This is a genomic window from Clostridium sp. MCC328 (genome assembly GCF_018785465.1).
Taxonomy (GTDB): Bacteria; Bacillota; Clostridia; order Lachnospirales; family Lachnospiraceae; genus Pilosibacter; species Pilosibacter fragilis.
The window spans coordinates 1-56,395 of the sequence record NZ_WQPW01000021.1; the positions used below are offsets into that span (position 1 = coordinate 1).

Consider the following 56,395-nt stretch of genomic DNA (forward strand, 5'->3'; position numbering starts at 1 on the left):
TCCTTGCAAATAGTTCTTTTTGAGATTTATTCGGGTAGATCCGAAAACGGTACACGATGTTCACTCTTATTTTCTCCCTGTGTTTCTATGTACTGGCGAATAAGCTCAATGGGTGCACCACCAGCACTTAACAGACAAAAACTCTGGCTCCAGAACATTTCTTTCCAAAGCTTCTGCCGAATCTCCGGATACTCTTTTTTAATCAATCGGCTGCTTGCGCTTTTATACGCATTAATAAATTTGCTGAGTTCTGATTTTGGATGGGCCCGAAACATGATTCCATTCCTCTAATGTAACATGATACTTCGGAGCGATATATTCAAAAATCTCTCGCGCCCGATCAGAAACAGGATCCGTCAGTATCTTTTTTCGGTATTTTATAACCAGAATCAAATGATAACAGAGTAGAAATACTGAATGTGCATTACTGTCCAATTTTCTCATAAAATCAGACTTTCCTTTTACTTTCGACTGATTATATTATAACGCAGGAACACTTGTTTGTCTATGTTTTCAGAACATTTGTTCTTCTATATTTGTTTTCATTTATGTGCACAGATATGTGCAGTTTTAATATGCCAGATATTGCATGATTTTCCCAAAAGGCAATTCATCTCACCACCTAAAGAGGATGGGAGAATTCTTGCAAAGTGTTGTTAAAAACAGGTGGGCCTATTTTGTGTAATATGACGATTTTATTTCTCTTCATTTGTACATTTTTCCTATCTCATTGCTTCTTATTCAGGTACTCCATGATCCCCATATGAATCGTATATGCCAGCTTATCCTGGTACTCCCCGCTGTTTAAAAGCGCTGCTTCCTTCCGGTTGCTTAAGAATCCGCACTCCACGATCACGATGGGACATTTCACATGCAGAAGGAGGTAGTAATTGGCATTCGCCTTCGGAAGTCTCCGGTTCTGGTCCCCCAGGACATAGTCAAACCGGTCCTGCAGGATCTCCGCCAGCGCCTTTCCCTTTGACGAATCCCGGTAATAGAATACCTGTCCGCCAGAGACGGATTCCTCGTGATAGCTGTTCTGGTGGATGCTGACCACAAGGTCCGCGCCGCTCTCCTCAATGATCTCACACCGTTTCTTCATGTCCGCCATCTTTTTCCGGCTGTCCGTTTCGGAATAAAGTCCCGTGTCCGTCTCCCGCGTCATAATGACCTTCACATCATCCTGTTCCAGGTACGTTTTCAACCGCTCCGCCACAGCCAGGTTGATATCTTTCTCCAGGCTCCCGTCGACTCCAACCTTGCCGGGATCTGTTCCGCCGTGTCCGGCATCGACCACCACCACCGGTGTCTCTTTTATGTAGGCGTCACCGCTCCCCGTCACATGGATACTTCCATATTTTACCGCCATGACCACCATGGCGAGCAGGCATATGCCGAGAACCGGCTCTATTACTTTCTGCTTCATGCTCTGTTTCCCCGAAAATCCGCTCTTCATAATACTCTATTTCATAGGGAACCTGTTTATGTGCGGATTTTCCTATCTCCGTTCAATCCAAAAAAAGTTCTGGATTCTGGCTTCCGCTCTTATCGCCATCATCAGCTGAATCCCCATATTTCCCTCAGTGTTTTCAGATTTTTTCATACACTTTCCTGCATTGACACATCAATATGTCATCTGTATAATAGAGTCAGACAACACGAAAGGTCAGGTTTCTAACATGGCAAATGAAAAACTGAAATTCGTCTGCGATTACATGGAAGGCGCCCATCCGGCTATCATGAATGAGCTGCTCTCCACAAATATGATGCAGACTTCCGGGTACGGTCTCGACGAGTTCTCTGAATCTGCCCGGGATAAGATCCGCAAAGCCTGCGGTGCTCCAAATGCGGGAGTCTATCTCCTCGTGGGCGGAACCCAGACAAACGCTACCGTCATCGACGCACTTCTCCGCTCCTATCAGGGCGTTCTCTGTGCGGAGACCGGTCACATCGCAGTCCATGAGGCCGGTGCCATCGAATTCGGCGGACATAAAGTGCTCCCGCTGCCCCATACATATGGAAAGATCAACGCAGCACAGATCTCTGCCTACATGGACACCTTTTTATCCGATGAGAGCCATGAGCACATGGTCATGCCGGGCATGGTCTATATCTCTCAGCCAACCGAATACGGAACCCTGTATTCCCGAAAAGAGCTGACTGCTCTGAACGAAGCATGCCGCAGGTATCATCTTCCACTCTATGTGGACGGTGCAAGACTGGCTTACGCTCTCGCTTCCCCGGATAATGACGTGACATTAAAGGATCTTGCGAGACTTTGCGATGTCTTCTATATCGGCGGAACAAAGTGCGGAGCGTTCTTCGGCGAGGCGGTCGTGATTCCGGATCCGGCGCTGATCCCTCACCTTTTTACGATCATAAAACAACACGGCGCGCTTTTCGCGAAAGGCCGCATTCTGGGGATCCAGTTTGATGCCCTTTTCACGGATGATCTGTACCTTCATATCGGAAAATCCGCCCTTGACTGCGCGGCCGCGATAAAATCCGCATTGAAGGAGAACGGCTACCGGTTCTTCCTTGAGACTCCGACAAACCAGATTTTTGTTATTCTTGAAAACGAGGCTCTGCACCGTCTGGAGAAACATGCGGAGTTCAGCTTCTGGGAGAACTATGATGACTCCCACACCGTGATCCGGATTGCCACAAGCTGGGCAACAACAAAAGAGCACACGGATGCGCTGATCGAGCTTTTAAAAGAAAACCGAGCTTGACCTGAAAACATTTTTTAACGGCATATGGCTCTATTCGGAATCAGGTCTCCTGTCTCAATATGAGACTTGCACCGCTGCTATAACATATAGAACTTTTTGTTCCCGTACAGCGCCTGACTCCATCTAATATTACATACTTCAGGAGGTATTTCCATGACTGACAGGCAACAGCTGATCGTAAACAACGTAGATACCGCAAAACAGCTCATCCTCGACGCGGAGCGCTGGATCTGGGCTCATCCGCAGACCGGCTACACCGAGTGGCAGGCCCACGACTATCTCGCAGAGAAATACGAGGCACTTGGATACACACTCGTCAAAGCCGGAAACATTCCGGGCTTTTACACCGATGTTGAGACAGGAAAACCAGGACCAAAGGTAGCGATCTTCGGTGAACTGGATGCCCTCGATATCGCGAACCATCCGGAATCCGTAAATGGAATGACCCACTGCTGCGGACATAACGCCCAGTCCGCTGCACTTTTAGGAATCGCAGCCGCATTGAAACAGCCCCACGCCCTCGACGGTCTCTGCGGATCCATCCGCCTCGTTGTCGTTCCGGCCGAGGAGATGATCCAGCTTGCATTCCGTGAGGAACTCCGCCAGAAAGGCATCATCAAGTACAACGGCGGTAAGACCGAGTTCATGTACCGTGGTCTCTTAGATGGTGTCGACATGGCTATGATGGTTCACGGCATGACAAAAGGCTCTGGTGTCAATGAGGACGGCGATACCGATCTTGACTTTCAGGCACTGCTCGGAATGAACGGATGTATAGCGAAAAATATCCGCTACAAAGGAAAATCTGCCCATGCAGGCGGAGCTCCTCATATGGGAGTCAACGCGGAGTATGCCGCTATGCTGGGTCTCCAGGCATGCAACGACCTCCGTGAGACATTCCAGGAGAAAGATACGATCCGCTTCCATCCGATCCTCATGGGCGCAAACTGCGCCGTAAACATTATCCCGGATGAGATGAAGATCGAGAGTTATGTCCGTGGAAAATCCTTAGAGGCGATCAAACGCGAGAATATCAAGGTAAACCGTGCGCTGACCGGTGCCGCACTGTCTATGGGCGCAGGCGTTGAGCTGAGCGACCGCCCTGGTTACGCTCCGGAGTATCATGATCCGACATTCATGAAGCTGGCTGAGGACTGCTGCGTGGCACTTTGCGGAAGAAAGAAAGTTGTCTTCGACTATAACGGCTGGAGCACCGGTTCCTCCGATTTCGGCGATGTCACCTGCGTAATGCCGGGCGTGCAGATCAACGCGGGCGGCGCTGTCGGCACACTCCACGGCATCGACTTCCAGATCACCGATCCGAACCGCATGTGCGTGAACGCCGCAAAGGTTCAGCTCTTCCTCGTAGATGCCCTGCTCTCCAACAATGCTGTGGCAGCAAAAGAGATCATCGCAAACTACAAGCCGCAGTACCCGTCTATCAAGGCATACCTTGATGCCATCGACGCACTGACACTTGATAAGGATGCTGTTCGATATGATGAAAAGGGAAACGCGATTGTAGATTTCCAGAACTAAGCAACCCAATTTCCTTCCGGGCAGCGCAATGCCACCGAACATTTCCCAAAAGCATTGTCTGTTCATTTCCAATCATATACAGCTTATATAAACGTCCGTCGGAGATGTCCCATGTCTCCGACGGATTTTTTGCTTTTCCTCCTTCCTTTCCCCATCAACAACGTATTCTCCAGTTTTCTCTTGCTCTTTTTGTTTCCTGCGATAAAATACTTTCAAAAACAGAAAGGTATGATAATACTATGAGAAAAACTGCTCTTCCCACAGACCGTCTTTCTGAAACGGCCCGTCAAAAACTCTCCATGTTCGAAGCGTGGCTGCTCCGGAATGGAAAATCTTACCAGACGATCCGTTCCTATCTCTATACTGCCAGGCATTTTCTTTCCCTGTACCCCGAAGTCACACATGACAATCTGATGCTCTATAAATGCTATCTCATCGACAGGTACAAGCCCAACACCGTAAATTTGAGGATCCGCGCAATGAACTGTTTTATGGAATTTCTCGAGCTTCCTGACTCCAGGGTCCTTATGGTCCGCCTTCAACAGAAACCATTTCTGGAAAACGTGATCAGCCAGGCCGACTATGAGTACCTGAAAAAATGCCTTCTGCGTGACGGAAAGCTTACCTACTACTTTGCCGTGCGGATCATGGCCGCCACTGGCGTGCGGATCAGCGAACTTCTCCAGATCCGTGTGGAAGATATGATCCGCGGTCAGATGGACCTGTACTCAAAAGGTGATAAGATCCGGCGGATCTACTTCCCGCAAAATGTCAAGGAGACCTGCCTGCTGTGGCTTCAAAACGAAAAGCACACCAGCGGCAGCTTATTTTTAAACCGTTTCGGAAATCCGATCACCACAAACGGGATCCGGGATCAGCTTAAGGTTTTTGCACTTCGATACAATCTGGATCCATCTGTCGTACATCCCCATGCATTCCGGCATCTGTTTGCCAAAAATTTTATAGAAAAATGTGATGATATTGCGCTCCTGTCCGACATTCTCGGACATGAGAGTATTGAGACTACCCGCATTTATCTGCATAAAAGCAGTACTGAACAGCAGGATCTCTTCAATCAGATCGTAAACTGGTAAAATTCCTGCTGCTCCGTTATTATTCAAAGGATATGTTATGAAAGAACTTCCAAAAGACCAGGAAAACCTGGCAGAATCATTTAGATCATATTTAAGAAAAAAGAATATGTCTGAAAATACCGGAGACGCGTATGGACGGACGATCAGGCAGCTTCTGTCCATCTATCCCGTTCCAACCGAATCTCTTCTCCGGAAATACCGGAGTCTTCTGATTGCCAATTACCGCCCCGCAACGATCAATCAGCGGATCTACGCCGTAAATCATTTTCTTCTTTTCCTGGAGGAAGAACAGCCGGAACTCTATCCCGACCTCGCCAGTTTTCGGCTCCATGCGGTAAAAATTTCCCGCGAAACCTTCCAGGACTCCATTATCACAAACGAAGACTGTGAGACGCTCCAGCGGAACCTGAAAGCAGAGCACCACGATTTCTGGTATTTTATCGTCCGTTTTCTGGTGACCACCGGTGCCAGGGTCAGTGAGCTGGTGCAGATCAAGGCGGAACATTTAGCCTGCGGGTATCTTGATCTCTACTCCAAAGGTGGGAAGATCCGCCGCATCTACATCCCGGATTCCCTCTGTCAGGAGGCAAAAGCCTGGTGTGACCGCCGCGGTATCACCTCCGGCTTTCTTTTTGTGGGAAAAAATGGACGCCCCGTGACGACCAGAGGCATCCATTCCCAATTAAAACACTATGCAGTCCGGTATGGCATCGATCCTGATACCATGTACCCTCATTCTTTCCGCCACCGGTTCGCGAAGAATTTTCTGGCTCGCAGCAGCGATATCTCTCTATTGGCGGATCTTCTCGGGCATGAGAGCATCGAGACCACCCGCATCTACCTCACACGTTCCAGCAAGGAACAGAAACTCCTGCTGGACAAGATGGTGACCTGGTAGGTCCGGCGTAAAAGCGCCATTATGATCTTAGTTCCACTGGATGGAATCCCACGCGGCAGAATCCTCAAACCCAAGTTTCCAGCACGCGACTCCCGCCAGATCGTTCTGACGGACCACGTTCATCTTTTCTTTTAAGGACCGCTCCTCCTCCATCCAGAGGAACCAGGCACCGTCATTTGTCTGTTTCTCGCCATAATATTGGGCGGTATCCGCCTGCCAGGTGAGTTCCACCTGGTTATTGTCTATCCACTTCTTCGCATCCGCGATTCCCATCGCCTTGGAGGTGATGGATCCGTCCCCGGCTTCGATCCAGAGTCTCGTGTAGAACGGAACGGCATTGATCAGCTTCTCCTTCGGGACATCCTCGAGCATTCCGGAGATTCCATTCTTCACGTAGCTGATAGAGGACACAGAGCCCGGCTCGCCGCCCGCAAAGTGCTCATCATATCCCATCATAATCACATAATCCACAACGGTTCCCTGTTCTTTCAGGTTGTAGAAGCTGTTGTATCTCGCCGGAACATAGTTGTCCACGGACAGGACAATGCCTTTCTGGCGGCACGGGATCGATAATTCCCGGATAAATTCGATATAATGGACGCCCGCCTCTGTTTTCAGGCTCTCAAAATCAAGGTTCAGGCCATCCAGGTCATATTTTTCCGCATCCGCGATCAGGCTGTCGATCAGCTTGCGGCGGGTAGAGGTGGATGCTAACAGCGTCTCCGTCTGGACATCGGCACTGAAGTTGTCGATCAGCGCCCACACCTGGAGCCCCTTTGCATGGGCCTTCGCCACATAATCTTTGCTCGCCAGTGACTTATAGCTTCCGTTGTTGTCTGTCAGGGAAAACCATGTCGGGGAGATCACGTTCATCCCTTTTGTCTTTGCCACAATACTGTCAAAGGTATTGTTTCCGTCCTGGCTTGTTACCTGGTGCCAGCCGAGAACGATCTTTCCGCTCATGCTGGTATTCTTGTATACAGGAGCTGTGAAATTTCCGGAAAATTTCTGGCTCTCCGCGGCTGCCAGGCGCTTATTTTCCACATATCCGATATTTCCGTTGGAAGATGCGACCTTGGACCATTTCTCCATCGTATCGAGAACGGTCACCGTATCGTCCTTTGCGAGGTCTGTGAGGATCTTACTCTTTACGCCGCCTTTTACTCTCAGACTTCCAGCCTTTTTCACCCGCGCGATATTTCTTGTTCCCCAGTCATTGATCAGGACACGTCTTCCATCCCCGGAGTCAAAGGTCTGGATCTGCACATCCGTATAGTTTGCGATCAACCCCAGCGTCAGATAGACCTCCTCATCTTTTACAAGAAGCAGCGGAGCGCCGTTGGATCCCTTTGTCTCCGCGTCCGCATAGACGATCTGGTCCGGGAGCGCGTATACGAGAAGATTTTCCATGCTGTCCCAGTAGAACCGCTCATTAATATGGTCATTCACCCAGGAGACCGGCAGATACGTCTGTCCATTTTCATAGATTCCTGTCTGCTCCTGCCGCTCATAGTTATAGAGGATCGCGGTCTCATCCCCGGACACATCATAGACTTCCGCGAGATCCGCCCGCTCTTTCGTCGGCATATACCGGTCCAGTACCTGGAAACCGACAAATCCCACGACGATCAGGATGATCAGACCGACAGCAACCAATACAGGAACTACTTTTCTCATTCGTTATCACTCTTTCCGCACGCCGGTTCCCAGAACTCTGCGTTCATTTCCGTCTCTCACCGGCGGCATGCTGAATCGTTATTTATTACGGATGATCCGGCAAGGTATACACAGATCGTATACTTTGCCGGATCTTCAAGATAGCTTAAGTATACCACAACGCGGAATGTCTGTCTGTTAACTTTTTGTAACGAATTGTTGTCAGCAGTCTTACGAATCATCTGGCAGAACGATCCCCCAGCTGTTGAATCTATATTACTTCGTACATATAACCTGGTTCATTTCCGTGCGATTTACTGCTATCCAGTACCGCCAGATCCATTCTATTCGGTATCCTCCGTCTTTCCTTATTTTCTCGTTCTTCTCCTCCGACCTTTCGTCTCCATGATATCCGCTTCGCTCAGATAGACCTTATCAAACCGTATCTCCTTCAGACCGCCGCCTTCCGCCTGGACATAATCTCCCATATAGAACATTCCATCCTCACGAACTTCAAACAGTTTCTCCCATTCTCTCTGCCCGGAAAGTTTTCCGTCCATGTAGATCGGGATTCCTTTTTCCGTGTACCGCTTAAGTCCATTCAGATAGCGCGTCATCTCCTCGACACTTCGATTTTCCGAGTCATACGTTCCGCTTGCTGTTTCCATACCCATATACACCTTTCTTTTCTTCGTGCCGCATATCTATGGCATGCACGGTCTTATCGATGCTCTTCATTGAACGTTCTCCCTCTGCGCTGTCGATTTTAAGTTATTAAATGCCTCTGTTCCCGGCTTTTCCGCGATGACTGAAGAAGGTTATACTGTGACATGTTTTTCCCCGCTGCTGTATTCTTAGCCGGTCAGATCTCATTTATTGTGACATTTCTGAGTATCAGGCTTTTCCCTTTATAACGGTTAGGGAAATCGTCCTTTTATGTCATTTTTACAGGATACGCTGAAAAAATTCCCCGCACTCCTTCGTGACCGAGAAGGCATCCGCTGAAAACGGAATCCGTTCTGCATTGATCCGAAATCTTCTCGAGAATTCTCTTCTGGTCTCCTCGCTTCCAAATACCGCGAGACTCTGCCAGCTTTTTTTCTGTTTCGCTCTCTGTTCCATCTCGAATTCCCGGAAACTCTCCTGCTGCCACTCCGTAAAGGAACCCACCAGGAACTTTTTATCGCATCTCCAATATAATTCGTTTGCGCCATCTTTGACCGATCCGAAATCGATCAGGATATCGTCATATCCCCTCTGAAGCACCTCCTTCACAGCCTCCGGTCCTGCATACTTATAATAATCCGCATCCAGTACCCTGTATGGATTTTTCTGTCCCATCTGCCCCGTGCAGACGTATTCAAGCTTTTCTAAGTCCCCCGACTCATTAAATTCCAGCAGTATGGCTTTCCTTCTGAGGTATCCCGCGAGATAGTTTGTCAGCATGATCGAAAAATGGGTGCACCCCACCCCGGTATTGCTCCCAGCGATTCCGATCATTCTGCATCGCTTCTCCTGATTCTCTGTGATAATTTTTTTCTTTTCCATCTGGTTTCCCCTGTACCATCGTTCCATAGATCCCGGTAACAGGTGTTGGCAGCTTTATCTTCTCTGAATGGATTTGAAAAGAACGGAAGAAAGAAATAATGAATATCAGATAAAACTTTTGGAAGTTTCAGACGTGCTTTTTTCTCCATATGATTGAAGAGCAGGATCACATTCCCACGGCTTTTTAAGATCTTCGCCGCATTCACAGTCCTGTCGATCTCCCACCATTTTCCCCCGCATACAAGAACATAAAAATCTGCTTCCGGAAGTTTCTCTTCCGGGCGGATCACTCCCACATCCTTTATGATTACTGGAAAATAAAGATATGGCAGCTTCACAGCCTCGCCATAATAAGGCCGGATGCTTCCGCATCCGATTCGATATACGCCGGTCCGGTCCGTTTTGATTCCCATATTTTTCGCAAGTGTGCGAACCGCAGACGTATCATAAGCTTCCTGATATAAAGCCGGACACCCATTCCGGGTCAGAAAATGAGACATTCCGAGAGCCGCATGGGTTGTTCCGATCCCTGCTGCCGCCCCGGCAAAAACAACGATTCGAGATTCTGCTGCCTGTTCCTTCAGTTGATTTTGCAGCTCCTGCAGCGTTTCCTGCAGTTCATCCGCACTCTGGTAACGCGCTTCTTTCTCCTTTTCCATACACCCGCGGATGATCCGGTCAAACATCCTGTATTCCGGTTCATTCCTGTATTCCGGAACACTTCCCGGCGCATCCCCACGGCTCATAAAGTAGAGCAGCGCACCGATCGCGTACACGTCCGTCCGGCAGTCCAGTGGTTCCCCCGTGTACTGTTCCGGTGCCGCAAAACCGATCGTTCCGTACCGCTCACCAAACGCAGCGGCATCTGACGCGTATTGTGCATGATCAAAATCCGTCAGACGAAGGACTCCATTGCACACCAGCAGATTTTTGGGCTGCAAGTCTAAATATAAAATAGGATTTTCTGCTGAATTCATAAACTGAATGATACGGCAGATCTGTATTCCAAGATCAGCTGCCGCCTTAACCGACAAGCTGCCCAGGCGTTTTACCAGGGCATATAAAGATTCGCCTTCCAGATATTCTTCGATCAGATAACTGTATCCGGTATCTTCCTCCACATCGTAGACGATGGGGATTCCCGGATGTCTCAGTGTTTTCAGAAAAAGTGCTTCTTTTCTAAAAGTATCATAATCCGCCAGGGATTTCGGGACTATTTTTACCGCCCTGTATTCTTCCAGCTCAACGTGATACGCCAGATATACAGTACCGGATCGCCCGTTTCCCAGCTCTCTGCACAACCGATACTTGCCAAACAGAACGCGCTCGATAAACCGTCACACCTCCTTCCGGCAACACAACCTCTTGCGACTATTCTAATATACACACTCCCGCTTCAGACCATCTTGTAGATGTCAAACTGATTAAATTTTAATAAATTTCCCTCATACGATTGCAAAAACTGAATAGGATATAGTATATTATAAATATAAAAATGCGGTTTTCTGCCCTCTTATAATGGGAATTACAGCATACCGCGAATATTTTGATTTTAACCAGACAGGAAGTGATCCTATGAAAATAGAACGTATCAATGAAAATCAGATCCGCTGCACCCTCAGCAACTTTGACCTGAGTGTCCGGAATATGAATCTCGGCGAGCTGGCTTATGGAAGCGAGAAAGCCCGTAATCTTTTCCGCGAGATGATCCAGCGCGCCGCAAATGAGGTCGGTTTCGAGGCCGAGGATATCCCGCTTATGGTCGAGGCGATCCCGATGGCGAACGAGAGTGTTATGCTGATCATCACAAAGATGGAAGATCCAGAGGAACTGGATACCCGGTTCTCCAAGTTCTCACCGGAAGAGGACGAGAATGATAACGGATGGGGAAATCTCACCGCGGAAGTGCTGGAAGGCGCTGACGGCCTGATCAATATCCTGACCCAGAGCGGAATTTTAAAGCCGGAGGGAGAAAAAGCTCCTGCGGCACCAGCTGCAACGGCAAATGGACCGCAGGGAAAGGAAGAGTCGAAGAATCCGGCTCAGTTTACAAGGATCTACCAGTTTTCTTCCCTCGACCTCGTCTGTGAAGCCGCACGGCAGACCGGTGCTGTTTTTAAAGGAAACAGTGTTCTCTACAAGAATCCGGAAAATGGGGTCTTCTACCTGATCCTCAAGAAGGAAAATGACAGTGAGAGTTCCTTCAACAGGGTCTGCAATACTCTCTCCGAATACGGAACAAGGTTAAAAGGCGATGCCGCTGCGTCCGGCGCTTACTATGCGGAACATTATGATCTGATCGTAAAGAAGGACGCGCTGAAGGTGCTGCAAAACTTATAATCTGACTTCCCAATTGATCAATATTTAAATAGAGCATCTGTAAAAAGCTGTATTCCACAGATTTATACAGATGCTTTTTTATGTGCAAAGTCTGTTTCCAAAATGTCCCCATGTTTTTTCAACATACAGAATTTTTATGGCACATTGCTCCATATATGTCAAAATGGAAAAAGGACCGCAGCCAGGAAAATTCTCCCTGACCGCAGTCCTTCTTACATTCTCCGACCTTTCGCACAGTCAGCAAACCAAAACTCTCTCGAGCAGTCACATACATTACTGCTGCTTCTGAGCCAGATACTCGTTAATTACACTTACAAGTTTTTCTACCGGAATTCCGTGAACCATGCAAGCCTCTTCCAGAGACTCCATCTGAGAAGACGGGCATCCGATGCAGTGCATTCCAGCGCCCATTAAAATCTGAGCCATATTCTCATCAACCTGAAGAAGCTCACCAATGAGCATTTCTTTTGAAATCTGCATGATAAATCCTCCTTTCACCTTCGAAATCTGCTGAGGGCAATTTTCTACGATTGTTTCCGGCATAACGGACATATCGCCGCATTTGCCAGCATATCGAGAGTATAATACTTTTTTCGTTTCTTGGCAAGGTGGTTTTGCAAAATCTGCTGGTACAGCCGCATCATGCAGTCATAACGGTATCATACGGAATTTTCAGTTCAGAAAATTCCTACCCGCGTACAGTAACCATCATGCATTCCTGCATGGTATGGTATTTCCAGTTTAGAAAATGCCTGTCCGCATATGGTGACCATCATGAAATGCTTTCAGCTGAATGACAGCCGGGTTGATTTTTGTCTGCAAAGGTAAGAATAGACTAACTCGAGTTGTGACTGTCTAACCGCATGTTTACTGGATTTTTGTTCCTCATTAGGTACATTTTTTCACAATTTTCCCCTTGAATAATTTAACCGTTTATTATAGAATGAAAGAAATAAACAAAGGAGGTATTTTGTTATGGCATATGTAATTAACGATAGCTGCGTTAGCTGCGGTACTTGTGCTGGTGAATGTCCGGTAAACGCTATTTCCCAGGGAGATGGACAGTACGTAATCGACGCTGATACTTGCATCAGCTGCGGTACTTGTGCTGGTGTCTGTCCGACAGGCGCAATCAACGAGGGTTGATCGCAAACGCAAACCAATACATAAAAGCCGTTGTTCTATTCGAACAGCGGCTTTTTGATTTCTGTGGATTCTGATCCAGAATCCGGATCTTCGCGAAAGGGGTTCTCATTTTTGCTCTCATCAAAGCTTATTCCCATTTCTTCCAAACTTTCTCTTTCTGAAGATCGACGGCAAAAACGGTGCTTTCGCCGCCGCGGCTTCCGCCCTCCCTTTATTCTCCTTCTGGTAGAGACGGATCGTCTCATCCAGCTGCCGGAACCGCTCTTCGTCCCGCTCATCTGCCACCCGCATCAGGTAATCGATCTCCTTTAACACTTTATCGTTCACCATCCGGCTGATATCCTGGCTCAGCTTCTCGTTGTTCTCCTCGATAGCCTGTCCGATCATCTGGGTAAGAAACTCCCTGAACTGCTCCGCTTTTTCCCGGTTCATGAGTTCCGCGGCTTCCCCCGGATCCAGCTTTTCCAGATCTCTCTTCTCCTGCTCCGTGCATTCCTTCAATGCCGTCATAACATCCTCCTCAAGAACATCCGTGGGCGCCACCGATTCCCCCTCCGCGTCCAGCGTTTTCGCCAGCGCTGTCTTGATCGCCTTTAACTGATACCCCTTTTCCTTCAATTCCTTGATCTGTTTAAAAAGACGGATATGAAAATCCGTATAATACCGATGTCCCATCTCGTTGCGAGGAATGTTCATCTCCAGTTCCTCCTCCCAGTACCGAAGTACATGAGATTCCACATCAACCTTTTTCGAGGCATCGGAGATCAGATAATGTGTTTCTGACATGGTCGTCCTCTTCCTTTCACTTGATTTTCGTCACAGTTCGAAATTTCTGACATGAACCGCAACGATTGTTCGACTCTGTTTGATCCAGTTTCTCAGCATGTCCACAGACTGCCGCATGCCTGCAAAACCGTTATCAGATTGCTAATAATATATGTGAAGCCATGTCCCAATATGACAAAAACGCCCGCTTCCGATGAAATTCCTTCAAATTCCATTCGAAAGCAGGCGCTTGACCATGCATTTACTGCTGCTCTTTCGCAATATTCACAAACCGGGTCAGTTCCGGTTTCCAGCCAAGGTATACGGTTCCGATCGGGCCGTTACGCTGTTTCGCGATAATAACCTCCGCCGTGTTCGGGTTATCCGTATCCTTATTATAATAATCGTCACGGTACAGGAACATCACAACGTCGGCATCCTGCTCGATCGCTCCGGACTCTCGAAGGTCCGAAAGCATCGGCCTGTGATCCGTTCTCGTCTCACAGGCACGGGAAAGCTGGGACAGGGCGATCACCGGAACGCTCAGCTCCCTCGCGATGGCCTTTAAAGATCTTGAGATCTCAGAGATCTCCTGCTGACGGTTGTCTCCGTTCTTTCCGCTGCCCGACATTAACTGCAGGTAGTCAATCATAACGAGGTCGAGGCCATGTTCCAGCTTAACCTTCCGGCATTTGGAACGAAGTTCCATGATCGAGATACCCGGAGTATCGTCAATCACAAGCTTGGAACTTCCGATCGTACCGATTCCTTCCACGACAGCGTCCCAGTCCGCATCCGTCAGGGTACCGGTACGGAGCTTCTGGGAATCCACGTTGGACTCCATGGACAGCATACGGTTTACCAGCTGCTCCTTCGACATCTCCAGACTGAAGATCAGGCAGGTCTTCTGTCTCCGGACCGCGATATAGTCCGTAATATTCAGTACGAACGCCGTCTTACCCATAGACGGGCGGGCAGCGATCAGGATCAGATCCGAAGGTTGGAGGCCGGACATCCGGTAATCCAGGTCGATAAATCCCGTCGGAAGACCCGTTACCGTGGATTTTGAGCGGGTCGCCTGCTCGATCTTATCAAGGACGTTCAGCGCGACCTGACGGATCGGCACGAAATCGCCGGAAGCGCGGCTTTCCAACAGGTTGAAGATCTGCTTTTCCGTGTCAGCCAGGATCACTTCCAGACTGTCCTTTCCGGAATAACAGTTGTTGGCGATCTCCTCGTTGATTTTGATCAGGCGGCGGAGAACCGCCTTTTCATGGACGATTGTGGCATAGGAGCGCACATTCGCGGAAGTCGGAACCGTTGCCAGGATATCGCGGACAAAATCCAGACTGCACACCTCCGGCGGGACATCCTTTTCCTTCAGCCTGTCCTGAAGCGTGACCAGATCCACCGGTTTTCCCTCATTGAACAGCTCCACCATCGTATCAAACATGATCCCGTACTGACGCTGATAAAAGTCGTCCGCAACCACGATCTCCGATGCCGCGATGATCGCATCCCTGTCCATCAGCATGGAACCGATCACCGACTGCTCCGCCTCAACGCTGTGCGGCAAAACCCTTTTTACTAACGCTTCTTCCATCTGTCCGATTTCCTCTCTGTACGTCTCTGTCTATAACTTCGCACGGCTTCTGCATATATTTCTGCAGAAGCCGTTTTCTTTCTTATTTGCAAGCCGGAACCTCTACCTGGTTTCCTGCCCTGAATTAAAACTGCTGCTGTCCGCGTATTGCACACGCGGCAGGCATTCCGTCTTTACGCCTCAACGACCTTCACGCTGAGTCTTGCTGTTACTTCCTTGTGAAGCTTGATCGGAACCTCAAAGCTTCCGATGCTCTTGATCGGCTCCGGCAGAACCATCTTTTTCTTATCGATATCAAGCTTTAACTGATCCTTCGCCGCCTTCGCGATCTCCTTTGTGGAAACGGAACCGAACGCGCGTCCGCCCTCGCCGGCTTTGATCGAAACGGTTACGGACATCTTATCGATCTCTTCCGCAAGCTTCTTAGCCTCCGCAAGCTGCTCTGCCGCAACCTTCTCCGCGTTTGCTTTCTGGAGCTTTAAATCGTTTAAGTTCTTGGATGTCGCCTCAACACCAAGCTTTTTCGGAAGGATAAAGTTTCTCGCATATCCGTCATTTACCTTTACGACCTGACCCTTTTTTCCAAGTGCCTTCACATCCTCTAATAATACAACTTCCATCTTAAATTTCTCCTTTCTCCAGCATCATATCGATGACGCCTTTCACCTTCTCCTTGGCCTCCTCAACGGTAGCACCCGGGAGCTGCGCACCTGCGATCGTTCTGTGTCCGCCTCCGCCCAGCTTTTCCATCATGACCTGGACATTGACCTCGTCGATCGATCTCGCGCTGATATAGATCTTGCCTTCATATGGGGTAAGAACGACAGATGCCTTCATTCCCACAATGTCAAGAAGCTCGTTTGCAGCCTGTGCGCCTACTACTGTCGGGCTCTCCACGCCCTCTGCCGGGCACACGCTGATGGCAAAGCATTTCTTATAGACCTCTGCCTGACGGACTGCCTCGGCTCTCGCCTTGTAGTCCTCCATACTGTCACGGAACAGCTTCCGTACTCTCGTCACGTCCGCTCCGTTTCTTCTAAGGAACGCCGCCGCCTCAAAGGTGCGGACGCCCGCCTGATTTGTAAAGTTGTTCGTATCGATCACGATTCCCGCGTACATAGCGTCCGCCTCCGGGGATTTGATCCGGATACTGTCAGCAACATACTGTAAAATCTCCGCAACCAGCTCACAGGCAGATGACGCGTAAGGCTCTACATAGGACAGAGTCGCGTTTGTGATGATCTCGCTGGACTGACGGTGGTGATCGATGACAACGATCGTCTTCACGAGTTTTAAAAGGTCCGGTTCTTCTGTGATACTCGGGCGGTTGACGTCAACAACGACAAGCGCCGTATTGTTATCCACGATATCCGCAGCCTCACTTCCCGTGAGGAACAGGTCCTTCGGATAATCGCCGGTCTCAAAGCGTTCCATCATCGGACGCACCGAGGAGGTCACTTCATTGATCACGATATGTGCTTTTTTGTTCAGGGCAGACGCGATCCGGTACATTCCGATCGCCGCGCCGAAGCAGTCGATATCTCCGATCTTATGTCCCATGATCAGAAGGCAGTCCTTTGTCTCAAGAAGCTCTCTGAGGGCATGGGCTTTGACGCGGGCCTTGACACGGGTCGTCTTCTCTAACTGCTGGGCCTTTCCGCCGTAATACTGGATCTTCTGGCCGCATTTTACTACCGCCTGATCACCGCCACGGCCGAGGGCCATATCGATTGCTGTACGGGCATAATCATAGTTCTGGCTGTAGGTATCGCCGTTCATTCCGATACCGATACTTAAGGTCACCGCCATCTCGTTTCCGATATTGACGGTCTTTACCTCCTCAAGCAGTCCAAACCGCTCTTTTTCCAGACGCGGCATATAGCACTGCTTGATCGCAAAGAAATATTTGTCCTTCTCCAGCTTCTTTACGATACCGTTGACCGCAGAAATGTACTTGTTGATCTTTCGATCGATCAGGGCCGTTAAGAGCGATCTGCGGACTTCCTCGACGCTCTCCAACGCCTCATCATAGTTGTCCAGATAGATCAGGCCCGCGACCATCTTCTGGTCTGTGATCGCCTGCTTGTAGTTGTAGAGCTCTGTCTCATCATAGAGATATACCGCAAGGATCTGCTGCTCCGTCTGCTTCTCCGGGATTCCGGAGGCAAGTTCATCCGGGCGGATCGTCACGCGTTTCATACTCACGCGGTATTTCGATTCCCCATAGATCACATGGACTTCCATCGCATTTTCCATCTTCTCGAGGGATTCCACTGTGATCTCCTTGAAGAGCATTGTCAGGCTTTTCCCTGCGCTCTTCTCTTCTTTGGTCACCGCCTCAAAGGCGCGGTTCATCCAAAGGATCTTACCCTCCGTGTCCGCGATCGCGTATGGCAGCTCCAGGGACGCCAGAAGCTGTTTCTGACTCCAGCTGTACGCCGACGCAAAGGACACCAGACTGCCGAGAGCCCGCTTCTTTCCGTACATATACAGGGTTCCGGCACACGCCGCGTAGATCACCGTAAATGCAAGCATCACGAATCCCGCCTTGCGTGAGATCAGGTTGACCGCAGCTCCCGCAAGGATTACCAGTGCCGTTAAAAATACCGGCCACTGAAGGTAAAGCTGCAGAATATGGCTGACCTTTTTATCATCTTTCATTCTTATCTCCTATCCGCCGCCCGGTAAAATGGGCATAGCAAGACCATAAAAAGAATGTGCCTTGACACATTCTCGCGCCGAGCGCAGTCGCTTGCGATAGACTCTTCTTGCGCGAGTGTGCATTTGACACGTTAGTGCCTTTTTATGCATGGAGAAATTCGGGCAGAATCTCTCCATGCATCAGAACCGACTTTGGGGATAGTATACCATAGATACAGGCATTTGTCCATGATCCGCTTGGGGCGGACATGGCACTGCGGTCTATGAAATTCCTGACGTGGATAGCAGCGACGCGGCTTCTAAAACCACCAGTAGCGTAAAATAGACTTTATAGATCAAAGAATTTGTGATAGAATAATATAGGTGCCACCATAACGGTAGGCGGTTTGGCCCTCTTCGCAGAGGGCATGCGTGACCCTCTGATACATCGAAAAAAACGCAAAAAAATAACCGCCCAGTCCTCGCAAAACTAGCGGTTATTTTTTAATCCATATTTTCGAGGGCCAAGCCGTCTATCGGTGGCACTTCTCTTATCTATAATATAACATCTCTTCTTTAAATATTCAAGAGGTCTTTCTGCGATTTTCCTGTAACACCTTCCATGCCATTTCCGTTAAAATCTTGGATATTTTCAAAATCAGTTGATAAGAGGACGGGATTTAAGTATAATATAAATGAGCCAGAAAGGTTTCCGTGTGGCGACACATGAAAGCTGTACTCCGGCTGGGGAGGGTAATTACCAGCACTTTATGATACTCGGCAAGGCATCGAGGCTGACAGCCAGCATAAAACTCGCAATCATAAAAAATGCGTCGGATAACTTTGGTTGTCCGGCGTTTCTGTTACCCAAATACCGTTGATAGGAAAAATCTAATGAGGAAAAAGATCGATAAGAAAGAGATTGCAAAAGAAATTTGTAAAGCCGCGAAGTTATACAAAACCTCTTTCCTGCAGGAAGTTCGCATTTGTGTTTAATGAAGAAAATAAAGTTATAAGGCAACTATCAATCAATACTTTACGAAAGGATTTTCATTTATGAAAGCAACCGTACTCAGCGACAACATCCCCGCCGAAAATCTCGGCTGTGAATGGGGATTATCCATTTTTATTGAATATCATGGGAAACATATCCTTCTCGATGCCGGGGCATCCGGGCTTTTTCTGAAGAATGCTGATGTGCTTGGACTGAACATGAAAGACGTGGATTTCGGAGTTCTCTCCCACGCGCACTACGACCATGCAGACGGAATCCCGGAATTTTTCAGGGTAAATTCATCCGCACCGTTCTACTTTAGGGAAACCACCGGAGAAAACTGCTGCAAAGGTGTCTGGAACTATAAGAAATACATCGGTATTCCAAAGGGTATCCTAAAAAAGTATCCGGACCGGATCAAACTCGTCTCCGGGGACTTTTCACCGTGTGACGGGGTTTATCTGATCCCGCATAAAACTCCGGGGCTGGAGAAAAAAGGCATCCGGGAGCACATGTACCTGAAGGAAAAACGGCGCTGGAGACCGGATTCCTTCTCCCACGAACAGAGTCTCGTCTTCGACACACCGGACGGCCTTGTGATCTTCAACAGCTGTTCCCACGGCGGCGCCGATACCATTATCCGTGAGGTCACCGCGACTTTCCCGGATAAAAAAGTAAAAGCCCTGATCGGCGGCTTCCACCTCTACAATAAGACCGACGCGGAGATCCTTGCCCTCGCCGAAGGGATCCGCTCCACCGGTATTTCTGAAATCTACACCGGCCACTGCACCGGAGATCATGCCTTTGATCTCCTGCGAGAGACGTTAGGAGAATCCGTTCATAAGCTGCATGCGGGGCTTGTGATAGAGTTTTAATATGTCCCGGTCTGCAAATGCAATGCAAGCACTAACCTTTCAATCGCGGATTGAACAAGGAAATCGAACCGAAGAACTTGTAAGCAAAAACGGCACTGTTTAAAACGGTGCCGTTTTTGTTGTTATTTCAATAAATTCTATTTCTGTAGCTGCTCCAATGCCAATCCGATCAGCCTATCCGCTTGATCTGCCATGAATAGTGGAATATTCAACACATCATCATCCAGTTTCAGATTGTCCAATGAGAAACGGATGCGGAGCTTGACCTTATCAGGGAACAGCTCCTTGAACTTCTTCATACTCTTGCTGGTTGTGTTGGCTTCGGATTTGACCTCCACGGGGAAGATGTCGTTCTCCCGCTGAATGAGGAAATCCACTTCGTAAGGCGGGTTGTTCTGGCTCCAATAACGGGGCATGACTTCAAGCTGAGTAATTAAAGTCTGCAACACAAAGTTTTCGGTTAATGCGCCTTTGAATTCAGTAAAAAGGCGGTTACCTTCGCCAAAGGCAGTGGGGGCTAACTGCGCCAGACGGCGGAGCAATCCCACATCCACCAGATAAATCTTGAAAGCAGACAGGTCATCGTAAGCTGCAATCGGCAGGCCGGGAGCTGAGCTGCGATAAATTTTATGCACCAGACGGGCATCCACCAACCATTGCAAGGCATCCTCGTACTCACGGGCTCGTGCACCTTCCTTGACCACTTTATAGATGAACTTCTTGTTCTTTCTTGCCAGTTGAGAAGGAATGGATTTCCAGATCATTGAGATTTTCGGGAACTCGCTGAGATCAGGATGTTTGGCAAAATCACGCTCATAGGCTCCGATGATTCCGGACAAGGCTTCCTGCATGACAGAAACATCCCGTGCCTCCGTCCACATCAATACCGGCTCCGGCATACCACCGGTAACATAGTACATCTTCAGCTTCTCATATAATGGATTAAAGAAGGCGTCAGGAATAGGTTCAAGGGTGTCCACCTGTTCCAGATACTGTGCCAGATTTTCATCACCGTTGGCAAGCAGGAATTCATTAAAGGTCATCGGGTCAATCTGCATAAAGTTGACCTTACCTACCGGAAAAGAGGAAGGTTTCGCCAGAGCAATCCCCAACAGAGAACCGGCGCAGGCAACATGGTACTGCGGTGCATTCTCACAAAAATATTTCATGGAGTTAATGACTTTCGGGCAGTCTTGTACTTCGTCAAAGATGATGAGGGTCTTTTCCGGTACTATCTTTTGACCGCTTGCCATCATAAGGTTTTGTAGAATCCGCTCCACATCCTTTGTTGTCTCAAAAAATTGCTTATATTCTTCATTTTCATCGAAGTTAAAGTAGGCTGTATTTTCATAACAGCGTCTTCCGAACTCTTTCAGAATCCAAGTCTTACCCACCTGACGTACGCCCTTCATAATTAAGGGCTTGCGGTAGGGAGAATTCTTCCAAGCCAGCAGTTTTTTTAAGATAAATCGTTCCATAGAATCACTCCTCACATTTTTATTGGAGTTTTATGCTTTATAATCACACTTTTATTATATGTGAAATTCATGAAAATCACAATCACATAATTATTTAATTTTAATGTCATCTAATCACACTTTTATATAAAATAGCTTCTATAAAAATAGCCATAGCCTCCGGCAGGATTGCTTAAGATGCGCAAAAGAAGTATGTCATGCTTTGCATGACGCGAATCTCGCAGCAAGAATGCTTCGGCATTCTTGAATACATCTTATCATTTCTTTTCCATTCCGGATAGGGAAGGAAAAGATCAGTAACACTATAATCTATTCTAACCTCCCGCAGAACAGAGCCCTGTCCTGACAAAAACAACCCCCGCACAGTTTCCCGTGCGGGGGGTCTTGTATTACCCGTTTCAATTGTTGTTCTCTACCCGATCAGGCTCATTAAGTATCCTACAAATGCGCCGCCCGGCGTTCCAATAATATTGCCGAGAAGAGCCATCAGGATACCGATCGGAACCAGTGCGCTGCTGTATGCACCTGCAAGTACCGGTGCTGTCGCAGTTCCTCCGACATTCGCCAGAGAAGCAACCGCACAGGTAAAGATATCCAGTCGGATCAGCTTTGCAAGGATTACCATAACCGCTATATGGATCAGCAGGATCAGGAATCCGGCAGCCAGCCATACCGGTGCATTTCCCATAGCAGAAATATCTGCTCTGGAAGCGATCATCGCGATGACAATGTAAAGCATGATATTGGAAACTTCTTCCGTTCCCTTAATCTTTCCAAAAGGAGTCATTGCTACGATCAGACCTACAGCTGTTACAAGAAGAACTGTCCAGGTTGCCTTATCAAAAACAGGCAGAACAGACGCAACCATAACACCGGCATCCTTGGACAGAGAGGATATAAAGAAGGATACGCCGATTAAAAGAAGCATGTTTTTCCAGGTAAGAGGTCTCTTGTCCTCCCTTGCCTCTTTTTCCAGAGATGCTCCTACTTCATCGATCAGACGTACATCTGCCTTTGTCCAGGAGTTGAATTCCTTAGAGAAGTTGATTACCCACAGAAGGAACATAACATAGATTACTGCACAAACCGAATCCATTACCAGAGAATATGCCAGACTTTCTTCACTTACATCCAGAATTGCCTGAATCGCCAGCATATTACTGCCGCCGCCTAACCAGCTTCCGCACAGTGCTGCAAGTGCTTTCCAGCTTTCCGGACCCAGTAATTTATGGAAAATGCCATAGCTTACTACAAAACCAACACCGATTGAAATACTCGCTGAGAAGAAACCGATCAGCATTTTCGGTCCTAATTTAATGATCTTTTTCAGATCACAACGCAGCAGCATTAAAAACAGCATTGCGTAGAGTAACGGATTTTTGATCGATACGTAAATGGCTGACGTATCCTGCAGATCCCATACTTTCATAGTACATAAAAGCATCATGCCTAAATAGATCAGAACAATCGGCGGTGCAAATTTAAAAAAGGTCTGTGCGCCTTTTCCCCGCAGGTACACGGGAAGATTGACCAGAATTGCTGCTAACAGCATTAAAGTGGCCAGATAGATAAATCCATCATGAATCATTTGAAATGCTCCATTCTGCCACCGGATATCGGTGGGCTTTATTTTCTTATTCAGAACAAGTCAAAACGGGCGGTTAAAGTTTTCAGCTCCCCCTTCCTTCTCCTTTTCGATACCTTTTCACGAACCGCAAACCAATGTGGAAACAGCACAGCAACTTGTTGCCTCTTCACAACGTTGATGCAGAAGCTTGTAAAAAAAGGTCCAGAATAACGTTCTGGATCTTTGAATTACATCTTGAATGGTTTTACTGCCCTTCCACATTGCTGTTTCTTTTTTTGACTTTTCCTCTATGTAGTATAAAGGGTGTCAGCAAAAAAGTCAATTTTCAGACATAAATATCCTTAAAAGCCCTTTTGATTCAGCTTCTTATATTTTTCCAGCTTTCAGGAAAAACAAATTTCTTTTTCTTATTTCGATTTAATGTCAATACCTGTCATAACTCCATCTGTTCAGCGCGATCTTCGCGCGGGTGCACATCATCGACATGTAGTGCCTTTTTGTGTAACAGGAAATTCTCTACTACGCCAAAAAAGGATCCCACATGATCTCTCATATGGAATCCTCGAATGATGCTTCAAATTAATTAGATAAAACCTTACTTTATCCGTGAAAATCCTTATTTTAAGGAATTATTCACATGTGTACGGCATAAGAGCGATATGACGTGCTCTCTTGATAGCTACTGTTAAAGCTCTCTGGTGCTTTGCGCAGTTGCCTGTGATTCTTCTCGGGAGGATTTTTCCTCTCTCGGATACGTATCTCTTTAACTTGTTTACGTCCTTGTAATCGATCTCGCCGTTCTTATCGCCGCAGAATACGCAAACTTTTTTTCTTCTATGCATGCCGCCTCTTCTTACTCTGGAAGAATCGGACTTGTCACCTTTATTGAATGCCATTTTAAATTACCTCCTGTTAGTTTCGTTGTCTGTAACCGTCCAACGCTTGTCCGGCCACGTGCAAACTCAGTCTACTCACAGCGAATTAGGAGTAACGCACTGTATTGTCTCAGACTGGTATTTAGTTGAATGGAAGTCCTTCGTCCTCGACTCCATCCGGAATATTCATAAATCCATCGCCGATGGCACTGGACGGAGCAGGTCTTGTCCCCTGCTGATAGCCGCCGCGGTTTCCGCCGCCGTAGCTGTTGCCGCCGCCAAAGCCGCTGTTATCGCCGCCCTGACCCTTGCTGTCAGCGAATTCCTGGTCATCTACAATAATATCTGTTGTATAGACCTTCTGGCCATCCTTATTTACATAGCTTCCGGTCTGGATTCTTCCGGAAACCAGTACACGCATGCCCTGACGGAAATATTTCTCCGCAAATTCACCGGCACGATCAAAAGCTACGATGTTGATAAAATCGGCCGTCTGACCCTGATCGCCGTCCTGGCTTCTTCTGCCTCTTCTGTCAACTGCAAGCGTATATCTTGCGATTGCCATGGAGCGCTCGCCCTGGGAATAGCGTACTTCCGGATCTCTGGTTAATCTACCCATAAGGATAACTCTGTTCATATTCTCACTCTTTCTTTATTAAGCGTCCTGTCTTACGCAAAGATAGCGAACAACCGGCTCCATAATACGGATGTGAGCCTCAACCTCGTTCGGGCAGTTTGCCTCACCCTCGAAGTGGATGAAGTAGTAGAATCCCTCTTTGCTCTTCTGGATCTCGTATGCAAGTCTCTTCTTGCCCCATTCGTCCACATCAACGATATTGCCGCCGAAACGTGTGATATAGCCTTTCACTTTCTCAAGTGCGGCTGCTCTCTCGTCATCTTCAAGTTTTGCGCTAAGAACAACTGCTAACTCGTATTTGTTCATAGTTTCATAAACCTCCTTCTGGTCTTCCGGCCCCCGATTTTCAGTATCAGGAGCAAGGATTTTTTACATGTCACAGGTAATAATTTTAGCAAAAAAGAGCAGGAAATGCAAGCACTTTTTGCCTGATTTCCTGCTCTTTTTATACTTTTTTCATTCCTTACCATCTTTCGCACCGGTGAGAGATCCTGCGCCGGTCGAAATTTGGTGATCCGGCCTGTTTTTCAGAAGTTTTATCTGAAATTACGCCGTTTTTCTCGAAAAGATCCCTTTTACTTTATCGATATACGGCTTCGTCCACGGAATATTTCCAAGAAGGACGAATAATGTACAAATCGAAAGAACGATCGTGATCGGATGTCCGAACATCGCCATAAACGGGTTGTCGGAGGACGATGCCAGGGACACTGCCTGACGGAAATTGGAATCCATCATCTTTCCGAGTACCATCGCAAGGATCAGCGGGGCAACCGGATAATCGAACCGGCGCATCATGAATCCCATCAGTCCGAAGAAGAACATGAGTCCCACATCAAACAGACGGTTGTTGCACGCGAAGGAACCGATCACACAGAGGCTCGTTACCACCGGGATCATGATATTCTTCGGAATCGTAATGACCTTACAGATCCTCGGGGCAACAATCAGTCCTAACAATAAAAGCGCAAAGCACGCGATGATTCCCGCTACTACGATCGAGTAGAAGGATTCTTTGTTCTGGGTGATAAATAACGGACCCGGCTGTAAGCCATGGACATAGAATACGGAAAGGATGATCGCGGTAACTGCGTCGCCCGGAACCGCCAACGTCAGCATCGGGATCAGTGCACCGCCGATACATGCGTTGTTGGAGGACTCACTGGCAACGATTCCTTCCACCGCGCCCTCGCCGAAGGGAACCTCCGGCTTCTTTACGAGACGCTTCGCCTCATTATATGCGATAAAGGATGCCACCGGTCCGCCTGCTCCCGGAAGAGCGCCGACTAAAAGACCGATCGTGGATGTATATAAGGAAAGCTTCCAGCTTTTTAAGATCTCTTTCAGGCTGACCTTCGCCTTTTCCATCGCAAGGACATTCTGCTCCTGCTTCATGTTGTATACAACAGAGAGCACTTCTGCGAAACCGAAGAAGCCGACAAGTGCCGGGACTGTGCTGACACCGCCCGCGAGGTTCTGGATTCCGAAGGTCAGGCGCTTTGTTCCCATCAGCGGATCCAGTCCGATCATGCTGATCACAAGACCGATCATAACGCTGATAAGGCCCTTCGCGTAGTTCTTCGTGCTGACGGAACCAACCGTCGCAAGTCCGAAGAGGGCCAGAAGGAAATAGTCCATCTTTGTAAATTTGATCGCAACTCTCGATACCGGCTCCGCTAAGAGTCCCAGAGCCAGAAGACCAAATAAGCTTCCGATAAACGAGTAGATCGTTGCGGTAAAGAGCGCCTTGTAGGACTGACCTTTTTTCGACATCGGATAGCCGTCCAGTGTCGTTACGACCGATGAAGGCGCGCCGGGGATATTGATCAGGATCGCCGATACCGCGCCGGAGAAGACTCCGACTACATAGACACCCATGATCATCGCCAGGGCGTCTGAATGTTCCCAGGTATAAGTAATGGATACGAGAAGCGCAGTCGCCATGGACACGGAAAGTCCCGGGATCGCTCCTACGAACAGACCAGCCACAGAACCAAGGAGAACCATAAGGATAAACCGCGGATCGACCACGGATAACATCTGCATCATTTTCCCTTCTCCTTTCTATGGCAGAAGCACATGTAAGAATGTGCGAAACGCAAGGCTTAAGAACAAGGTGGTTCCGATCGGCACGAAGACAAGGACCGGAATTTTTCTGACACCCATGAAAATCATCATGGCAATCAGGAATACCACCGTCACAACCTCAAATGTCGAAAATGTATACGCAAAAGATAAAATTCCGATGGTGATATACGGAATTTTAATGAAGGCGAGAGCCGCATAGTAGATCGCACAGATTATCAGGGCGATCACGACCCAGCGCCTCTTTTCTGTTTTTCCTGCCTTTTCCGGCTTCTTGTCATCCGGATTTGCGGCAGCCTTTTTCATCGCCGTAACTCCCTCTCCGACGATCCATAAGGACAGACCGATCATGGCGATCGCCACGATCAGCGGAAACAGGTACGGGGACTGTGCCCAGCTTTTGTTAAACCCTTTCGCGTAGGATGAAAGAGAATACGAGAGCAGCACAAGGCCGCTCCCGCAAAATACAATTCCTTCGACGATCAGCGAATGAATCTTATTCTTCATTGATTATTCTCCAATTCTCTTGATGCCGAACTCTTCCGGACTCTTCTCGGCAACACCGTTGTCATACTGTAACCAGCAGATTACGGATTTCCAGTTGTCATAGAATGCCTGGATCGATGCGTCATCTTTGTACTCGTCATATACCGGATCCGCTGCGTTCTGTTTTACGAAGTCGGTCCACTCCGGATCTGCGAATACCTTCTCAGATGCTGCCTTTAATACATCAACGACCTCCTGCGGTGTATCGTTATTTACAACGAAGGAAAGGAGTGTGTACGGGATATTTAAGTACTTTTCAGCTTCCGGAACTGTCTCTGTAAACGCCGGGATATCCGGGTAAGCGTCCATTCTCTTATCGGAGAATACTGCTAACGGTTTCACATCGCCGCTCTCAATATAGCCGCCGAGTGTGGAGATATTCGGGTTTGTGAAGTCAACCTGTCCGCCGATGACACCGAGAAGTGCGTCGTTACCGGAGTCAAAGCTTGTCATAGCAACTTCATAGCCGAGCTCTTTTAATACAAGGCCCTGATTGTGTCCGCTTCCTCCAGGACCGGAGTGGGACATTGTGATCTTTCCCGGATTTTCCTTGATCGCATCAAGAAGCTCCTGAAGAGTGTTGTACTTGGAGTCTTTTCCGACTACAAGAACCTTCGGATCACCAACTAACGGAGAGATAACGGTGAAATCATCGTATCCGAGGTCGCAGATATTCATGGTTCTGTAGGTTCCCATCGTCTCCGCGCAGACAAGAAGTGTGTAGCCATCAGACGGCTGCTCTTTTACGAACTGGCTTCCGATGGATCCGGACGCGCCGCCCTGGTTTGTAACGGTAATCGGCTGTCCTAAATATTTTTCAAGCAGAACTGCAAGCTTTCTGCCCCATGTATCGGTTGTTCCGCCTGCACCGTAAGGAATGATCATTGTGATCGGTTTTGTCGGATAATCTGCGGTCGCAACAAGATCGCCGGCAGCCTCTGCGGTTGTCTCGCTGTCTTTTGCTGCTTCTGCAGTTGTCTCAGCTGCTTCTGTTGCTGCTGCGGTCGTCTCGGTCTTGGAAGATGTGGAGACACTGCATGCAGTCATGGACAAGCACATCATAGCGGCCATGCCCAGTGCAATCATCTTTTTCATTGTGGTACTCTCCTCTTTTTTTGTATTTGCGATGCTTATTATAACACAGGTTATTTCGATATTCAATACAAAAACTTTTACACTTTAAAGTTTTTATGTGCATATCGCATTAAACCGGTAAGTTTTTCATGAATTCCTGTCTTTTTATGAATTTCGTGCATACCGGTCAGTCTGTTATCCGATCAGTCCCTGGATCAGGATCACCAAAATCAGCACCGGAAGAACATACCGGAAATAGATCTTCGCCCAGTTCGCCCCCGGCATCTTAAGTCCCGCTCCATTGTTTGCCTCTGCGAGATACTTATCATATCCCCATCCCCACTTGCTCACGCAGAATAAGAGATAAACAAGGGATCCAAGCGGTAAAAGCAGGTTGCTGACTAAGAAGTCCTCAGAATCCAGAACATCTCTCGCGCCGATAATGTGGAGGTTACTCCATACATTGTAGCCCAGAACACAGGGCAGGCTGGCGATCAGGACGAAAATGCAGTTGATCACGGAAGCCTTTCTTCTGCTCCATCCAAAGTTATCCATGCAGCTGGAAAGCAGATTTTCAAACACGGCGATAACAGTTGAGAAGCTTGCCGCCGACATAAATAAGAAGAACAGCATGCCCCAGATCCGTCCGCCTGCCATGTTTGCAAACACGTTCGGAAGTGTGATAAAGATCAGCTGCGGACCCGCATCCGGCTGTACGCCGAAGGAAAAGCATGCCGGGAAGATAATCAGTCCGGCGGAAAGGGCTACCAGCGTATCAAGGCCGCAGATCCGTACCGCCTCACCTGCAAGCGTATGTTCCTCGGACATGTAGCTTCCGAAGATCTCCATTGCCGCAATGCCAAGACTTAATGTAAAGAAGGACTGGTTCATGGCCGCCATGATCACCGATCCAAGTCCAACCTCCGACGCGCGTTTGAAATTCGGGAGAAGATAAAAGCTCAGTCCCTCTTTCGCGCCCGGAAGGATCAGGCTGTGTCCCGCAAGCACCAGGATCAGCAATAACAGCGCCGCCATCATCCATTTTGTGATCTTCTCAAGGCCATTCTGAAGACCTCTGCTGCAGATAAAGAATCCGGCAACAACAGTCACAGCCATCCAGAATCCCATCTCACCGGGATTGCCAAGCATATCCCCAAATACTCCCGCGACCTGATCCGCATTCATTCCGGTGAATGTTCCCGTCGCGAACTTCACGAAATAGCTGAGCATCCAGCCGGATACGGTCGTGTAGTACATCATTAACAGGTAACAGCCAAGGATACAGAACCATCCGTGTACATGCCATTTACTGCCCGGCTTTTCCAGTGCCCGATACGCGCCGACCGCGCTCTTTCGTCCCGCACGACCCACCGCAAGCTCCATCGTGAGGACCGGGACGCCCATACACAACAGGAACAGCAGGTAGAACAGGACGAACACGCCGCCGCCGTTCTGTCCCGCTACATACGGAAACCGCCACACATTTCCAATTCCGATCGCACAGCCCGCGCTTACCAGTAAAAAGCCTAAACGTGAGCCAAAATTTTCTCGTTTCATAAGCATAACTCCCCTCTTACGGCTGCGGCCCGCGCCTGTCTTATCCGCAGCTCTTATCCTGCTGCCTTCACTGTATTCGGTATGGTACAGCATGTTCCGTTTGAAACATATCTGCCCTTGTACCGCCATCCAGCATCAGTAGTCTTATGATACCGCCCGGTAAAAGGATTTGCAACCGCGCATTTTGTATGATATCATAAGAAAAACTTATGTTTTACGAAGAGTAACGATGCTTCCCACAGAGTGGGGCGATTTATTCCTATTTTTCAGGAGGAGCTTATGAACACAAACCAGCTGCGCTACTTCGTGACCGCCGCTGAATGCCGCAGCTTCACGAAAGCCGCGGACCAGTTTTATATTACCCAGACTGCCATCACCCAGCAGATCCACGCGTTAGAAGACAGCCTCGGCGTCCCGCTCTTTGACCGGTCGAGCCGCCCGATCTCCCTGACTCCGGCCGGAAGCGCATTTCTAAGTGATGCAAGGTCGATCCTCGGCCGCATTGATCAGGCGGTAAACCGGATTCAGGAGGTTTCAACCGGTATGGTAGGAACCCTGCGGATCGGATATACAAAAGGCTTTGAGCGAAGCAATTTTTCCAACTCCCTGCGTTTCTTCCATAATAAATATCCAAATATTCTTGTCTCCTGTTACCGCCGGAACACCGATCTTCTCGCCGCGGGGCTATTGAAGGACGAATATGATATTATTTTTACCTGGGACAGCACGGAGCTCGTGAAAAACGAGTCCATTGAATACCGGCTCATTGAACGCAGTCCTCTGATGGTAGCGGTTTACAGCAATCATCCACTTTCCAGGCGGGAATCCCTTCAGCGGTCAGAGCTCCACGGCGAACGCCTGCTGTTCATGACCCCGTCCAGCACCGGTGATTCCGTCAGTGACCTCCGCTTCTACGAGATGTATGAGCAGGCCGGATATCATCCAGACATCTTCTTCCGTTCCAACGATGTGGAGAGTATTCTCATGATGGTATCCATCGAGGAAGGGATCTCCATTATTCCCTCCTATGTAACGCATAAGCTGACAAATGCGGAAAACCTTGTGTTTATCCCGCTGATCGGTGAAGATGAGGTCGTTGAGATCATTGCGGCGTGGAAAAGATCCTCCGGGAATCTGGCGCTGCAGCAGTTTTTGGGGCATTATCCATTGTTGAAGTCGGAGTAATATTGCGTTTCTACTATATTTATGATATTTTAAATATGTTTTTATTTACGAACCGGTACATCCAGCTCATTTTCCATCAACCGAAGCAAGATAGAAAACGCAGAATATTTTCGCCTGAATACGCAGGCCTTTCGAGAGGAACCAGACATGACACCAGAACATCCAATTATTTTATGCGGCTTCACAAGTAGCGGAAAGACCACTATCGGGAAACTTCTCTCCGAACAGCTCGGTCTCCCGTTTTACGATACGGATCAGATGCTGATCGAACATTACAAAATGACGATCCCGGTGATCTTCGCAAAAGGCGGGGAGTCTTTGTTCCGGGACTATGAACATGAGATCGCCCGTCAGGTATGCGGCCTCGGCCCGTCCGTGGTCTCCACCGGAGGTGGAATGCTGACCTTTGACCGGAATGGAGAGATCCTCGCGAAGAGCGGCACGATCTTCTATATTGACCGCCCGTTTGAGGACTGCTACCAGAATCTTGCGTTGCATCCGGAACGACCGTTATTTAAGAACCATACAAAAGAGGAGATCGAGAATACCTATCTCACGCGACGCGGGTTATATAAGAAATATGCAAAGTACGATATCCCGAATACCGGGGGGCCGCAGGATGCGGTTGAGAAGATCTGTGCGCTTTTATAGTTGCCTCCGAACTCAAAAACCAGCCACATGTTTTCCATTACGCTTCCCGCTCTAATGGATCCCATGTGACTGGTTTTTGTTTTTCAAGTTTCCTTTATTTTACTTCCGTCCCATCCGGTTTCCTGAGTCCTCTGGTATTCTTCTCCACCAGCCGTCTCGTCACCATGACCATATGGCCGCAGCCCATGCATTTTAAGCGGAAGTCCGCGCCCACGCGCAGGATTTCCCATTCCTGACTGCCGCAGGGATGCGGTTTCTTTAATTTTACGATATCGCCTACTTCATATACCATTCTCTATGTCTCCTGTTGCCTGAAACCTGTCTTCTCAAACGATCTCTTATTTCTTACAAATTTTCACGCTTCATATATTTTCTGCGTGTTGATCCTGTTCTAAGTTCTTTTATGCCAGGATCTCGTCGATCTTTTTCAGCTCATCCTCCGAAAATCCCGTGCCCTCAAGCGCCGCAAGGCTGTTATCCAGCTGCGAAACTCTGCTGGCGCCCACCAGGACCGTTGTCACCTCCGGGCGGCGTAAGATCCAGGCGATAGCCATCTGCGCCAGCGTCTGTCCGCGTTCTTCCGCAAATTGGTTTAATTGTTTGATTTTTTCTAATTGTTCATCAGAAAGATACCGCTGTGCCACCGTCGTTCCCTCACGGGATGCGCGGGAACCTGCCGGAATCCCCTTCAGGTATTTATCTGTCAGTGCGCCCTGAGCGAGCGGGGAAAAGCAGATACAGCCCACTCCGTTTTCATCAAGCGCGGAGAGAAGTCCGTCTTCCACCCAACGCTCCAGCATATTATAGCGCGGCTGGTGGATCAGGCACGGCGTTCCGTTTTCCTTTAGGATCTTTACTGCTTTTCTCGTCTCTTCCTCTTTATAATTGGAAAGTCCGACATAAAGCGCTTTTCCGCTGCGGACGATATCGCTCAGTGCTCCCATCGTCTCCTCGATCGGCGTCTCCGGGTCCGGTCTGTGGTGGTAGAAAATATCCACGTAATCCAGTCCCATTCGCGTTAAGCTCTGGTCGAGACTCGCCATCAGATACTTTCTGGATCCCCAGTTGCCATACGGTCCCGGCCACATATCGTAACCGGCTTTTGTTGAGATCACAAGCTCATCCCGGTATGTACCAAGACAGTCCTTAAGCGCCTGACCGAAATTTTTCTCCGCAAGGCCGTTTGCCGGATGTCCGTAGTTGTTCGCAAGATCAAAGTGTGTGATCCCGCGGTCGAAAGCATGGCACAGGATCTCCTCCTGTTCCGCGATTGTCTTCTCCAGCCCGAAATTCTGCCAGAGTCCCAGCGCGATCCGCGGAAGCTTTAAACCGCTTCTTCCACAGCGTTTATACTCCATAGTCTCATAACGATTCTCTGCTGCCTGATACATAGTTTCTGCCTCCCATATTTCCGCCTGTTGCAGTATTCCGCATTTATCCCGGCATAGTCCGCTATTTCCAGCCCTGATATTCTTTCCGGAATCACACTCCGACTGCGTCCCCAAGCACTTCACCGATCGGCCCGCTGATCACGAGATCCGCGCGGTTATCCATCGGTGTCACGGATTTATTGATGAGGACCAGCTTATGTCCCCGGTAATAATCGATGAGCCCCGCTGCAGGATATACCGTGAGGGACGTTCCGCCGATGATCAGTACATCCGCATTCGCGATATATTTCACGGATTTTTCGATGGTCTCCTGATCCAGACCTTCCTCATAGAGGACTACATCCGGCTTGATCGTTCCGCCGCAGGTACATTTCGGGACTCCCGTAGAATTTAAGATCGCATCCAGTCCATAGAATTTTCCACAGCGTGTGCAGTAATTCCGAAGGACGGAACCATGGAGTTCCAAAACCTCCCTGCTGCCCGCTTTCTGATGCAGTCCGTCGATATTCTGTGTTACGACTGCCTTTAATTTTCCCATTTTCTCTAACTTTGCAAGCGCCTTATGAGCTCTGTTCGGCTCCGCGTTCGGAAACAGCATCTTGTTCCGGTAGAATCGGTAAAATTCCTCCGGCTTTCTCATATAGAAGGAATGGCTTAAGATCGTCTCCGGCGGATAATCATACTGCTGGTTGTACAGTCCGTCTGTACTCCTGAAATCCGGAATATGGCTCTCCGTGGACACGCCGGCACCGCCGAAAAATACGATATTGCTGCTCTCATCCAGCCACTTTTTTAATGTTTCCCGCTCTGTCATGACAGATCTCTCCTTTCTGTATTCAAGAACGTCTCGGCATTCTTGCTGCTCGCCACCTAAAGAGGTGGGAGTCATCTCATATCTGATATCATGCGCTTTTCTGCTTTGCTGTCAGCGGATCATGCACCGTTTGACCCTGATATCATTTACACAACTTCATCTAAGAACACTCCGCGAAACGGCTCAATATACTCCCCATACGGAATCTTCGCCACCTGCGCCGGTGTCCGGTATCCAAACAGCCACTCGGTAAGCTCCGAGATCGTCAGGACCTCCATTTTCCCCTTTGCGATAAACCGGGATTCCTGGATCATCCTCGAGCCTTCCTTTGTCAGCTGCCACAGCCATGCACCCTGATTCTGCGGTACGAAGAGATCGTTGATCCCGATCTCCACCGTCACTTCATCCTGCGGACAGTTCTCCGCCAGCCGGATCGTCTTTACGAACTCCGGCATGCAGACGATACGCGCCATGATCGCCGGCTTCCGTCCCGCCTCGCTCCGGTAATGTTCTCCGGTGTAGAGATAACGCATCTCCCGTTCCTTTAAGCCCCACTCACTCTGCATTCCGATAAACCAGTCATCGTCATAGAGCAGTGTGCAGGTTCCATTTTCGCTGGCAAGCTCCTTCTCCATCCGCTGTAAATATGCCTCATCGCGGATCGCAAAGACCTCATATTGTCTCTTTAACCAGGCAGTCTGCCACTCCGCCAGATCTGCACCCAGCGTCTTCAGGTTACAGGGCTCTCTGTGGATGTGGGGATTATATTTGAGAACCCAGCGCGGCTGATCATAAATATACCGGAAATCGTAGGGACGGTACAGGGACTCTCTTGCGGGCATCAGAAACGTAAACGGCATCCGTTCTTCCTGCATGTCCCGCAGCATGGCTAATATGAGACTTCGCATATATCCCTTGTGGCGCTCGGCAACCAGTGTGGAAACGCCGACGATATAGTCGCACACGGCCTCACTTCCCCGCATATAGATCTTATAAGGGTTCAGGTGGAGCATGGACACGATCTCGCCATTCTCCTCCCGGACAAGTACCTTGTTGTCCTTCATTTTTTCCTTAAAATAATAATCACAAAATTCCGTGGAATCTTCCGGGAACGCCTCTCTCCAGAGATCCAGGCATCTTCCCTTTTCTTCTGTCTCCAAATACCGTATCATACTTTACTCCGCGCTCTGTGCCTCAAAATCTAACTGTTTAATCCGATACTTTCTCGCGAAATCCATCGGCGCATAAGACATCTTTGCCTGCCGAAGTCCCGGGAGTCCCATATCATCCTCGCGGTTTACGATCTCCGCCTCCGGGAATTCATGGATCAGGAACTGCTGGTTGATCATCTGGTAAAGTCCGCGCATCTCCGGGTTCGCCTTTTCGATGTGGATGATCGCCATCTTTTCCTTATTATTATAGCTTCCGATGGAGAACGCCTCCAACCGGTCATCCACATAGATCCCTCCCATGCGGACTGACAGCATCGAGCAGTTCCTTAAGATCTCGTGGATTCCTTCCACTTCATAATCCAAGTGTCCCTCGACCTCCTGGCCTTTTCCCTCTCTCCATTGATCCAGAAACTTCCAGATCTCGCAGCCGTCCGAACAGCAGAGCGTCCGGTACTCATATCTTCCATCATATGCTTTCTTAAATGCGTTCAGGTTGTTTTTCTTCTTATGAAGTGCTTTTCCGGACAATGTCTTCAACGCCTCCGCACTGTAAAGGTAGTCCTTTGCATCCGGAAGCTCCGTTACGGAGTAGCGGTCCGCCGGAAGCTTTAAATAATCCACCGCCTCCTGGTCCGCCAGGTAGATCTCAAGCGGCAGATGAAGATTCTCATTGAAATATTGTTCGATCTCTTTAAAGTAGTGGGGCATATCCTCGATGGCGCACACAGGAAGAGATGCGTACATCTTTCCTAAAATCTTCATAATCCAGAGAACTGCCTTGCCATCTCTCTCGCAGAAGTGGACATGATAATAATCCGCCCAGAGAAAATTGTCAAGCATCACACTGTCACATGTATTGTCGTGGCGTCTTCCATAATACTTACTGAGTTCCGCAAAATTCTCGGCGCCCAGCTTCTGAAACTGTATATCCATATAATTGTTTTTTCCTTTCTAACTGCCGCTCATCTCCGGCAGCCGTTCCCGGTCTTTCACGAGAAATATTTTCTGCTCTTATGGTTCCCTTGTTTTTTACTTTTTATAGTTTACCACACTTCCATAATAAAATGAAGCGATTTGTTTTTCGGCAGTTTTACTCAGAAAATCCAGTAAAATTAGGCTTTTTCGCTATTGACAATTCGAATCTCATGAGTATAATCTAATTTAGATGATACCGCAATGCGAAACTTAGTTCCGCATTATGAAACCCGGTATTAAAACTCAATATGACTTGATTATTGACTAAAACTGAATTTCCTAAATTTATAAAGCAAAAAAGGAGACAGGAATCATGAACGAAGTTTTAGAGAAGATCCAGAAAATTGGTATTGTTCCGGTTGTTGTACTTGACGATGCAAAGGATGCAGCACCGCTTGCAAAGGCACTTTGCGAGGGCGGTCTTCCGTGCGCTGAGGTTACATTCCGTACAGCTGCAGCAGAAGAGTCCATCCGTATTATGGCAAAAGAATTCCCGGAGATGTTGGTTGGCGCAGGTACTGTTCTTACAACTGAGCAGGTTGACCGTGCAGTAAACGCAGGCGCAAAATTCATCGTAAGCCCGGGCTTAAACCCGACCGTTGTTAAATACTGTGTAGATAAGGGAATTCCGGTAACTCCGGGTACTTCCAATCCGAGCGATGTTGAGATGGCGATCTCCCTTGGCCTTGATGTTGTTAAATTCTTCCCGGCTGAGCAGGCTGGCGGAATCAACATGATCAAAGCTATGGCAGCTCCGTACACACAGATGAAGTTCATGCCGACAGGCGGAATCAACGCCAAGAACATCAACTCCTACCTTGCATTCGACAAGATCCTTGCTTGCGGCGGAAGCTGGATGGTTAAGAAAGACCTCGTAGCTGCCGGTGAGTTCGATAAGATCCGCGACCTCACAAAGGAAGCTGTTCAGACAATGCTCGGTTTTGAGCTTGCTCATATCGGAATCAACTGCGACAGCGAGACAGAAGCTGAAAAGACTGCTGACGCATTCGACGGTCTGTTCGGATTCACAAAGAAAGTCGGCAACAGCTCCGTATTCGCAGGAACCGCTGTTGAGGCTATGAAGTCCAAAGGACTTGGCTCCAAGGGTCATATCGCCGTTGCTACAAACTCTGTAGTAAGAGCAAAGAACTACCTTGAGATGATGGGATACAAGTTCAACGAAGAGTCCGCTAAGTTCAAAGGCGACAAGATGACAGCAATCTATCTCGCAGATGAGATCGGCGGCTTCGCAGTACACCTTGTACAGAAATAAGTAAAAATTTCGGGACCGAAATTTTTACGCTGTGCAAACGAAACGAAGTGGAGTTCGCACTTCCCGTCACGCTACGCAAACGTAGCGCAGCGGAGTTCGCGGTTCCCGTTACGCTGTGCAAACGAAACGAAGTGGAGTTCGCACTTCCCGTTTACGCTACGCAAACGTAGCGCAGCGGAGTTCGCGGTTCCCGTCGCGCTGTGCAAACGAAACAAAGTGAAGTTCGCACTTCCCGTCACGCTACATTATCTGATTATAAATTATATTAAAATTTAAGGAGAATCCTCATGTCCAAGAGAGTTATTACATTTGGTGAAATCATGCTCCGTCTCGCTCCGGAGGGATACTATCGTTTCGTTCAGGCTAACAACTTCGGCGCTACTTACGGCGGCGGCGAGGCTAACGTAGCTGTTTCCCTTGCAAACTACGGTTTTGACGCTGCATTCGTTACAAAGCTTCCGAAGCACGAGATCGGTCAGGCTGCTGTCAACGAGTTAAGAAGATACGGCGTTGATACTTCCACTATCACACGCGGCGGCGACCGTGTAGGTATCTACTTCCTTGAAAAAGGTGCTTCCCAGAGACCGTCCAAGGTTATCTATGACCGTGCACATTCCGCAATCTCCGAGGCTACTCCGGAAGATTTCGACTGGGCTAAGATCTTCGAGGGCGCTGACTGGTTCCACTTCACAGGTATCACACCGGCATTAAACGACACTGTTGCTGCTATCTGCCTTGAGGCATGTAAGAAAGCAAAAGAACTCGGCATCACAGTTTCCTGCGACTTAAACTACAGAAATAAGCTCTGGACAAAGGCTAAAGCAGGCGAGGTTATGGGTGAGCTCTGCAAATATGTTGATGTCTGCATCGCAAACGAAGAGGATGCTTCCGATGTATTCGGTATCAAGGCTTCCAACACAGACGTTACAAAGGGTGCTGTAAACCACGAGGGTTACAAGGACGTTGCAAAACAGCTTGCTGACCGTTTCGGTTTCCAGAAGGTTGCTATCACACTTCGTGAGTCCATCTCCGCAAACGATAACAACTGGTCCGCTATGTTATACGATGGCAAGGACTACTACTTCAGCAAGAAATACGCAATGCACATCGTTGACCGTGTAGGCGGCGGCGACAGCTTCGGCGGCGGACTGATCTACGCTTGCTTAAGCGACATGGATGCTCAGAGCATCATCGAGTTCGCAGTAGCAGCTTCCTGCTTAAAGCACTCCATCGAAGGCGACATGAACATGGTTTCCGTAGACGAAGTTAAGAAATTAGCTGGCGGCGATGGATCCGGACGTGTTCAGAGATAATTGATCTCAATTTATATCGTTGCCCCATTTGCCAATAAGGGCAAATTTATTCCTCAATATATACCATAAAACAAGGACCTCAGCGGCTGCCAATCGCTGAGGTCCTTGTTTTATGTACAAAATGTTGAGTTAAGTCTCTATTGTCAAATTTCTCTTACTAAACAATACTGCTTTAGTCCCATCCCCTTCTCGACAATCCCAAACACCTTAAATCCAAAATGCGCATAAAACGCCACATTCTTCTCATTATGTGTCTCCAGCGAGATCATCATCCGATGTTCCTCCGCATAGCGGATCGCGTCATCCATAAGCTTCTCCGCAACTCCGTGGTGCTGCACATTCGGGCTCACCGCGAGATAGATGATATGTAAACGGTTCTCCTGGTGGAGCTGGGCGGTCCAGTGGGAGTTTAAGTAATCACGTCCCCTGATAAAATTCCACAGCGTCTTTAAGCTCTTATCCTCCTTGATCAGATACTCATCTGTCTTCAAGGATGCCCACGCCTCCGTCAGGTAAAAGCGGACCGGATCATACTCCTCCGCCTCATCGGAGACGACCAACAGTCCGTTTAACTCCGGGCTGTCCGCAAAGATCTCACATGTCTCATAAAATTCGTTCAGATCACACTCAAAAAGCTCCGGCATCAGCCGTTTTCTCGTCTCGGCATCCGGGATCAGAGTCTCATAGAGCGGGTCCCTGGCAAAACATTCTACCAGCATCTTCTGGAGCCTGGGCAGATCTTCTCTCTGTACCCGGTACAAAATCTGGCTGTCCATAACTAAAAATCCAACACCTCTTTCGCTTTTTTTAACCCCGCTGTCAACGTATCCACAGCCTGGGTCATATATCGTATATCATCGTCAAAGCAGACAAGCTGCTCTTCTTCCATTTTTCTGAGAGCGGCAAGTTCCTCCGACACGTCATGTCTGCCTTCCGCGATCTTCTTTTGGAGGCTCTTGACCTCCTTCGAGAGGTCCACATGGTGGACGATCCGTCCGGCACCCCACTGTAACCGGTCACAGTCCTGGTTCAGGACATATTCCGTAAAGTAGTGGTACACTTCATCATCGAACTGGAACGCGTACTGGTTGTTGTCCACCAGGTACAGGGCATCCAGGGCCCCCTGCACATCCCTGTTCTCCAGGCTTCGGACCGCGTCGCAGATATGGCGCAGATTGCTCTGGGCGGCCTCGTGGGGGAACAGGACCTCATCGTGCCAGTTCAGGCGGACGAAATAGTCCTGGCATTTGCGGAATAAGTAAAGAAGCTGTTTCTGGAGCGCAGTGTTTCTATCATTCGCTTCTGTATCCGCTGCATTTTCGCCACGTTGAACAGTCGCACTTTCCGCTGCATCCGCCCCATCGGCCTCGGATTTTTCTTCTATATGAGATTCTTGACCACCTTTATGTATACAGCATGCAGCATCGGCATTCTTCACATCATTAATTTCTTTTACCTTCCGGTACACCTCATCCGCGATCTTCTTCGCCTCAGCCGTCCGCTCCAGCAGAACCCGGATACTCTTCTCGTCCTCCCGTCCCGTAACCGGTCTGACGCTCTCCTGGAGCGCCTGGAGCGTTCTTCCAACATTCACCGGCGCAACTTTCACCCGGTCGAATGCCATGACAAGAAGTCCATACAGCTCATGGTGGAACCGGAACACATCCGCGTTGTAATACTCGTCGTTGTCAAACTGGGAGTGATAATGGGTCTCCATAAACTCCGCGCTGCTGAATTCATTCACCATGGACGGAATTCCTGAGATCGCAACGGAGAAATCATCTGACCACGTCTCGATCGGGCACTGGACCCCGAGACCTTCCGGGTAGACCTTTCTCGCGTCCACAGGAAACTCTTTCACAAATTCTGTCAGGAAGTCTTCATATTCGTAGGTGGACCGGATCGCGTCCCAGGGATTGTGGGCGTAGGCCGGGAGCTCGAAATTCAGGTCCGCGATGACCTTTCCCTGCCATTCCGGCCGAAGCTTAAATACCTGCTGCCATGCACCGGTAGACCAGTCATACTTGGAGTTCTCGATCCCCCATTCCTCCGCCGCCATACAGCAGAAAACGATGGTCTTCTCAGGTTTATATCCAATCTCTAAAAGCGTCCTGGCGATCCCAAACATCAGCGCGATAGCGCAGTTATCATCCTGAAATCCATCAAAATAAGAGTCATAATGGCCGCTGAGCAGGATCATGTCCTCCGACCTTCCGGGAATGGTTCCCCAGACATTATAGGACGGCATATTTTCCGTTACTACGGATTTTGCGTCAAACTGTACCGTGATCCGCGGTGTCTCCTTTAATGCCGCTTTCAGGATCTCCGCATCCTTTCTCGACATGGAAAACGCCGGGGCGTCCTTCGGTCCTGCGATATCCTGGGCATTTAACGCCTCACTGTTGATCTCTCCATAGCCGTTGTCCTGAACTGCGATCACCGCCGCCGCGCCCTTTAAGTGGGCCTGATATACCGGATAGTTGATCCACCACTCATCTCGCTGGTTGATATCCACCATCACAAGGCATCCTGTCACATCCACTCCGTCATAGTCCGCTTCCTTTCCGCGTCCGGCGTAGACAAGTGGATACTCTTTCCATCCATCCGTCACAAACTCCGTCTGATAAGCGCCGAGCTGGATTTCATGTTTTTCTCCGTCTCGGTCCGTAAACCGCATGACCGCCTTCTCAAACTCCCAGGAATCCAGACAGAGCTCATCTTTATGGATATCAGAGAGCCCGATCCGCTCCATCTCCGCCTTCAGGAATTCCCCGGTATCAAATTCCGACTTCGATCCCGCTGTGCGGTAGCCAAGGACCGGATTGCTCTTAAATTCCTCCATCTTCTTTGCGAGGCGGTAGGAATATCCGATATCCACTGCCTTTAAATATGTTTCTTCGATCTTCCTTCTGTCACTCTCCAAAGCTGTCAACCTCCTTATCCCACCTCTGCGGGCCTGCTCCCTGAGACCGGGAAGTATTACAAACTCCGCCGTATCCTGCTCACTGTTTTCCGTGATGCGGACACGCCGGAGTTTCATGATTTTTTTTTAATTCTCGGTCTTATTCTCGGTTTCGTTCTCTTCCTCAGCGCCTGCTCTCTCATGAGTCGCGTTGACCTCGACCTGAGTTGCCTGAACTGCCGCCTGGGCATCCGCATGTGCTGCAGCTTCCGGGTTCGGAACAGTACGCTTTGTGATCGGCATCTGGAGATTAACGCCAAACGGGTTTACAACCACGCCCTTTGCCTCTTTTACGAGGATGCTCGGGATCTTATCTGCGGTTACCGCGATCGCCTTGAACTGGTTCTTCGAGTTAAATTTTCCGAACTCAATGATGTCCGTAAAGATCGGCTGGTACGCATCGCCGTTTTTCTGTTTTAATAACGGAACGCCCGCACCTTCCTGGAATGCGGTGATGTATGTTCCGCGGGTAAAGTCTGCAAGGATCTCCTCCTGCATCTCCTTTAACTCATCCGGCATGGTCTCATACTTCTGTTTGCGGAGCTCCTGCATGAAGTACAGGGCTGTCAGGTGAAGACTCGGGTTCTCGATCCATGTCTTCTTCTCATCTTCCGGCGCGCCCGGCTTATTCTGGCCCGGACGGCTTACAAGCTCCGGAAGCTGGATCCGGCACTCGCTCTCCATATACTGGTCGACCATCAGGCAGTTTACACCCATGGTGTAGAGATTTCCGTAGAAGTGAAGCATCTGGTTCGCGTCCACTTTCGCGATCTGTACCGGGATCTTCTCCTCGATAAGACGCTTACCTTCGCGTCTGATATCTTCCTCGTTAAAGTAGATCATAACTTCGTCATCGAATGTCTCTTTGTCGCATACCACATACGGCATTTTTGTGCACAGAGACATGATAACATAGATCTCCTTTGCGTTTCTTAACTGATTTAAAACCTGCTGTTTATCCATTTTTTCTTTCCCTTTCGGTATTCATGCTGCGGCTTTTGTCACCTTTTCCGGTGCATATCTCCCTCTGATGAATATTCTTTCCATAATTATTTTTCGTAAATGCGCAGCCATACTGAACAGTTACTTTTCATCCTTTTTGAGATCCGTCCCCGCTTTAATTGCAGCAGATGATCGGAATTCCCTTATACGCGTTCTCATACACCTGTGCTGCTACCTTCGGCGGCAGGTTGATGCATCCGTGGGAACCGTTTGTCTGGTAGATCGTTCCGCCGAACTTGCTTCTCCAGTCCGCGTCATGAAGTCCGATCCCACCGTTGAACGGCATCCAGTATTTTACAGGGGTCGCATAATCTTCTCCCTTTAATACACGGTCTTTCTGTTTATAATACAGCTCAAAGAGTCCCGGAGGTGTCGTGTAGTTCTTTGACACGTTTCCGGATACGAACGGGCTGTCGATGATCACTTTTCCATCTTTATAGAAATAGAGATGCTGTGTGGCAAGATCCACCTCGATATAAGTCTGTCCGAAATCATAACCATCGTGGGTCGCGCCGCGGCTCTCGTAGATCGGCTCGCGCTCCGTTGTCTGGCACGCTTTTACTGCCTCCACGAGGGCGTCTGTCTCGGCTGTCTGGTTGATCTTCCAGCCATATTTTCCGTATACAACAACATCCCGGCCGGATGTCGTCTTATACTTATGGTTTCCGTAAGTGTCATACTTATCCGCTAAAGACTTCACATATGCTACTGCCTTGTCACGGTCTACCTGGATCTCGGTGCCGTTCGTCCCGGTCACCCATTTTGCCAGTTCCAGACCATCCAGGGTCTCTCTGCTGGATCCAAACACATATGTAATCTGGATGTCCTTGTATGCGTTTAATGTTGTGCAGAGCTGTACCAGGTTCGCGTCATCAGATTTCACGGTTACCTTTTTATAGCAGTCCTGGTCTACCAGCCTGATCTGTTTTGTCTGGCTGAGAAGCGCTGATTTAACAGCCGCTGTCAGCTTGTCCATATCCAGTTCGTTTCCCTGGACTTCCGGAACGATCGTAAAGGGTTTTCCTTCCTCGTAAGCAGAGATATACGCGTTGGAAGTCGGTGTTGCCGCCGTCACACAGTGCAGGTTTGCCAGTGCTGCGGCAAGCTTCCCGTCATCGAGAGTCGCCTCCACTGTCACGGTGTAGCTCTGGTCAAAGCCGGGACCAGTCTTTCTTCCCGTCTCATTCTGCTCCTTTAAAATATCATCCACGCTGCCAGTAACATTTAAGTGGTAGCCCACATCGGTTCCCTTTAAGGTCTCCAGGTTGCCGTCCGCGTCCTGTATTTTAATCTCGTAGTGTTCGTTGAAGTAGCCTTCAAGATAGCCTTTCGCCTGCTGTGCCGTCTGCTTGGAAACATCCACCGCATTGATCGTAGTGCCGCGTACAAATTTTGCCGTATCGCTATCTGCCGCTGCCATCGCAGGAAACGCTGTTCCCACCACCAGCATGCCGATCACAGCGCCTGTCGGAAGAAGCATTCTTAATTTTTTCATGATTCCATCCTGCCTTTTTTATTTTCAGTTACCGGATTGCTCTCTTCTTGTTCGCCTCCGGCGCCCAAGAAGCTCCGGGCGTTGCCCTTATACCGCTTTTCATTCAAAAGCGTTTATGCAGGCAAGCTTGCAGCACGCTTTCGACTGCAGATCGGCACAATCCAACTGTCATTCTCTATTTTATCCAACGCACTACATAGTGTCAAGGTGATTATTTCTTGCTTTTTCCTTGATTTTCTGCGGCAAATGTGCGGCTTTTCATAAAAAGTGTCACCATGCAGATCGGTCGATCAAAAACGGCAGAACCTGTCGCCAGCTGCTGCATTCGGACACATGACAAGCAAAAAACGACACACGCCCGCCATTTACCTGACAGGCCTGTGCCGTTTTCATGCTAAGCTTTCATTTTGTCCTGCTATTTCTCGATAATGCTCTCCACATCATCCATGCCCGCGCAGAGCAGCGCAAGCAGCAATGTCTGCTGGCAGCCCTTATATGCGCCCTCGACCTTAAACTGCTCGGAAAGCATATGCGCGTGGATATCATAATCCGCGCCCATGCCGAGGCACACTGCCGGGAGTCCTGCTTCGAGAGCACGGTTGCAGTTTGTGGAACCACCATTTCCAAGCTTCGGCTCCTCGCATCCAAGATACTCTGCCGCCGCCATGGCGCCCTCTACGATCGGCGCATGGGCATCCTGATGGCCGGCATTGACATCACAGATATGTTTTACATCGTATGTGATCGTATCCATGCCCCAGCGCTCTGTCTCCTCCTTGCATGCCTCATCGATGGCATCGAAGATCTTCTTGCGGAGCTTCTCAAGCTCTTCCTGAGAGTTCGAACGGAAGTTGAAGCGGATCTGTGCCACCGGAACGATCGCATGGACAGCCTCGAAGCTTCCCGCCTGCATGGTGGTCACCGCAAATGTAGTCATCGGCTCCTTCGGAACCTGGATCTCAGAGATCTTCGCGATCGCACGTCCTGCCGCATGGATCGGGTTTGCCACCTTTGCGAAAGCTCCGCAGGCATGTCCGCCGATCCCGTGGAAGTTGATCTCGTATGTCTGGATTCCGGTCGCCTCATAGGTGATCTCCTGAAATCCCGGGCCGTCAACGGAAATGCTGGCATCCAGCTCCGGATGATGGTTTACATAATACTGCATTCCTTTTAATGCGCCGGTTCCTTCCTCCTGAACCGTTCCGACAAACTGGATATCGCCCTTTGTCTCAATTCCTGCCGCGTTTAAAGCGCGGATCGTAGACAGAACGGTCGCACATCCTCTCGTATCATCCACGATTCCCGGGCATTTGATAAAGCCGTCCTCACGGACGATCTCAAGCTTTGTATCAAGTGGGAATACCGTGTCCATATGACCCTCTACAAGAACCGTCTTTCCGCCACCGGTACCTTTTCGGATGCCGACGCAGTTGCCGTACTCGTCGATATGGCAGTCTGTAAGACCTTCCTCCTTAAACATCTCAAGAAGTCTCGCTGCCTTTTTCTGCTCATGGTTCGTCGGTGCCGGGATCAGGGTAAGCTCGATCTGTCTGTCGATGATCTCGTTCTGGTCATCTTCCATAAACTGAAGGGCTTTCTGAACCTTTGCATCCTTTGTCAGTGTGTCGAATTTCTTCTGAATCTTCTCGGAAACCTTATATTCCATCTGTCATTCCTCCGTTTTTCAATACTGAGTAACAGAAGCGGTCATCTCAGGCTGCCTCCTGTCCGATATTTTACCACAAAAAAGTTTTTTTGTGTATTTTTTATACGAACAAAAGTTTTTATGTCGCGAACACTCTCAAAAAAGAAGAGACCTGCCCGTGGCTTTCTTCCACTTTAGCAGGTCTGAATCTATGTATATGCTTTTACAGACGGATCACCATCTCATCTAACGGCATTCTGTCGGTGTGAAGTCTTGACGGATGCGCCGTCTCTGCCGGATATCCGAGCGGAAGCATCGCAGTCGCAACAAGTCCCTTCATCTCCGGGAACAGCTCATGAAGCTTCTCCTGGCTGAACATGCCGACATAGCAGGTTCCGAGACCGAGATCTGCCGCCTGAAGCATCATCTGTGTCGCCGCGATCGTCGCATCGATCTCCCCGTGGTTCTTCATATCTCCTTCGCGGTTCCAGGCCTTCGCCGGATCATACGCGACAACAAGGATCACCGGTGCATGGAACTTGCATGCGGTGCACTCCTCCGCTTTCTCCAATGCCTCTCTGCTCTGCATCACAAGAATGCGCTGCGGCTGGAGATTGTGGGCCGTCGGTGCATTGTGACCTGCCTCCAGCACCTTTTCCAGCTTTTCTGCCTCCACCGGGCGATCTGCATATTTTCTAAGAGAATATCTTTCTGCACATAATTTTTCGAAATCCATAATTGCCTCCTGTTTTGCGGTATTTCAAATATCAGCTCAGTGAAATAAAACGTCCCTGATGAAAACGCCTGCCTGATACCGCATATTTTGCGCTCATTATAGCCCACATCCGGTATTTTTTCAATAAAATAATAATAAGAGCCATCTGCCGGAGTTCCGATGAGATCGACAGGATCTTGTCATCCAGAAGACCTAAAACATGCGGTCCCAGAATAATTCCCGTGAACAGCATACCAATAATACGCGGCAGCCACAGCCTCCCGCAGATTGCTGCGGCGGAAAGTCCCACTAAAAATATTAACGCAAGAGAGGTCAACATAATTACAGGATCTCCCCATATCGTCCCAGAAAGCTCCTCATTCTCTCATTATCGGATGCAAACACCTTCTCCGGCGTTCCCTCCTCGACGATCACGCCGCCCTCCATGAAGATCACGCGGTGGGAAATATCCCTTGCAAACGCCATCTCATGGGTAACGATCACCATGGCGATATTCAGATCTGCCAGAGAACGGATCACCTTTAACACCTCGGCTGTCAGCTCTGGGTCCAGAGCTGATGTGGGTTCATCGAAGAACAGGATCTTCGGGTTCAGCGCCAGAGCTCTCGCGATCGCCACACGCTGGCACTGTCCTCCGGATAACTGGCAGGGATAATAGTCTTCCTTGTCCGCCAGTCCCATCTTCTTTAACAGCTCTCTCGCTTCCTGATATACCGTCTCCTTGTCTCGCTTCTGCACATGGATCGGCGCGTCAACGATATTCTTCAGCACAGAATAATGCGGGAAAAGATTAAAATTCTGGAACACGAGACCATACTGGCTCCGGATCTCCTTCATGTCCTTCTTATCCGCATAGACCACATGTCCGTCCTTGTCCGTCCATGCCGCTTTTTTCCCAAGATATACGATCTCGCCGCCATCCATCTTCTCAAGCATTGTCGCGCACCTGAGCAGCGTTGATTTCCCGGATCCGGACGGTCCGATGATGGATACGATTTCGCCCTCGCCGATGCTGATGGAGATATCCTTCAGCACAGACAGGTTCTCAAATGATTTTTCTACATGATTTAACTCTAACAGATTCATGATCCACTGACCTCCAGTCCTACCGGTAATAATCCAGCTTTTTCTCGATCCACTCCATAACGACAGCCACGATGAGGTTGAACACATAGTAGAAAATTCCGGCTGCGACAAACGGGATCATATTTGTCTGGGATGCTGCCAGGGCTTTCGCGATCGTGAACATCTCCGCGACACTCAGGGTGAATGACAGGGACGTATCCTTTACAAGTGTGATCACCTCGTTTGTGATCGACGGCAAAATGCGCTTGATGACCTGAGGCAGAATGATCTTAAAAAAGGTCTGAGCTTTCGTGTAGCCAAGGATCTGTGCCGCCTCATACTGGCCGATCGGCATCGACTGAATGCCGCTGCGGTAGATTTCTGCAAAATATGCCGCGTAGTTGATCACAAAGCCGATAAAGGTCGCTGTCAGGCGGTAACCGCTGCCGACTTTAATATGAAACAGATAGTATGGTCCGAAATAAACGACCATCAGCTGCAGCATTAACGGAGTTCCGCGCATGATAGAGATGTAAAATTTTACGATCATGCTGATCACGCGATTTTTCGATAAGCGTCCGAACGCCACAATAAGTCCAAGTGGAAGAGAAAACAGCAGCGTGATCACGAAGATCTGCGTACTGATCAGCATACCACTGGCGAGCTGTGCGACCATCTGCCCGATTGTCATTTTACCCATACGATCTTTACCTGCTTTCCTTCATATTCAAGTCGAACGTCCGTGAGACTTGGCGCGTGATTCTGGTCAGCAAAGCTGACATATTCCATACAGAATCACTGCGCATCCTCGCGGAGCGTTTATCTCAGTCAGAGACCTGACTCCCACTGAGACAAATTTGCTATTATTCACCATCTAAAGAGGTGGGAGTCTTCTCGACTGAGATAAATAACACAAATTACGGGAACTGTTTTCCGGTTCCCGTAATCAAAATTCTTTTACTATTTTAGCCGATATGGGAATGTCTGTCAAACAGCATTTCCGTATCCCGCAAGATTTCTACAACTCCGACACGCGCTTACTTTCCGATCGTCGTAACGTCCTCGCCGAACCATTCATCAGAGATCTTTGCTAATGTGCCGTCGGCAGCCATCTCCTCTAACGCTCCCTGTACTTTATCTCTTAACTCTGTGTTACCCTTCTTAAAGCCAACGCCATATTCTTCCTCGGAGAGGGAATCGTCAAGGATCTTAAAGTCCGCGTTTCTCTGCTTGATCTGGTAGCCTGCAACGATCACGTCCATTGCGACTGCATCAACCGCGCCCTGTTCGAGATCCATAAATGCGGTATTATAATCCGGTGTCGTTAAAAGCTGGCCGAATGTATTTGCGAGATCCTGATTCTCCTTTAACGCAGCCTCCGCGGAGGAATCGGCTTGTACTTCTACGACTTTTCCCGCAAGGTCAGCCTGACTCTTGATATCGGAATCATTTGCTACAACGAATACCTGCTTGTTTGCCATATACGGTGTAGTCCAGGTATAATCATCCTCGCGGCCTGTGATCGTAAATCCGTTCCAGATACAGTCGATGTTGCCGGATTCAAGCTCCATATCCTTGGAGTCCCAAGCGACCGGCTGTGCCTTGTATTCGAGACCGAGACGGCTTGCGACTTCTTTCGCGAGATCAAGGTCAAAGCCTGTGTATTCGCCGTTGTCGCCAACAAATCCCATTGGCGGGAAATCCTGATCGAAGCCGACGATCAGTGTGCCTCCTGCTGCTTCTGCCGTCTCCGCAGCTGTCGTACCTGCTGTTGTTGTCTCCTCTTTTTTCTCGGCAGTTGTCTCTGCTGCTGTCGTCTCTGTCTTTGCTCCGCCGCATGCTGCGAGAGAAAGTACCATTGCGGGTGCCATAACTGCGCTTAATAATCTCTTTTTCATCATTATTTCCTCCTCTTATCTGTCCGTGATCCGGCTGCCCGGACCAGCTTTTTGTCATATCCGAAAACCGGCCGCATTTTTCTGTCCGGTTTCACCTCTCTGTTTTCATCGTGCTATCATGTTACCATACTAAAGTGTTTTTGTAAAGCGCTTTTTAATGAATTTTTCAAAAAAATGCGGTATAATCTTTTTTATGCAGAAGAAACTATATCCGTATTTATCTCAGTCGAGAAGATTCCCGCCTCTTTCAGGTGGTGAGTAACAGCAAATTTGTCTCAGTGGGAGTCAGGTCTCCGGATGAGATAAACGCGCTGCGAATTTACTATTTTTAAGGAGGTTTCTGTCTTATGTGTACAGCAGCAACTTACAAGACAAAAGGCTTTTATTTTGGAAGGACCTTAGACTACGAATTTTCCTACGGAGAGGAGATCACGATCACTCCCCGCAATTACCCGATACCGTTCCGCCATATGGGTACGCTTGCATCCCACTATGCCATCATCGGCATGGCGCACGTTGCAGACAATTATCCTCTGTATTATGATGCCATGAACGAAAAGGGACTCGGCATGGCAGGACTTAACTTTGTCGGAAACGCCGCCTATGCAGAGCCGGTGGACGGAACGCAGAATGTTGCCCAGTTTGAATTTATCCCCTGGATCTTAAGCCGGTGCGCAACTATTCCGGAGGTCCGCGAAGCGCTTGCCCGCATGAATCTTGTCGGAACACCTTTTAGTCCGCAGATGCCTGCCGCAAGCCTCCACTGGATCATTGCGGATAAAAACGAGGCGATCGTCGTGGAATCCATGACCGATGGACTCCATGTCCATGATGATCCTGCCGGTGTTCTCACAAACAATCCGCCCTTCGATCTGCAGATGTTCCATTTAAATAACTATCTCGGGCTTTCCCCGCGCCAGCCGGAAAATCATTTTTCTCCGGAGCTTCCGCTTGCCACCTACAGCCGCGGCATGGGTGCTCTCGGTCTTCCGGGGGATCTCTCTTCCCAGTCCCGCTTTGCCCGCGTGGCATTCACCCGCGCAAACTCGATCTCCGGTGACAGCGAAGAAGAAAGCGTCAACCAGTTCTTCCATATCTTAGGCTCTGTGGACCAGCAGCGCGGCTGCTGTGAGGTTGCAGAAGGAAAATATGAGATCACGATCTACACCTCCTGCTGCAGTGCCGAGACCGGAACCTACTACTATACGACCTACGAAAACCACCAGGTCACCGCGGTGGATATGAAAAAAGAAGCGCTTGATTCCGATGCCCTGATCCGCTACCCGATGATCTTAAAAGGCGAGATCCGAAGGCAGAATTGACGGAAACGTCTGAACGGTTCCGTTACAATAAATTCAAAATATATTTTCAGGAGGAATTTCCCATGAATCCCTATGCTCTGATCGATCTGCACTGCGACACACTCACAGACTGTATCCATAAGGGGCTGACCCCGGACACGCTTGATGATCCGAACCGTGTGCTCTCCCTGACCGCGATCCCGTCTGACGTTCACTGGGCTCAGTTTTATGCCATCTTCATCCCGGATCAGCACCGCGGACAGGCCGCCATCGATTACTACGAAACAAACCGTGACAATTTTAACCGCCAGATGGAAAAATTTCATGACCGCATCTCCCCCTGCCGTTCCGTTTCCGATATGCATGCTGCATGGGAGGCAGGAAAGACGGCCGCTTTTCTGACCATCGAGGGCGGAGCAGCTCTCGCCGGTGATATCACCCGCGTAAAAAAACTGGCAGATGACGGAGTCCGCTGCATGACGCTCACCTGGAACGGCGAAAACGAGCTCGGTTCCGGACACACCACCACTCACGGAATGACAGATTTCGGACGGCAGGCAGTCCGTGAAATGGAAGACCGCGGGATCCTCGTTGATGTCTCCCATTTAAACGACACCGGCTACGCCGACCTCTTTGAGACCGCCCGCCGCCCGTTCGTTGCGACCCACTCCAACGCGCGCGCCATCTGTTCCCACAAGCGGAACCTGACGGATGATATGATCCGCGAGATGGTCCGCCGGAACTGCTTCATTGGTCTGAACTATTATACAGGCTTTATCACCAATGACGAGAATTACGACGACCCGGAAAACTTTTACCGTCATATCGAACACTTTTTTGAGCTCGGCGCATACGAAAATCTTGCTCTCGGCTCTGACTTTGACGGCGCACACCTTCCTACATATCTGAATAGCCCGGCAAAATCCGCAGCACTCTACGAATATTTCCTGGAAAAGGGAATGTCAAAGGAGCTGGCGGAGGGCATCATGTTCCGGAACGCAGAAGAATTTTTCAGAAAAAATCTGTAATTTGCATCCGTCTGCCCGCAAATGCGCACCATCGGCACGTTAATACCTTTTGTGTAGCAGGGAACTCCTCAAAACTTCCTGTTACACAAAAAGGGCGTATGAAAAATGAAACTTCATTCTTCACACGCTCTTCGCATCCGATCCTGTTTTGTTTCAGGATCATTTTTTTAATTTTTTCAAGGCTCCCTCAATTCCGCCTTCTACCAGAATGCAGGCATCCGAAAATATCTGCGACGACCGGACAGGACTGTCTTTCTGGCACTCAATTGACAACTTGGGGGATTTGTCAAAAAATCAACCTCAGACGATCTTCATCTCTTTCAGGCTTCGCACCCCGATTCCGGCTTCATCTCCAACCGTCAAATAGCCATCCTTCAACACATGACATGTATCTGCCATATCCGGCTGGGTCGCATAGCAGGTGATATCATTGGACATCGTAGATGCCGGAAGGGACGATGCAAGATGAAGGCAGACAGCTCCATTGATCTGTGTATCGTATGTACTGGTCACTACACAGCGGATTCCTGCGGATGCCGCAATTTCTGAAATCGTAACAGCATTCTGGATCCCGCCGGTTTTGACAAGCTTCAGAACAAACACATCAGCCGCCCGCTCATATGCATACCGGACTGCCTCCTGGACCGTATTGATCGCTTCGTCGACTCCGATCACAACACCGGTATCCCGTTTCAGCTGCTTTGTCCCATTAAAATCATGTTTATCAAGCAACTGTTCATACATTTCCAAATCCAGATCACTGGTCTTTCGAATAAACTTATATGCATCCGAATAGCTGTATCCCGCATTGGCATCCACGCGAAGTTTCATTTCATATCCAACAGCATCCCTGACTGCGCAGACCCGGCGGATATCTTCTTCAACATCCGTACCGATCTTCATTTTTATGCTGTGATACCCTTGTTCCCGATACTGGACCGCCTTTTCCACCGCCTCGTCAATTCCCATGATTCCAAGATGACGATTGATCATAACCTTCTCCCGCAGCTTTCCACCGAACATCTGGTAAAGAGGAAGCTTCCGCTCTTTCGCTGCAAGATCATAAAAAGCAGCCTCCAACGCCATCTTGGCCGCTGCATGCTCCGGGAGCTTATGATTCCATCGATTTCTGGCTTCCCACAGATCTGCCGCATCTACTCCTATGATTTCCGATATAAGTTCCTTCTCAAGTACATACTGTACAAATTCCGGCGTTTCGCCGGTAAATTTCGGGAGTGGAGTCGCCTCGCCCCAGCCACAGAGCCCATTCTCGTCTGTAAGCTTTACGATCACGTGACCTCTTACCTGTGCCGGACGTCCATAAGCCGTTGCCAATACGATTGTTTTTCTGTGCAGCAAAAACACCTCTGCTGATACAACTTTTCCCATAGGTCAAATCTCCTTCCTCTAATTCTGTCTCCTTATACGGGAAAAAGCAGGTTTCCCTGCTATTTCCGTTGTTATTCAGTGTCTTTTTATCATACCTGCTGTCAGATCCGCTCTGCCTGTTCCTGAATCTCCCTAAGTCCCATGCAAAGCCGGTTCTTCATTCGCAGATACTCGCTTCCCGCCATTACATAAACATCTAACGGCGTATTATCCTTTGTGATTCCCTTGCAGCGTCCAATCGCTCCAAAGATCCCAAATCCATCACCATAATCATGCAGATACGGTGCTTTTCTGCAGTAAACGATATGGAGCAGCTTTCCCACTGTCTCTTTCAGGAAAAGATCACTGTCCTCCATACTTTCCGCGCGCTCGGCCGCCTTTTCCAACGACTCTTTCGTTCTGTTCCATTCAGCGCAGATCTCCGTCGTGTCAAACTCCGGTGCCAATCCGGACAATGTCTTCTTTAATCTGCCATCCAAATCTTCTAAAAAGACTGGAATATTTACAGGAATCATCTTTGCGCTCTGAATATCATCCAGCATTTCCATGTTGATCTTTGCATCACGCATCATGATCTTCTCATCGAGTTTATCGATCGTATCTTTCGGGGTATGCCACCATGGTCCGCCGCTTGGGCAGTCTGACAGACGTTTTTCCGGAAGCGGTTCATATTTTAACATGATCGTGATCGGCACATAGGCGCCCCAGAAAGACTGATCTGCTCCACGGATCATCGGAATATACACATCGGGTCTCTTTCCCGTGTACTTTTCGATCAGGTCTGCTGTATAGGAAATGCCCTCAGAACCTGCTGTCCGTGCTACGATCTGCTCTGAGTTTTTGCACCCGGTCAGATCCAGATTCACATGCGCCACACAGTTCTTTCTGAGATCTGCGTAATGGCTGTCACAATACCATGTGGATCCGGAAAATCTTCCATCTGAATGACCGGACCACCATGCGATCCGTACTCCACGCTTTAATTCCGACCGATGTGCATAAAGCACTCTCGCATACTCCAAAAGGATCGCATCGCTGACCGCGTTATCTGTAATTCCCTCGTACCAGGAGTCGTAGTGACCGGAAACAAGCACAAAACTGTCACTCTTTCCCTTGATATCAACAGCCACCATGGAACTTCTACGGATCTTTGTCTCCATTTCAATCGTGACTTCAGCATCCATTTCTCCTGCTGCCATCTTTTCGATCAGAGCTTCTCCGTCCGCACGTCTGATTCCCGCTGACGGAAGGAATTTCATATACGCAGCCTCATCAAAATCTGGTGTTCCCCAGATCATCCCAATATTGCTATGATGAATATAGTCGCCTTTTGTTGCACAGATATGCAGTACTGCTTTGGCTCCTGCCTCCATTGCCCTTCTCACAAAAACGCCCTTGGATTCCCACGTTAGAACGATTTTGTCGCGAAATGACTCAAAACGATCTTTTTCCTGATTCTTTGTGAGTCCTTTTTCCTCGCTGAGAGAGTCATAATACAACGTTCCCTGAAGGCTGTCTGCTTCTGCACTGTAAACATCTCCGACTAACGGATATTCCACTCCGTCAACTTTCGCGAATGCCCGCACCGGGAGGCTGAAAAAGCCATCATACTCACAATGCTCAAACGGAATTCCATACTCCGAAAGCTTTTCTTCCAGATAAGAAACCGCTGCCTCTCCCTCTGCTGTTCCGCTGTAACGGAATAGATGATTGAATGTTCCAATCGTCTCCAGCATATTTTTACTGTTTAATTCTTCAAGAAGACTTTCCCTTAATTGTCTCATCTTAACCTCCGATGCCTATTAGAACGGTCCATAATGGATCATCTGTGCTACGATCATTGCAATGCATGCAAGAACGACCCAGCTTGCAAATACTTTCTTCATGAATTTCATCCATGTACCATAGGATACACCTGCTGCCATAAGGTTTGCCATCAACGCTGAGGACATTGGAATGATATAGTTTCCAAGTCCGTCACCAAAGTTGAACGCAAGAACAACGGTCTGTCTTGTCATTCCGATCAGGTCTGCAACCGGAACCATAAGCGGCATAACGGCAGCAGCCTGTCCGGAACCGGACGGAATAAATACGTTAATCAGAGTGTTCGCGATAAACATCATCGGTCCCTGGATAAATGCCGGGCATGCCATCAGAACATTTGCGATCGCGCGTACAATTGTATCGATGATCTTTCCATCAGAAAGTACTTTGGAAATCGCTGTCGCAATACCAATCATGATGGCTGCTGTCATCATCTTTGCTGCGCCTTTGCTAAAGTGTCTTGCAATCTCACTTGGCATCATACCGCCGACAATTCCACCGGCAACTGCAAGCCATACAAACGCAACTGCTGTCTCCGTATTGCCCCAGCCAAGTTTGATGCCGCCGTAAACCTGAGCAAGAACACTTACCAAAAATACAATCAATACAAGGATCTGGCGTACTGTGATCGTTGCCTTTTTATCTACGCTTGTATCCAGTCCTTGTTTTCTTGCATTTTCTTCTAAGTCATATACAAGACTGCTTTTCGGATCTTTCTTTACCTTCATCGCATACGTAACGATAAAGTATGCATTCAGCGCAAGGAACACTGCGCAGAGCACTAAACGATAGCCGATTCCGGAGAAAATCGGAAGATCTGCGAACCCCTGCGCGATCGCTGTTGTTGCCGGAGCTACCGGTCCAATACTCTGGCTGCCGCCTGCCGCAAGAACAACAATGGCCACCGCAACCAGCGCATCATATCCGCACATACGGCAGAACAGAACAAGTACCGGAATAAATCCAATCATACTGACCGGGTTTTGGCGCATACCGTAAATACCAAATACAATGATCGTTCCGATCAGCAGCAGCTTCTCACTGCTTTTATACTTGTGGATCATAATATTGATCGCTGCGTCAAATGCTCCTGTAGCAAGAATTACTTCGATGGAAGCCGCGCTGAAAATCGTCATCCAAATCAGACTTGAGCCCGCCAATGCGTTCACTATGTAGTTCGGAATTTTAAGGAAACTTACCGGACATTGTTCAACCCATGTGAAAGAGGTCGCGTCAACGATCATTTTTCCTGTTGCCTCATTCTTCACTCTGGCGAATTCCCCTGCCGGGATGATATATGTCATAGCGGTTGCAAAAATGACAATCATTACCAGAATAACAAACACGTGAGGAATTTGAAATTTTTTCTTCTGACTCATACATACAACTCCTTTTCTTCTTAACTTTGCGGGGGCCTGATCAGGTTTTCTTTTGTGGCTTAACTATAGCAAAATTTCTTACTATTTCGCTATAAACAATGTCACATTGTAATAAATGTTACATTTTTTCTTGTTTTACTCTATAAAGCACGAAAAACGCATGAGTAAATAAATTGTGAACATGCCCCTTTTCTGGTAAAATTAAAAGAAAAGGGGCGTTGGTATAT

50 protein-coding genes and 1 pseudogene are annotated in these 56,395 nt (G+C 48.7%); 13 read left to right on the plus strand and 38 right to left on the minus strand.

The annotated features are described in order from the left end of the window. Positions 1–26 precede the first annotated feature (26 nt). Positions 27–444, minus strand: a pseudogene (tnpA, locus tag GPK83_RS04190) (IS200/IS605 family transposase). A gap of 283 nt (positions 445–727) precedes the next feature. Beyond that, a complete protein-coding gene (locus GPK83_RS04195; protein ID WP_117503157.1) occupies positions 728–1,426 on the minus strand; it encodes an N-acetylmuramoyl-L-alanine amidase in 699 nt (232 codons plus the stop codon). Between the two features lie 253 nt (positions 1,427–1,679). Between GPK83_RS04195 and GPK83_RS04200 the strand changes: the two genes are divergently transcribed. From GPK83_RS04200 to GPK83_RS04215, 4 genes are all read left to right on the plus strand, one after another. After that, positions 1,680–2,732, plus strand: coding sequence for a beta-eliminating lyase-related protein (locus GPK83_RS04200; protein ID WP_215704093.1), 1,053 nt, complete (start codon positions 1,680–1,682; stop codon positions 2,730–2,732). Between the two features lie 153 nt (positions 2,733–2,885). After that, a complete protein-coding gene (locus tag GPK83_RS04205) occupies positions 2,886–4,271 on the plus strand; it encodes an amidohydrolase (protein WP_215704094.1) in 1,386 nt (461 codons plus the stop codon). Positions 4,272–4,510: 239 nt separating this feature from the next. Next, entirely contained in the window at positions 4,511–5,365 is an 855-nt protein-coding gene (locus tag GPK83_RS04210) for a tyrosine-type recombinase/integrase (protein ID WP_252196235.1), read from the plus strand. A gap of 106 nt (positions 5,366–5,471) precedes the next feature. Further along, positions 5,472–6,263, plus strand: a complete 792-nt coding sequence (locus tag GPK83_RS04215) for a tyrosine-type recombinase/integrase (RefSeq protein WP_345941774.1) — start codon at positions 5,472–5,474, stop codon at positions 6,261–6,263. Between the two features lie 27 nt (positions 6,264–6,290). Here GPK83_RS04215 and GPK83_RS04220 read toward each other — a convergent pair whose 3' ends face one another. The 4 genes from GPK83_RS04220 to GPK83_RS04235 form a co-directional block, all read right to left on the minus strand. Then, a complete protein-coding gene (locus GPK83_RS04220; protein WP_215704096.1) occupies positions 6,291–7,940 on the minus strand; it encodes a glycosyl hydrolase family 18 protein in 1,650 nt (549 codons plus the stop codon). Positions 7,941–8,287: 347 nt separating this feature from the next. Next, complete coding sequence (locus GPK83_RS04225; protein WP_117469290.1) at positions 8,288–8,587, minus strand: hypothetical protein; 300 nt, start codon at positions 8,585–8,587, stop codon at positions 8,288–8,290. Positions 8,588–8,864: 277 nt separating this feature from the next. Continuing rightward, the gene (locus tag GPK83_RS04230; protein ID WP_147327120.1) at positions 8,865–9,467 is read right to left on the minus strand and encodes a hypothetical protein; all 603 of its coding nucleotides are present in this window, start codon (positions 9,465–9,467) and stop codon (positions 8,865–8,867) included. Continuing rightward, positions 9,416–10,768: a serine/threonine-protein kinase gene (locus tag GPK83_RS04235; protein ID WP_215704097.1), complete on the minus strand. Its 1,353-nt coding sequence runs from the start codon at positions 10,766–10,768 to the stop codon at positions 9,416–9,418. The genes GPK83_RS04230 and GPK83_RS04235 overlap by 52 nt, the downstream gene beginning before the upstream one ends. 274 nt (positions 10,769–11,042) lie before the next feature. On the opposite strand from GPK83_RS04235, the gene GPK83_RS04240 reads away from it, so the two are divergent. Then, complete coding sequence (locus GPK83_RS04240) at positions 11,043–11,807, plus strand: adaptor protein MecA (RefSeq protein WP_215704098.1); 765 nt, start codon at positions 11,043–11,045, stop codon at positions 11,805–11,807. Positions 11,808–12,080: 273 nt separating this feature from the next. Here GPK83_RS04240 and GPK83_RS04245 read toward each other — a convergent pair whose 3' ends face one another. Beyond that, positions 12,081–12,287 carry a DUF1858 domain-containing protein gene (locus GPK83_RS04245; RefSeq protein ID WP_015552988.1) on the minus strand — a complete coding sequence of 69 codons (207 nt, stop codon included), beginning with the start codon at positions 12,285–12,287 and terminating at the stop codon, positions 12,081–12,083. 495 nt (positions 12,288–12,782) lie between these two features. Here GPK83_RS04245 and GPK83_RS04250 point away from each other — a divergent pair, with 495 nt between their 5' ends. Further along, entirely contained in the window at positions 12,783–12,953 is a 171-nt protein-coding gene (locus GPK83_RS04250; protein WP_117483534.1) for a 4Fe-4S binding protein, read from the plus strand. Positions 12,954–13,073: 120 nt separating this feature from the next. On the opposite strand, the gene GPK83_RS04255 is transcribed toward GPK83_RS04250, so the two are convergent. The 4 genes from GPK83_RS04255 to GPK83_RS04270 all read right to left on the minus strand — a co-directional run bounded on the left by GPK83_RS04255 (position 13,074) and on the right by GPK83_RS04270 (position 17,982). Continuing rightward, positions 13,074–13,739, minus strand: coding sequence for a helix-turn-helix domain-containing protein (locus tag GPK83_RS04255; protein ID WP_117468996.1), 666 nt, complete (start codon positions 13,737–13,739; stop codon positions 13,074–13,076). A gap of 241 nt (positions 13,740–13,980) precedes the next feature. Further along, positions 13,981–15,321 carry a replicative DNA helicase gene (gene dnaB, locus GPK83_RS04260; RefSeq protein WP_015552984.1) on the minus strand — a complete coding sequence of 447 codons (1,341 nt, stop codon included), beginning with the start codon at positions 15,319–15,321 and terminating at the stop codon, positions 13,981–13,983. A gap of 173 nt (positions 15,322–15,494) precedes the next feature. Further along, positions 15,495–15,941, minus strand: coding sequence for a 50S ribosomal protein L9 (gene rplI / locus GPK83_RS04265; protein WP_015552983.1), 447 nt, complete (start codon positions 15,939–15,941; stop codon positions 15,495–15,497). Between the two features lies 1 nt (position 15,942). Beyond that, positions 15,943–17,982: a DHH family phosphoesterase gene (locus GPK83_RS04270; RefSeq protein WP_215704099.1), complete on the minus strand. Its 2,040-nt coding sequence runs from the start codon at positions 17,980–17,982 to the stop codon at positions 15,943–15,945. Between the two features lie 1,035 nt (positions 17,983–19,017). On the opposite strand from GPK83_RS04270, the gene GPK83_RS04275 reads away from it, so the two are divergent. Next, positions 19,018–19,830, plus strand: coding sequence for an MBL fold metallo-hydrolase (locus tag GPK83_RS04275; RefSeq protein WP_215704100.1), 813 nt, complete (start codon positions 19,018–19,020; stop codon positions 19,828–19,830). Between the two features lie 137 nt (positions 19,831–19,967). Here the strand turns inward: GPK83_RS04275 and GPK83_RS04280 are convergent, their stop codons facing one another. From GPK83_RS04280 to GPK83_RS04320, 9 genes are all read right to left on the minus strand, one after another. Then, positions 19,968–21,308 (minus strand): ATP-binding protein, encoded by a 1,341-nt coding sequence (locus GPK83_RS04280; protein WP_215704101.1) that lies wholly within the window; start codon positions 21,306–21,308, stop codon positions 19,968–19,970. Between the two features lie 412 nt (positions 21,309–21,720). Then, a complete protein-coding gene (locus GPK83_RS04285) occupies positions 21,721–22,896 on the minus strand; it encodes a DUF819 family protein (RefSeq protein WP_015552977.1) in 1,176 nt (391 codons plus the stop codon). 629 nt (positions 22,897–23,525) lie between these two features. Further along, entirely contained in the window at positions 23,526–23,792 is a 267-nt protein-coding gene (rpsR, locus tag GPK83_RS04290) for a 30S ribosomal protein S18 (protein ID WP_015552975.1), read from the minus strand. Between the two features lie 121 nt (positions 23,793–23,913). Continuing rightward, positions 23,914–24,408, minus strand: coding sequence for a single-stranded DNA-binding protein (locus GPK83_RS04295; protein ID WP_021905147.1), 495 nt, complete (start codon positions 24,406–24,408; stop codon positions 23,914–23,916). Positions 24,409–24,426: 18 nt separating this feature from the next. Beyond that, positions 24,427–24,714 (minus strand): 30S ribosomal protein S6, encoded by a 288-nt coding sequence (rpsF, locus tag GPK83_RS04300; RefSeq protein ID WP_015552973.1) that lies wholly within the window; start codon positions 24,712–24,714, stop codon positions 24,427–24,429. A gap of 240 nt (positions 24,715–24,954) precedes the next feature. Then, positions 24,955–26,457 (minus strand): tripartite tricarboxylate transporter permease, encoded by a 1,503-nt coding sequence (locus tag GPK83_RS04305; protein WP_117468990.1) that lies wholly within the window; start codon positions 26,455–26,457, stop codon positions 24,955–24,957. Between the two features lie 15 nt (positions 26,458–26,472). Then, positions 26,473–27,000: a tripartite tricarboxylate transporter TctB family protein gene (locus tag GPK83_RS04310; protein WP_118735649.1), complete on the minus strand. Its 528-nt coding sequence runs from the start codon at positions 26,998–27,000 to the stop codon at positions 26,473–26,475. Positions 27,001–27,003: 3 nt separating this feature from the next. Beyond that, positions 27,004–28,134: a tripartite tricarboxylate transporter substrate binding protein gene (locus GPK83_RS04315; protein ID WP_021905144.1), complete on the minus strand. Its 1,131-nt coding sequence runs from the start codon at positions 28,132–28,134 to the stop codon at positions 27,004–27,006. 174 nt (positions 28,135–28,308) lie between these two features. Beyond that, positions 28,309–29,670 carry a sodium-dependent transporter gene (locus GPK83_RS04320; protein ID WP_215704102.1) on the minus strand — a complete coding sequence of 454 codons (1,362 nt, stop codon included), beginning with the start codon at positions 29,668–29,670 and terminating at the stop codon, positions 28,309–28,311. Positions 29,671–29,949: 279 nt separating this feature from the next. On the opposite strand from GPK83_RS04320, the gene GPK83_RS04325 reads away from it, so the two are divergent. Both GPK83_RS04325 and GPK83_RS04330 read left to right on the plus strand, forming a co-directional pair. Continuing rightward, positions 29,950–30,855: a LysR family transcriptional regulator gene (locus GPK83_RS04325; protein WP_215704103.1), complete on the plus strand. Its 906-nt coding sequence runs from the start codon at positions 29,950–29,952 to the stop codon at positions 30,853–30,855. Positions 30,856–31,002: 147 nt separating this feature from the next. Then, entirely contained in the window at positions 31,003–31,506 is a 504-nt protein-coding gene (locus GPK83_RS04330; RefSeq protein ID WP_215704104.1) for a shikimate kinase, read from the plus strand. A 94-nt stretch (positions 31,507–31,600) separates the two neighbouring features. On the opposite strand, the gene GPK83_RS04335 is transcribed toward GPK83_RS04330, so the two are convergent. The 5 genes from GPK83_RS04335 to GPK83_RS04355 all read right to left on the minus strand — a co-directional run bounded on the left by GPK83_RS04335 (position 31,601) and on the right by GPK83_RS04355 (position 35,816). Further along, positions 31,601–31,798, minus strand: coding sequence for a DUF951 domain-containing protein (locus tag GPK83_RS04335; RefSeq protein WP_015552966.1), 198 nt, complete (start codon positions 31,796–31,798; stop codon positions 31,601–31,603). Between the two features lie 109 nt (positions 31,799–31,907). Then, positions 31,908–32,897, minus strand: a complete 990-nt coding sequence (mgrA, locus tag GPK83_RS04340; protein WP_215704105.1) for an L-glyceraldehyde 3-phosphate reductase — start codon at positions 32,895–32,897, stop codon at positions 31,908–31,910. A gap of 91 nt (positions 32,898–32,988) precedes the next feature. Continuing rightward, positions 32,989–33,711 carry an NAD-dependent protein deacylase gene (locus tag GPK83_RS04345; protein WP_015552964.1) on the minus strand — a complete coding sequence of 241 codons (723 nt, stop codon included), beginning with the start codon at positions 33,709–33,711 and terminating at the stop codon, positions 32,989–32,991. A 146-nt stretch (positions 33,712–33,857) separates the two neighbouring features. Further along, the gene (locus tag GPK83_RS04350; protein WP_215704106.1) at positions 33,858–34,883 is read right to left on the minus strand and encodes a GNAT family N-acetyltransferase; all 1,026 of its coding nucleotides are present in this window, start codon (positions 34,881–34,883) and stop codon (positions 33,858–33,860) included. Between the two features lie 3 nt (positions 34,884–34,886). Further along, on the minus strand, positions 34,887–35,816 hold the full coding sequence (locus tag GPK83_RS04355) for a phosphatidylglycerol lysyltransferase domain-containing protein (RefSeq protein ID WP_117551878.1): 930 nt from the start codon (positions 35,814–35,816) through the stop codon (positions 34,887–34,889). A gap of 355 nt (positions 35,817–36,171) precedes the next feature. Here GPK83_RS04355 and GPK83_RS04360 point away from each other — a divergent pair, with 355 nt between their 5' ends. Then, positions 36,172–37,131 carry a bifunctional 4-hydroxy-2-oxoglutarate aldolase/2-dehydro-3-deoxy-phosphogluconate aldolase gene (locus GPK83_RS04360; protein WP_015552961.1) on the plus strand — a complete coding sequence of 320 codons (960 nt, stop codon included), beginning with the start codon at positions 36,172–36,174 and terminating at the stop codon, positions 37,129–37,131. 287 nt (positions 37,132–37,418) lie between these two features. Next, complete coding sequence (locus GPK83_RS04365; RefSeq protein WP_021905128.1) at positions 37,419–38,444, plus strand: sugar kinase; 1,026 nt, start codon at positions 37,419–37,421, stop codon at positions 38,442–38,444. Between the two features lie 143 nt (positions 38,445–38,587). Here GPK83_RS04365 and GPK83_RS04370 read toward each other — a convergent pair whose 3' ends face one another. The 10 genes from GPK83_RS04370 to GPK83_RS04415 form a co-directional block, all read right to left on the minus strand. Further along, a complete protein-coding gene (locus tag GPK83_RS04370) occupies positions 38,588–39,220 on the minus strand; it encodes a GNAT family N-acetyltransferase (RefSeq protein WP_021905127.1) in 633 nt (210 codons plus the stop codon). A 2-nt stretch (positions 39,221–39,222) separates the two neighbouring features. Beyond that, complete coding sequence (locus GPK83_RS04375; protein WP_252196236.1) at positions 39,223–41,367, minus strand: M28 family peptidase; 2,145 nt, start codon at positions 41,365–41,367, stop codon at positions 39,223–39,225. A gap of 126 nt (positions 41,368–41,493) precedes the next feature. Further along, positions 41,494–42,369 carry an SseB family protein gene (locus GPK83_RS04380; RefSeq protein ID WP_215704108.1) on the minus strand — a complete coding sequence of 292 codons (876 nt, stop codon included), beginning with the start codon at positions 42,367–42,369 and terminating at the stop codon, positions 41,494–41,496. 154 nt (positions 42,370–42,523) lie between these two features. Beyond that, positions 42,524–43,903, minus strand: coding sequence for a L,D-transpeptidase family protein (locus GPK83_RS04385; RefSeq protein ID WP_215704109.1), 1,380 nt, complete (start codon positions 43,901–43,903; stop codon positions 42,524–42,526). A gap of 415 nt (positions 43,904–44,318) precedes the next feature. Then, on the minus strand, positions 44,319–45,569 hold the full coding sequence (locus GPK83_RS04390; RefSeq protein ID WP_215704110.1) for a M20/M25/M40 family metallo-hydrolase: 1,251 nt from the start codon (positions 45,567–45,569) through the stop codon (positions 44,319–44,321). A gap of 202 nt (positions 45,570–45,771) precedes the next feature. After that, positions 45,772–46,284: a nitroreductase family protein gene (locus tag GPK83_RS04395; protein WP_015552955.1), complete on the minus strand. Its 513-nt coding sequence runs from the start codon at positions 46,282–46,284 to the stop codon at positions 45,772–45,774. 31 nt (positions 46,285–46,315) lie between these two features. Then, positions 46,316–46,603 carry a hypothetical protein gene (locus GPK83_RS04400; protein WP_345941775.1) on the minus strand — a complete coding sequence of 96 codons (288 nt, stop codon included), beginning with the start codon at positions 46,601–46,603 and terminating at the stop codon, positions 46,316–46,318. Between the two features lie 2 nt (positions 46,604–46,605). Further along, complete coding sequence (locus GPK83_RS04405) at positions 46,606–47,370, minus strand: amino acid ABC transporter ATP-binding protein (protein ID WP_117503548.1); 765 nt, start codon at positions 47,368–47,370, stop codon at positions 46,606–46,608. Between the two features lie 19 nt (positions 47,371–47,389). Next, positions 47,390–48,040 (minus strand): amino acid ABC transporter permease, encoded by a 651-nt coding sequence (locus GPK83_RS04410; protein WP_345941776.1) that lies wholly within the window; start codon positions 48,038–48,040, stop codon positions 47,390–47,392. Between the two features lie 346 nt (positions 48,041–48,386). Continuing rightward, complete coding sequence (locus tag GPK83_RS04415; RefSeq protein ID WP_215704111.1) at positions 48,387–49,247, minus strand: amino acid ABC transporter substrate-binding protein; 861 nt, start codon at positions 49,245–49,247, stop codon at positions 48,387–48,389. Between the two features lie 347 nt (positions 49,248–49,594). Between GPK83_RS04415 and bsh the strand changes: the two genes are divergently transcribed. Continuing rightward, the gene (gene bsh / locus GPK83_RS04420) at positions 49,595–50,569 is read left to right on the plus strand and encodes a choloylglycine hydrolase (protein ID WP_215704112.1); all 975 of its coding nucleotides are present in this window, start codon (positions 49,595–49,597) and stop codon (positions 50,567–50,569) included. 62 nt (positions 50,570–50,631) lie between these two features. Then, the gene (locus GPK83_RS04425) at positions 50,632–51,576 is read left to right on the plus strand and encodes a membrane dipeptidase (protein ID WP_215704113.1); all 945 of its coding nucleotides are present in this window, start codon (positions 50,632–50,634) and stop codon (positions 51,574–51,576) included. A 300-nt stretch (positions 51,577–51,876) separates the two neighbouring features. On the opposite strand, the gene GPK83_RS04430 is transcribed toward GPK83_RS04425, so the two are convergent. The 3 genes from GPK83_RS04430 to GPK83_RS04440 form a co-directional block, all read right to left on the minus strand. Continuing rightward, positions 51,877–52,965 (minus strand): mandelate racemase/muconate lactonizing enzyme family protein, encoded by a 1,089-nt coding sequence (locus GPK83_RS04430; protein WP_215704114.1) that lies wholly within the window; start codon positions 52,963–52,965, stop codon positions 51,877–51,879. A 101-nt stretch (positions 52,966–53,066) separates the two neighbouring features. After that, complete coding sequence (locus GPK83_RS04435) at positions 53,067–54,749, minus strand: M28 family peptidase (RefSeq protein WP_215704115.1); 1,683 nt, start codon at positions 54,747–54,749, stop codon at positions 53,067–53,069. An 18-nt stretch (positions 54,750–54,767) separates the two neighbouring features. Continuing rightward, a complete protein-coding gene (locus tag GPK83_RS04440) occupies positions 54,768–56,168 on the minus strand; it encodes a Na+/H+ antiporter NhaC family protein (protein ID WP_215704116.1) in 1,401 nt (466 codons plus the stop codon). Between the last annotated feature and the right edge of the window lie 227 nt (positions 56,169–56,395).

Excerpts from the sequence above, each read along its gene's own strand:
- GPK83_RS04195 (WP_117503157.1), bottom strand. The coding sequence starts at position 1,426 with ATGAAGCAGAAAGTAATAGAGCCGGTTCTCGGCATATGCCTGCTCGCC.
- GPK83_RS04200 (WP_215704093.1), top strand. The coding sequence starts at position 1,680 with ATGGCAAATGAAAAACTGAAATTCGTCTGCGATTACATGGAAGGCGCC.
- GPK83_RS04205 (WP_215704094.1), top strand. The coding sequence starts at position 2,886 with ATGACTGACAGGCAACAGCTGATCGTAAACAACGTAGATACCGCAAAA.
- GPK83_RS04210 (WP_252196235.1), top strand. The coding sequence starts at position 4,511 with ATGAGAAAAACTGCTCTTCCCACAGACCGTCTTTCTGAAACGGCCCGT.
- GPK83_RS04215 (WP_345941774.1), top strand. The coding sequence starts at position 5,472 with ATGTCTGAAAATACCGGAGACGCGTATGGACGGACGATCAGGCAGCTT.
- GPK83_RS04220 (WP_215704096.1), bottom strand. The coding sequence starts at position 7,940 with ATGAGAAAAGTAGTTCCTGTATTGGTTGCTGTCGGTCTGATCATCCTG.
- GPK83_RS04225 (WP_117469290.1), bottom strand. The coding sequence starts at position 8,587 with ATGGAAACAGCAAGCGGAACGTATGACTCGGAAAATCGAAGTGTCGAG.
- GPK83_RS04230 (WP_147327120.1), bottom strand. The coding sequence starts at position 9,467 with ATGGAAAAGAAAAAAATTATCACAGAGAATCAGGAGAAGCGATGCAGA.
- GPK83_RS04240 (WP_215704098.1), top strand. The coding sequence starts at position 11,043 with ATGAAAATAGAACGTATCAATGAAAATCAGATCCGCTGCACCCTCAGC.
- GPK83_RS04245 (WP_015552988.1), bottom strand. The coding sequence starts at position 12,287 with ATGCAGATTTCAAAAGAAATGCTCATTGGTGAGCTTCTTCAGGTTGAT.
- GPK83_RS04250 (WP_117483534.1), top strand. The coding sequence starts at position 12,783 with ATGGCATATGTAATTAACGATAGCTGCGTTAGCTGCGGTACTTGTGCT.
- GPK83_RS04255 (WP_117468996.1), bottom strand. The coding sequence starts at position 13,739 with ATGTCAGAAACACATTATCTGATCTCCGATGCCTCGAAAAAGGTTGAT.
- dnaB (WP_015552984.1), bottom strand. The coding sequence starts at position 15,321 with ATGGAAGAAGCGTTAGTAAAAAGGGTTTTGCCGCACAGCGTTGAGGCG.
- rplI (WP_015552983.1), bottom strand. The coding sequence starts at position 15,941 with ATGGAAGTTGTATTATTAGAGGATGTGAAGGCACTTGGAAAAAAGGGT.
- GPK83_RS04270 (WP_215704099.1), bottom strand. The coding sequence starts at position 17,982 with ATGAAAGATGATAAAAAGGTCAGCCATATTCTGCAGCTTTACCTTCAG.
- GPK83_RS04275 (WP_215704100.1), top strand. The coding sequence starts at position 19,018 with ATGAAAGCAACCGTACTCAGCGACAACATCCCCGCCGAAAATCTCGGC.
- GPK83_RS04280 (WP_215704101.1), bottom strand. The coding sequence starts at position 21,308 with ATGGAACGATTTATCTTAAAAAAACTGCTGGCTTGGAAGAATTCTCCC.
- GPK83_RS04285 (WP_015552977.1), bottom strand. The coding sequence starts at position 22,896 with ATGATTCATGATGGATTTATCTATCTGGCCACTTTAATGCTGTTAGCA.
- rpsR (WP_015552975.1), bottom strand. The coding sequence starts at position 23,792 with ATGGCATTCAATAAAGGTGACAAGTCCGATTCTTCCAGAGTAAGAAGA.
- GPK83_RS04295 (WP_021905147.1), bottom strand. The coding sequence starts at position 24,408 with ATGAACAGAGTTATCCTTATGGGTAGATTAACCAGAGATCCGGAAGTA.
- rpsF (WP_015552973.1), bottom strand. The coding sequence starts at position 24,714 with ATGAACAAATACGAGTTAGCAGTTGTTCTTAGCGCAAAACTTGAAGAT.
- GPK83_RS04305 (WP_117468990.1), bottom strand. The coding sequence starts at position 26,457 with ATGATGCAGATGTTATCCGTGGTCGATCCGCGGTTTATCCTTATGGTT.
- GPK83_RS04310 (WP_118735649.1), bottom strand. The coding sequence starts at position 27,000 with ATGAAGAATAAGATTCATTCGCTGATCGTCGAAGGAATTGTATTTTGC.
- GPK83_RS04315 (WP_021905144.1), bottom strand. The coding sequence starts at position 28,134 with ATGAAAAAGATGATTGCACTGGGCATGGCCGCTATGATGTGCTTGTCC.
- GPK83_RS04320 (WP_215704102.1), bottom strand. The coding sequence starts at position 29,670 with ATGAAACGAGAAAATTTTGGCTCACGTTTAGGCTTTTTACTGGTAAGC.
- GPK83_RS04325 (WP_215704103.1), top strand. The coding sequence starts at position 29,950 with ATGAACACAAACCAGCTGCGCTACTTCGTGACCGCCGCTGAATGCCGC.
- GPK83_RS04330 (WP_215704104.1), top strand. The coding sequence starts at position 31,003 with ATGACACCAGAACATCCAATTATTTTATGCGGCTTCACAAGTAGCGGA.
- GPK83_RS04335 (WP_015552966.1), bottom strand. The coding sequence starts at position 31,798 with ATGGTATATGAAGTAGGCGATATCGTAAAATTAAAGAAACCGCATCCC.
- mgrA (WP_215704105.1), bottom strand. The coding sequence starts at position 32,897 with ATGTATCAGGCAGCAGAGAATCGTTATGAGACTATGGAGTATAAACGC.
- GPK83_RS04345 (WP_015552964.1), bottom strand. The coding sequence starts at position 33,711 with ATGACAGAGCGGGAAACATTAAAAAAGTGGCTGGATGAGAGCAGCAAT.
- GPK83_RS04350 (WP_215704106.1), bottom strand. The coding sequence starts at position 34,883 with ATGATACGGTATTTGGAGACAGAAGAAAAGGGAAGATGCCTGGATCTC.
- GPK83_RS04355 (WP_117551878.1), bottom strand. The coding sequence starts at position 35,816 with ATGGATATACAGTTTCAGAAGCTGGGCGCCGAGAATTTTGCGGAACTC.
- GPK83_RS04360 (WP_015552961.1), top strand. The coding sequence starts at position 36,172 with ATGAACGAAGTTTTAGAGAAGATCCAGAAAATTGGTATTGTTCCGGTT.
- GPK83_RS04365 (WP_021905128.1), top strand. The coding sequence starts at position 37,419 with ATGTCCAAGAGAGTTATTACATTTGGTGAAATCATGCTCCGTCTCGCT.
- GPK83_RS04370 (WP_021905127.1), bottom strand. The coding sequence starts at position 39,220 with ATGGACAGCCAGATTTTGTACCGGGTACAGAGAGAAGATCTGCCCAGG.
- GPK83_RS04380 (WP_215704108.1), bottom strand. The coding sequence starts at position 42,369 with ATGGATAAACAGCAGGTTTTAAATCAGTTAAGAAACGCAAAGGAGATC.
- GPK83_RS04385 (WP_215704109.1), bottom strand. The coding sequence starts at position 43,903 with ATGAAAAAATTAAGAATGCTTCTTCCGACAGGCGCTGTGATCGGCATG.
- GPK83_RS04390 (WP_215704110.1), bottom strand. The coding sequence starts at position 45,569 with ATGGAATATAAGGTTTCCGAGAAGATTCAGAAGAAATTCGACACACTG.
- GPK83_RS04395 (WP_015552955.1), bottom strand. The coding sequence starts at position 46,284 with ATGGATTTCGAAAAATTATGTGCAGAAAGATATTCTCTTAGAAAATAT.
- GPK83_RS04400 (WP_345941775.1), bottom strand. The coding sequence starts at position 46,603 with ATGTTGACCTCTCTTGCGTTAATATTTTTAGTGGGACTTTCCGCCGCA.
- GPK83_RS04405 (WP_117503548.1), bottom strand. The coding sequence starts at position 47,370 with ATGAATCTGTTAGAGTTAAATCATGTAGAAAAATCATTTGAGAACCTG.
- GPK83_RS04410 (WP_345941776.1), bottom strand. The coding sequence starts at position 48,040 with ATGACAATCGGGCAGATGGTCGCACAGCTCGCCAGTGGTATGCTGATC.
- GPK83_RS04415 (WP_215704111.1), bottom strand. The coding sequence starts at position 49,247 with ATGAAAAAGAGATTATTAAGCGCAGTTATGGCACCCGCAATGGTACTT.
- bsh (WP_215704112.1), top strand. The coding sequence starts at position 49,595 with ATGTGTACAGCAGCAACTTACAAGACAAAAGGCTTTTATTTTGGAAGG.
- GPK83_RS04425 (WP_215704113.1), top strand. The coding sequence starts at position 50,632 with ATGAATCCCTATGCTCTGATCGATCTGCACTGCGACACACTCACAGAC.
- GPK83_RS04430 (WP_215704114.1), bottom strand. The coding sequence starts at position 52,965 with ATGGGAAAAGTTGTATCAGCAGAGGTGTTTTTGCTGCACAGAAAAACA.
- GPK83_RS04435 (WP_215704115.1), bottom strand. The coding sequence starts at position 54,749 with ATGAGACAATTAAGGGAAAGTCTTCTTGAAGAATTAAACAGTAAAAAT.
- GPK83_RS04440 (WP_215704116.1), bottom strand. The coding sequence starts at position 56,168 with ATGAGTCAGAAGAAAAAATTTCAAATTCCTCACGTGTTTGTTATTCTG.